Raw genomic sequence first — 50,291 nt, 5'->3', positions numbered from 1 at the left:
ACAGTGATATTTTGTGGTGTGATACTCAAGCCATAACCTTCATCGCCCAGGTTTGGAACCATTTTAAGGCTGATGCTACGGGCTGCTTTTTGCGCACTAACCTTAATGCCCAGTCCTAATAATTCGGCCGATAAATAACCTGCTTCATTTTTAAATGCGGCATCGGCAGTAATCCCGGTCTTGTCGTCAATTGTAAAAGCACCTGCTGTTTCCTGGTAATCAACCGGGGTTGGGAAAACCTTGGTTAATTTGGCCGAAGCAACATCCTGAATAATTTTATTTTGTTGATAAATTACCGCCGGGGTGTACAAACCAACATAGTTAGGTTTAAATGGCTTGCTGGTAAAACTACCAATTGGATAGCCTTTTTCTGGCTGTGTATCCCAAACCACGTAAAAACCTTCGGGTGAGTCCGAAAGGTTAATCACCGGCTCTTTACCTATAAAGTCTATACGGGTACTATCGCCTTCCTTAATGCCTGCAAAGCTACCGTTTGGGGTTATTGTAAACAGATCACCGTTTACGATCTCAATTTTAGCGTTATTACTTACCGTTTGCTCTGCAATACCACGGGCCGAGTTAAAATACAACTTCCAGCCGGTAGCCGGTAATGCAGCATGCCCATGGTTAGTTATCACTAAAGCATTTAATGATTGCGGCTTGCCCTGGTAATCATTTTGAACAGCCTGCCAGCTGATAGAAATATCATGAGCATTAAATGCTGGCGTATGGGGTTGCTGTGCCTGGACGACATTAAAAAAGACCAGGAAAGTGGCGATCAAAAAATAACGCATATTGATTTGCAATTAGTTATAAACTTGGACTAATTTAAAAAAATTTAAGATGTATATAACACTTTGTAAAATATTTTAAAAAGAATTCTGCAATGCAAATTATGCTTCTTCATACAATACATCCTTTAATATAAAATATAAGTAGAAGCAATGAAATAGTATCTTAGCGCATCAACAACCCCACTTCATGAATAAATATTTAGCCCTGTTAACACTTACTTGCGGTATTGCATTGCAATCTGTAGCACAAAATGGCCCGCCAGCTAATCCCGCTGGAAAAAACACCATGCCCATATCGAAAAGCCGCATCCTGGCTACTGATTCCTCAGTGGTTACCCATCACGAGGTAACCATTAAGGGTCAGAAAATTGCTTACACTGCCACTACCGGCACCATGCCTATCTGGGATGAAGAGGGCCGCCCGGCGGCAGGTGTATTTTATACTTTTTACGAACGCGATGGCATAGCCGACCGTTCTTCGCGCCCATTAGTGATCTCTTTTAATGGTGGCCCCGGTACACCATCTGTTTGGATGGAGCTGGGTTATACCGGCCCGCGCTTACTCAATGCCGATGATGAAGGCTATCCTATTCAGCCTTATGGCATCAGGGAAAACCCTAATTCGATATTAGATGTTGCCGATATTGTGTATGTAGACCCGGTTAATACAGGCTACTCGCGCCCGGTTAGCAAGGATATTGCAACCGCCCAATTTTTTGGCGTAAACCAGGATATCAAATACCTGGCCGAGTGGATCAATACCTTTGTAACCCGTAAAGACCGCTGGGCTTCGCCTAAATTTTTAATCGGCGAAAGCTATGGTACCACCCGCGTATCTGGTTTGGCCTTAGAATTACAGGATGCACAATGGATGTATTTAAACGGCGTGATACTGGTATCGCCAACCGATTTGGGCATTGAACGCAGCGGCCCGGTGCAATCGGCATTAAAATTACCTTATTTTACAGCCACGGCCTGGTTTCATGGTATGCTGCCTGCCGATCTGCAAAAGAAAGACCTGACTGATGTGTTGCCCGAGGTAGAAGATTTTACGATTAATGAACTGATTCCGGCCATGTCTCGCGGTGGTTTTATTGATGATGCCACCCGCAAAAAAATAGCGACTAAAATAGCCCGATACAGTGGGTTGAATGAAAAGGTAGTGAATGAAAGCAACCTCGATGTATCATACGAGCTGTTTTGGAAAGAACTGCTGCGCGACAAAGGATTTACAGTTGGGCGTTTAGACTCGCGCTATAAAGGCATTGACCGCCAGGCGGGCGGCACAAGCCCCGATTATAATGCTGAGCTAACCAGCTGGCTGCATGAGTTTACCCCTGCCATTAATATTTACCTGCGCGACGAGTTAAAGTATAAAACCGACTTAAAATATAACATGTTTGGTTCTGTTTGGCCATGGGACGATAAGAACAACCATACCGGCGAAAACCTGCGCCAAGCCATTGCAGAAAACCCATACCTGCACCTGCTAATCCAATCTGGCTATTATGATGGTGCCTGCGATTACTTTAACGCCAAATACAGCCTATGGCAGCTAGACCCAAGCGGCCGTTTAAAAGGCCGCCTTAAATGGGAAGGTTACAAAAGCGGGCACATGCTTTACCTGCGCAAAAACGACCTTGCTACCGCCACAGAAAACCTGCGTACCTTTATTAAAGAATCATTGCCTAAGCCGGGGCAAGCGGCTAAATATTAAATATAATGCTGCGTTAATGCAGCTTGGTTAAAACAAAAAAGGAGCGATAGTGCTCCTTTTTGTTTTAGTATCCCGAATTTGCCAGCTTCTTTTCTTCAAAAATGGGCAGTGTAAAGTAGAATACAGAACCGCCTTCGCAACCGCGCTCTGCCCTTACAAAACCTTCATGCTCCTGGATGATTTTTTTCACCACATAAAGACCCAGACCCTTGCTGTTTTTTTGGCGTACTGCTTTTTGATCGCAGCGGTAGTATTTCTGGAATAATTGCTGCTCCTGCCCATTAGGGATGCCTATTCCCTGGTCGTGTACCGATATTTCGATCTGGTTGTCAACAAACAAAGTTCTGATCCTGATATGCGAGCAAGCGGGTGAAAAATTAACGGCATTGGTAATGTAATTGATCAGCACCTGGATAATCTGGTACTTATCTGCCTTTACAAACACAGGTTCGGACGAATCCTTATAAAACCGGTAACTCGGGTGGATGGTTTTCATCTCCCCTATCACAACATCTATCAGTTCCTGAATATCAAACACAGTAAGGTTGAGTTGCTTCATCCGCTGATCGTCTTGCGGTGAGTTAAGGTACTCTTCCATAATCTGAGTCATACTATCTATGTGCAGATCAACGTTGTTGAGTACTTTTATAGGGTATTTGTTTAAAGTACCCGCAAACTGGTTAATCAGCATCTGTACATTCAGTTTAATAATGGTTAAGGGTGTGCGTAACTCATGGTTCACAATAGCGAGGCTCATGCTCTCTTCAATAACTTTTTGGGTCATGTCTTCAATAGAGCCAATCATTTGCTCGGCTTTGCCCCACCTGCGATAATATAGGATGCCTGTTATACGAATCCATTTTACTTTGCCCTTGGGCGTTGTTAATTTAACCTGTTTTTCAAAGTTAGCGCCATTTAGGCAAGCTTGTTGTACTTCAAAAATAATGCTTCGGCGTTGGGCAGGTGGCATTAATTTCAGGATAGCCCACAGTCCACTTTCTTTGGTACGCGAGAGTTCGAGCATTTTGCGCACCCGCGAGCAGAAAGTTAGCTTGTTTGCGCCGAGCATCAATTTCCAATACCCAACATAGGTACCCTCACCTGTGTATTCGGGTAAAATGCCAGACTTGTTGATCGTAGCCTGACCTTGTTTTTTGTTTGATAACCATTTTTCTTGCATAATCACAGCCCTCCAGTAAGTAGTTCGTTTTTAAATTGTGGTATTTTATACGTGTTTAGGTTAAGCAGGTAACTGCCCGCCGGGCCTTTATATATCACTAATAGTGTAATCTGCGTAATAATGATCGGGACGGTAATTGTGAGTAGTGATGGTAGAAACGTGCTCAGTATCCCGGTAAAAAGATCAGCCATTAAGAAACCGAGCGCCAGCTGGTTAACTTTTACGGGCATTAATATAATGATGCCTGCTGCGTATTTAACGGCCACTAATACTTGTAGCATAACGAAACCTGTTTCAGACAGATCTGGAACGTTTAGCAACAGATAATTAAAGCTTAAGCCTGCAGAAACAATAACGATAATGCTTATGAAAGCAAGTATTGAGAAACAGCTGATTTTTTTCATTTTCCGCTAGTTTGAATATTACATTACAATCTATGTTTTTAACTGATGTAAAGTTCATCCGGAAATGGTGTGATATCAATGTATCAATTAAGGTTTCCATCGTACAAATCATCTATTTGATGATTCGTATTACTTGAAATAAAAAAAGAGACACAAAGTATTGTGCCCCTAGCTAAATAAAATTGAAAAAGGAAGAAATGGACAATGATATAATGGCCAATAATTACTAATAACGGTCATTACGTTTAATACCCAGCTTTTTAAGTTTGGAGTGCAGGGTTGATGGCTTAAGGCCCAGTATTTCGGCGGCACCGTTTTCTCCATTTATTTTACCATTGCAACTTTTTAAAACATTAACAATATGGTCGCGGGCATTTTCATCTATTGTTTTAATTACAGCATCGTCCAGGGCGATGGTAGCATCATTGACCATCATTAAACTATTAAAACGCGGCAGCTGTACTTCTTTAATAATATTGCCATCAGTTAGCAGTATGCTGCGCTCTATCAAATGCTCCAGCTCCCTTACATTGCCCGGCCAGGTATATGCAAGTAACTGATTAAGGGCATCTGTTGACAGGCCGGTTATTCTTTTTGAAATCTTTAGAGCAAATTTATTTATAAAGTGCTGTACCAATAATGGGATATCCTCCTTTCGCTCACGCAATGGCGGTATAGAAACAGGAAATACACATAAACGGTAATACAGATCCAGCCTGAAACGACCTTCCTCTACCTCTTTTTCGAGGTTGCGGTTGGTGGCGGCAATAATGCGTACATTAATTTTAATTATACCCCTGCCGCCTATCCGTTCAATTTCCTGTTCTTGCAATACCCTAAGTAGTTTTACCTGGAGCTCTGCCGGCATTTCACCTATTTCGTCTAAAAATATGGTGCCCTGGTCTGCCATTTCAAACTTACCGATCCGCTTTTCTATTGCGCCGGTAAAGGCTCCTTTTTCAAAGCCAAACAACTCAGATTCTATTAAACTGGCAGGCAGTGCGGCACAATTAATAACAACTAAAGGTTTATGTTTTCGTAGCGATAACTGGTGGATGCTTTTGGCTATTTGCTCCTTACCGGTACCACTTTCACCCAAAATAAGCACAGATGTATCTAAGGGCGCTACGATAGAAACATGATCTAGTATGGTTAACATTTGGTGGCTTTTGGCAATAATGCCCGTAAAAGCAGCAGTTTTATTATTGCCGTTAACCTGTTCTGTTTCGTGCGGTTCTATTTTTCGCAATGAGGTATTCAATTGCTCCTCGGGTATAATAATGGCAATGGCGTTAGCTAACGACCGCTGTAACCGGCTAATGAGGTTTAAATGATCTGGAGAATAACAATTATCCTTACGACTGTAAAAAGAAAACGATACAATTAAACCACCCGAAACCAGCAATGGCAGGTTTAAAAACGATTGCTGCTTTAAATTATTTACAATGATCTTTTTTACAGGATAGTGGTTTAACATTGCTTTAAGTCCGGCTGCATTAAAAAATTCTATCTGTGTACTTGGCGGGCTTTTCTGTTGCAGTGCCTTAAGCTCATCACCGGTTAGGCCGGCCATATCTGCAAGGCTGGCTGTGCTTATTACCTGGTATTCATTAAACCCGGTTCTTAAAAACGAAATACCGTTATTAAACTGCTGCCCTGTATGATAGGATATAACCGTAAGGTAATCAAACGGGATATAGGGCTGAAGGTTTACGGCAATTTTAAGCAGTTTCTGCTCCCAGGTACCGGGTTCATTAACAATATTTTTAAAAACAGTCTCCAAAAGCTGCTCTTGCCGTAGTTTGGATTCGATGCTGTTTTGATGCCGGTAAAATGCAACATCCAGTGTGATCAGCAATTCTTTTTCCCTGAATGGCTTAAGCATAAAACCGTAGGGCTGCGTTTCTCTAGCCTTCTCTAAAATACTTTCCTGAAAATTGGCCGACAGGTATACAAATGCAATGTTTTTATCTGTCAGTTTCTTAGCCAGATCGATCCCATTTAACGGGCCTTTCAAAAAAATATCCAGCAGCACCAAATCAGGTAATTCTTCTTCAATAATCTCCAGCGCTTCTTTTACAGAATCTGCTATGCCGCAAACTTTATACCCTGCTCTCGTTAATATCAATTTAAGATCGTAGGCAATCAACGACTCATCTTCTACAATCAGTATTTTTTTTTCCATAAATATGGGAGCAGGTTAGCCATTTATGGTGGCATAATTAATTTTCAGATAACCGGTTATCAGGCTTGAAAATTACATAAATACTTACACAATAAAATGTACGCGTTATGGCTAATGATGTATAATTTATCTATTTCAATCCAGGCGAAATAGCAATCAATAAGTATCTTTAGTTATGCCGAGTTTTTTCATTTTAGAATGGAGTGTTGTAGGTGGTACACCTAATAACTCGGCCGCGCCACCGGCACCCTTTACTTTTCCACCACATTTGGTTAAAACAGCTCTAATATGGTCGCGCTCGCTGTCTTCTAACGATTTGGTTTTAAACTCCTGCATGGCAGGGTTAGCCATAGCCTTCCGGTTGCCATCTGGTAAAAATATTTCTCTAATGGTGTAGTCAGTCGCCATAATGGCGCTACGCTCCATCACGTGCTCCAATTCGCGCACGTTGCCGGGCCAGTTGTACAGCTTAAGCTTGTTTAACTCTTCAGGGGCAATACCGGTTATTTTTTTATCTAACTTTTGGGCTAGTTTATTAATAAAATGAGCAACCAAAACCGGGATATCTTCTGCACGATCACGCAATGCAGGCATCGATATTGGGAAAACATTTAAACGGTAATATAAATCGCTGCGAAACCTGCCTGCTTGTACCTCTTGCAGCAAGTCGCGGTTGGTGGCAGCTATAATGCGCACGTTAACTTTCACCACTGTTTTGCCGCCAATGCGCTCAATTTCTTTTTCCTGTAAGGCCCTTAATAATTTAACCTGCAGCTCGAGTGCCAGTTCGCCAATTTCATCTAAAAACAGTGTGCTGTTATTGGCCAGTTCAAATTTGCCTATGCGGCGTTCTGTGGCACCGGTAAAACTGCCTTTTTCGTGTCCAAACAGCTCGCTCTCAATAAGGGTTGCAGGCAAGGCGGCACAGTTTACCCTAATCATAAGCTTATCCTTACGCGGCGATGAATTATGCAACGCCTTTGCCACCAATTCTTTCCCGGTGCCGGTTTCGCCAAGTATCAAAACAGTAGTATCAGTATCGGCTACTCTTGATATAAGGTACGCAACATCTTTTAGCCCGCCATTATGGCCTACCATGTCGCCCTCGTTTAGTACTTTTTTTATTTGCTGCCGCAGATACGGGTTCCCTTCCTTAATTAGTTTGCTTTTCATAACAATGGTAATAAGGCATAGATGGTAGACGAAATTAAGCGTATCCGATGTATTTAAATGTACGACATTTCGTATTGATATTATAAATCAATGATATATCGTCATTTTAAACCTCTAAACACACAAATAAATAACTGAATATCAGATAATTAAACATAAGGCACGAATTTAGATTAAGATGGCATGCATACAACCAAATCTGAACAACATGAAACATCTTCAAAATTTTTCGGGCCCAACAGGCAAATGTTTAACCAGTGATAACACTTTCAGCCTGCATACACTACAATCAGTCCACAACAATAAGCAGGTTGATAGTTTAAATGGCCTTAATAACAGTTTTTCTATTGTTTGGGTAATTAAGGGTGCAGGTAACTATTTAAAACATACTCATAATTTTAATCTGGATAATAATTGCCTGCTGTTTGTAAAACCAGGGCAGTTTGATAACGTACAACTAGATAATGCCAGAGAGGGCTACATTTTTTCATTCTGTAAATCGTTTTTGGGAATAGAAGATCATGATTCTGAATCATTACTTCGCAGCCTTTCGCAAATGTTTACCAACCAGGCTATTTCACTAAATAATGAAGCGTTGGCCGAGATGCAGGACATTACCAGGCAAATTATAAAAGAGTATAACGACCTCAATTTATACCGCACCGAAATGCTAAGACGCTATTTCAAAATATTTCTCATTTATTTGAGCCGCCAATTTGCAGAGCCCCAGCCTGCTGCAAGGCAATCGCGCAATATTGATCTATTGCAAAACTTTATATCATTACTTGAGCAAAACTTTAGAAACCAAAAAATGGTAGCCGACTATGCCGACCGCCTGGCTGTGACCCCCAACTACCTTAATGAAGTGATTAAAAAAATTACTGGTTACCCGGCAGGGTATCACATCAGGCAGCGCGTGGCATTGGAAGCCAAGAGAAAAGCAGCTAGTTCTGATATAGGAATGAAAGAAGTTGCCTATGATCTGGGGTTTTTTGACCTGGCGCACTTTAGCAAATTTTTTAAGAATACCACAGGCACCAGTTTCTCTGATTTTAAGAAAAACAGGTTTATAATTCCATCAGCTACATTATTGGCCAGTTAGCTACCGTCGCTCTATATAATTATACGTTTAGCCGAAAATTTTGCCTGAGATGGATTTCGGAGACGAAACTTTACTGCTATATGCTGAACTATTAGTTATAAATAGCTTCTGTATTATTGCCTATAAGTACTTTTTCTATCTGGAAATTAATTGAGATCAGCACCCCATTTTCATTTCTCATTGTAAATTCGCCGCCAAGCTGTTTACTTAATGCTTTCATCATTTCCATACCCAATGAAGCCGATTTTCTGACGTCGAAATTATCGGGTAAACCAATACCATTATCAACAATACTCAGCTGTAATGACATTTCGCTCATTTGCCGAAGATTAATGTTTACAATGCCACCCTTTGCTTCGGGGAAAGCATATTTAATTGCATTGTTAATGGCCTCGTTCAATATCAACCCTGCGGGGATGGCCTGGGAAACATCCAGGCGTACAGGCTCTACCTGCAAATCAAACCTAATGTCGTTATCGCCGGTATTGTAACAGCTGCGCAGATAACTAACCAGATCTGCAATGTAAACCGCCATATTAATACTTGACACATTAGAAGTACTATATAATTTTTGATGGATCAAAGAGATGGCCTGTACCCTGTTCTGGCTTTCGCGTATGGCGGTAATGGCATCATTACTTTTTAAATAGGCCGATTGTGTATTGAGCAAACTCATTACAATTTGCAGGTTATTTTTTACCCGGTGGTGCACCTCTTTTAACAACCAGTCTTTATCATTAAGCAGCTTGTCCTTATCAATTAATAGCAATTGTAATGATTGATTTTGCTTATTAATTTCACTTTGTTTGGCCTGCAGTTTAAGGTTGCTGCGCTGTTTTTGGCGGTAACCATTATAAGCCAAACCAGCAATTATGAAAAGCATCCCTACCCCGCCAAAAGTAATATTACGCTGTAAATTAAGTTTCTGTAGTTCGGCCTGCTGGCTTTTGCCCTGGCTTTGCAGCAGTTTAATAGATTGTTCTTTTTGGGTGGTTTCGTATTTAATTTGCAGGTCTGCTACCTGTTTACTTTTGGTAACATTATACAGCGAATCGTTAATGTTTTTATGGGTCTCGAAATGATTAATGGCCTGCACAAAATTACCCGAAGCAGAATCTACCTGGAACTGCAGCCTGTGAATTTTACTTAAAGTAACCGGCCGTACAGCATCCCGGGGTAAAAGTAAGATCTTATTAAAGTAGTAGCCAGCTTTTGCATATTGCCTGGTAAGCACATAAAAGCCGCCCATGGTTTCATTATAATGCACAAAATCGAGCACCATTTGGGCATTGGTGGTATAAAATGCTTTGTTAAAATTAGTGAGCTTGTAGGTTTGCATCATGGCGAGATAATATTTTTCGGCCTTTGCATACTGTTTCATGGCGGTATAGCAATTGCCAAAAGCCTCATACAGGTCTACCTTTTGTGCCTCATTTATGGGTGGCACATCGCGCATGGTTTTATTTAAAAAAGCAATAGCCTCGGCGGCCTTATCCTCCTGTATCAGGTCGTAGATCAGCAAACTTAAATCGCCGTAGTAATCTTCATAATGTTTTCTGGCCTCTAGTATGGCCAGTGATTTAGTGATCCACGGAACACTTTGTTTATACATACTCAGGTCTGAGTATACAAGGGCCAGCTTGGCATAAAAGTAATCGGCCATGGCGGTATCCGCTGTTGCATCCATACTTTTTACGGCCTCCATGCGGTAATAAAGTTCTTTATGTAAATCGGCTTTGGCCCTGCTTATGGCACCAAGCCCATCATAGGTGTAATGGAGCTTCTTGTATCCGGCGGCTTTGTATCCGGCTAATACCTTTTGTAATTCTGTTTCAGCCGTATCTATTTTGTTATCGCTCAGGTGTACATCAGCGATATTTTTTAACGCGGTTATTTGCTGTATTTTATCATTAGCCTGGGCATATAGTTTGCCGGCTTTGGTGTAGCAACTTATTTTAAATGGAATATCCTTTTTATTATCCGCCGAAATAGCATCGCCCAGCCTGCTCCAGGTAGCTGCTTCCGCTTTTTTATCGCCTTTAGTCTGGTAATAATTAACTACCTCCACAAAACAGCGTTGAGCCTGCTGCAAATCGCCGGCTTTGATATAGTTGTTGCCTTTTAGCGCTAACAGCTCATTCTTAAATTTTACAGCGTTAAGCTTATTACTCAATTGTAAAGCCTGGTTAAACCAAATGAAAGCAGTATCAATATCAGTTTTAACAACGCCGGGTTTATGCAAATAAAGGCTTCCTGCCTGCACCATTAGTTTAATATGGTTAGTATCCGGCTTACCTTGTTCTATTTGCGTAAGCAATACTGCGGGTAATGTATTAGTAATGCCTTGAGCGGCTGCGCCAGCAACGGATATCAATAGTACAAAGTATATCAGCAGCGGCTTTATCATATGTACCCTAAAATTTTATTACCAATTTAATAAAAATACGTTGATTGAGAATAACAATGCAGGCTATAAATTTTATAATTAATTAAGATACAACAGCATATATCCTTTAACAATGTACAAGTTATGGCTTTTAGTTGCACTGATTATATATTTACATTTTTATCATTTTTTCAAAAAAAGGACTGCTATCAAGGCATTGTCAGCATATTATCAATTAATTGTGACAATTGTGATGTCTGGGTTTGCACAATGGTAAATTTGATGCAATTATTTTTATATCTTACTGATATACTGAATTCTACATTTTCTTCTTATAAAAAGGATTTTTAAAGCAAACCAAACTCAAGGACTCTGCGTTAAACCCACACAATTTTAACGATATAATTAACGTTTGAGTTGGACATTATCTACAGCATCTATGAATTATTTTCCTGACCCCAAACATCTGTTAGGATTGCTTCAAGAGTTATTGGAGCGGATCAAAAATTTGAGTTCGTATGCCTATAGCGAAAGCAATGCATTTGCCTTGAATGTGCTTAACAGACAGCGCCACGAATTAATAAAAGCACTAGACCTGTTAGGTTGGAGTAATGATGATGATATCGTGATTCAGCAATCGAGCACAGATAACGCCATATTACTTTGTTACCGGCAAAAGAAAACACATACCAACCGCTCTGTGGCAGACTTCTACAAACAAGGCATTAATGGATTGCAAAGAGAGGTTGAAACGTTTATTGAAGTTGTGAGCCGTTTTTTAAGAAAATAAAAAAGCGCTTAACCTTATTAAAATTTACTGAGGGCGCATTAAGAGGTATAAACCTGTTATAAAACTAGTTTATACCCACACGCCCTTTTACAGATTCAAATATCTTTTGCGAATCGCCCCCCCATTTTCGATGCTACTGACTGATCAGCCGGTTATAATCTTCAACCGTATCAATATCCACAGTACCTAAATCAAATGGAACTGTGGCCACATCATCGGGATAACCGGCAATCATTTTCTTCGCTCCCTCATGCCCTTTTAATAAAAGCAAACGGGTAAATAACAAACGATTGAATATTACAGGAACACCAATAGTATCTTTATAATTACAAGCCACAATTGGCTTTAACGTATCCTGCTGCTTTTGTAGTAAATTATTGATTAATGATAGACTTACAAACGGCTGATCGCAAAGCAGTATCAACACATTTTCAATCAATTCATTACGTTGAAGAGCTTCAACTCCCGCCCGTATTGAAGACGCCATACCTTCAGTCCAATTGGCGTTAACAATAACTTCAACTTTATATGGCTGAAGGGTAGGTTTTATTAGTTCGGCATTTGCGCCTAAAACTACCAGTACCGTTTCGCATGCAGAACTTAATGCGGTTTCAATAGCCCTTTGCAATAATGTTTTACCCTGAAATATTAGATTTTGTTTAGGTTCACCCAAACGGCAGGATTCGCCTGCGGCCAGTATAATTATTCCGGTCATTTATTTCGGATAGGTTTCAATTCGGTAGCATGGATGGGCACCGGTTTATATTTCAAAGAGTAACCCTTACGGGATGACAAAACGGCCTTAATCTCAGCCAAAATAGATAAGGCAATCTCTTCTGCCCCCTCCGACCCGATATCCAGGCCAATTGGCCCGTAGAGATTTTCCAGTTGTTCTGCTGTGATCTGCATACCCTGGTCCTCCAGCTCTGCCAGCATGCGCTCCAGTTTCTTTTTAGGCCCCAGGATGCCGGTATAGTTAGGTTGTAGGGGTAGCAACTCCTTTAGCAAAGCAATCTCGTAGTTATAATTATGCGTCATCATTACAACGGCAGTCCATTCGTTAATGTCTATCTGAGATAATACCTGCTCCGGTCTGGCTGTTATAACCCGCTTTGCTGACGGAAAACGTTCGGGAATTGCATAATTAGCCCGGCCATCAATCACGGTAATATCCCAACCCAATACAGCGGCCATTTGGCTAAGCGGTACCGCATCATTACCTGCGCCTATAATTACCAATGAGATAGCGGGCTTAATAAGCCCTATAAATGCCGTATAAGTAATCTCGTCTGTATACGTTTTGATGAGCGATTGCTGGCTTTCCAATACCTGAGTGGCATCATTAATTAATACAAGATTAAAAGCAGCATGCTCAACACCACGTACAATCGTCCCATCCTCCGTCATGCACAAGCATGTACCCGGTTGTACGGCTTTACGATTCTCTATAGAGAATAAGGTTATCAGCACACCATTTTGCCGCTTGCCCGTAATTGCTTTAAGTAAATTAACCGGGTTATCCTGCCGATGCTCATCTATAGGTTCTATCAGAATATGAATAATGCCATTGCAGCCCAGGCCTACACCCAGTTTAGCATCATCGTCATCGGTGGTATCATAAGTAACCAACATAGGTTCTTGCTGCAATATAACCAGGCGGGCTTTGCGCAAAGCATCTCCCTCCAAACAGCCGCCGCTTATGGCACCGGTAAGTTGCCCGTCCTCAGTAATGAGCATACGTGCACCGGCACGGCGGTATGCCGAACCTTCTACCAGTACAACGGTTGCCAATGCCGTTTTTTTACCCTGCTGGGTTGCGTGGTTATAAGCAGCTACAATGTCTGTTATCTCTTTCAATAGCTATATTAGTTTATCCGGGGTTATCGGTAATTCTCTAACCCTTTTACCGGTGGCATTATAAACCGCATTGGCTATTGCCGCTGCTACGCCTATTAATGAAATTTCGCCGATGCCTTTGGTTCCTACCGGGTTAATGATCGGGTCGGCTTTGTCAATAAAAATAGCTTCGATCTGTGGTATGTCGGCATTTACAGGTACGTGATAATCTGCAAAGTTACCATTCACATACCGGCCGAAACGGTCGTCAAAAATGGCTTCCTCTGTCATGGCCATACCTATACCGCCAACTGCCCCGCCAATCATTTGGCTGCTGGCTGTTTTATGGTTTACTATTTTACCGGCATCTACAACGGCAACAATCTTTTTAACTTTTACTACGCCTGTTAAAGGGTGTACATATACCTGCGCAAAGTGCGATGAGAAAGAATACATAGAGTATTTTTGCGCATTATCGTTGCTTTTTGACTCCTGCGTTAGCTCCAGCATGGGCAGACTATGCTGTTGTAAGATACCGGCGTAATCAATTTGCTCATTACTATCGGGCGCTTTTCCAGCCAGTGTATTCAATTTTTGTTTTAGCGCAATACAAGCATCATGCACCGCCGAACCAACCGACGAAACCGTTGCCGAACCACCCTGCGTAGGTGCCGGCGGGAAGGCAGAATTACCGAGTTCGAAGGTTATTTTATCGGCAGGTAAACCCAGCGTGTCGGCAGCAATTAATACCATTGCCGTAGCCGTACCGGGGCCAATATCGCTGGCTGCACTTTGGATATTTATATTACCATCGGGCGTTAACTTAATCTTTGCCACCGTGCGCGCCCGGTATGCACCAAATGCGCCGCAACCAATACCATAACCTACCAGCCACTCACCATCGCGGTTGGTGCCGGGGGTTGATGAGCGTTTATCCCAGCCAATACGCTCGGCACCTTGCCGGTAACATTCCTTAAGATATTTACTAGACCATGGCAGGTTACGTTCCAGGTCTGTATCGGCGTAATTTCTTAGCCGCAATTCAATCGGGTCCAGTTTCAGCATGTAGGATAATTCATCCAGGGCCGATTCTAGTGCGAATGAACCTGTAGCTTCACCAGGCCCGCGCATTGGGGCAGGTACGCCCACATTAAGCGGCACAACTTTGTATAGTGTGTTGGCATTCTGACTGTTATATAAAAACCGCGACACATTTACAGAATTCTCGGTAAACTCCTCATAAATGGCAGATTGCGAATGTGATTCATGCGTAATACCGATCAACTTACCATCCTGTGTTGCACCCAAACCTATTTTCTGGATAGTGTATGGGCGATAGCCTACCAGTGTAAACATCTGCTCGCGGGTAAGGGTTAGCTTAACCGGGCGCTTTACCATTTTGGCAGCTTGTACGGCTGCAACCTCATGCGGCCAGGTACGCAGTGACGAACCGAAGGCCCCGCCAACAAACCGCGAATTGATCTGTACGTTTTTTGGATCGAGGTTAAAAGCCGTTGCAATAGCCTTTTGTGAACCCACCACACCCTGCGATTTGGTATAGAGCGTAACCTTATCATCGCCATCCCAAAAAGCGGTGGTAACATGCAGTTCCATCGGGTTATGCATTTCTGATGGCTGGATATATTCCTGCTCCACAATTACCGGGGCAGTTTTATAAGCATTTACCTGGCCGCGAACGTAATCTTTATAATTACCATTCTGCGGAGTAACGCCTTTATCTAAATTTTTGTGAAAGTTGGTTTCAAACGGCTGTTTTTGGTAAGTGGCCTTAACCAAACTTGCCGCGTAAGTAGCACGCTCAAAAGTATCGGCCACTACCAACGCTATGGGCTGGCCATTAAAGTAAACGATGTTATCATTAAACAGCTTTAGCCCTTTGATAGGCTTAGCTACATCCGGCTGATAACCAGGAACTTTGATAGCATTAAAAGGCGTAATTACAGCCAATACACCCGGCGCATTTTGGGCAGCTTTAGTATCCACGGCGATTATAGTACCACTGGTAATGGTTGCAGGCACCAATACGGCATAAGTTAAGCCTGGCACCTTGTACTCGCCAGAGTACGTGGCACGCCCTGTAACTTTTAGTCTGCCGTCAACCCGGTTTAACGGATCGCCTATTGCGTCTTTCTTCATGACGATAATCTATTATTGGTCAATGTGTAGATGTCTGTTAATTATGATGCTAATCCCGAAGCCATTTTCAACGACTGGATAATTGCATTTGGTGCCAGCTTTAGTTTAAACTGGTTATATTCATAAGCTTTAGCACCCTGCATAGCAATTTGCGCCGCCTGTTTAAAGCTATCTTCGCTTACCGGTTTACCTTTCAAAAATGCTTCGGCGGTAGCTAGTCGCCACGGTTTGTGGGCAACTCCACCCATCGCCAGGCGCACATCTTTAATGGTATTGCCCTCAATATGTAAAGCCGCCGCAACCGATACCAATGCAAAGGCATAAGAAGTCCTGTCGCGAATCTTCAAATAGTATACATTTTTGGTAAATGGTGAAGCCGGGATATCGATACCTGTAATCAGCTCGTCTTTTTGCAGGGTATTATCCAGTTCGGGGTACTCGCCCGGTAAACGGTGAAAATCTGCGAACTTTATAGTTCTTAAACCTTTAGGGCCGGTGATATGCACCATGGCATCTAAAGCGGTGAGGGCTACATTCATATCGCTTGGGTTTACGGCAATGCATTTATCGCTTGCGCCAAAAATGGCATGCATACGGTTAATACCTGCTAATGCGCCGCAGCCGCTACCCGGCACACGTTTGTTGCAGGGCATGGTGGTATCAAAAAAGTAAGGGCAACGGGTACGCTGCATCATATTGCCGCCAACGGTAGCCATGTTTCTTAACTGGGGCGATGCACCTGCATTAATAGCCAGCGACAGTAAGGGGAAGCCTTCCTTAACCCATGCGCTTTCGGCCACCTCGGTATTGGTGGCTAATGCGCCTATGCGCAGGCCCAATTGTGTTTTCTGGATCTGCTTTAAAGGCAGGTGGTTAATATCAACCAATTTGTGCGGCACAACAATACCCATTTTCATGAGGTCAATTAAGTTAGTGCCTCCAGCCAGGAAGTGCGCTTCAGCATCTTTAGTTAATGCTTTAATGGCCGTACCCGTTTCGGCCGGGCGGGTGTATTGAAACTGGTTCATGATGGCTGTCCTCCGTTCTTAACTTCCTGTATGGCATTTACAATATTAGGGTAAGCGCCGCAACGGCAAATATTACCGCTCATAAACTCCCTGATCTCCAGTTCTGAATTGGCATGCCCCTCTTTGATCAATGCCACTGCCGACATGATTTGCCCCGAAGTGCAATACCCGCACTGAAAGCCATCGTGCTTAATAAATGCTTCCTGCATAGGGTGCAGATCTTCGCCATTGGCCAAGCCTTCTATCGTGGTTATCTTTTTACCATCATTGGTTACCGCCAGGCTTAAACACGAGTTTACCCGTACGCCATTAACATGCACCGTGCAAGCGCCGCATTGCCCACGGTCGCAGCCTTTTTTGGTGCCGGTTAAACCCAGTTCTTCGCGCAGCAGATCAAGCAGCGTTACGCGGGGTTCTACCAGTAAATTATGTTTAACGCCGTTAACATCAACGTGTAATGATATTTTTTCGAACACCCCGGCAACCCTTTCATCCCACTGGTTTTCTGCGGCTTTAACAACCGTACCCGGCGCTAAGGCAACAGCGGTTATCAGCGACGATTTTTTGATAAAATCGCGGCGCGTTCCATTTGAAATGCGCTCGCTTTCGGGCGGTGTGCATGGCTTTTTTCCGGACATGTTTTTCAATATTAGGTATGTAATAGCAATGAAAATGTTTTTGCCAACAGATATAATTGCCCTACTAAGATACCTCCCTTAAAGCATACTTGTTTGGTAATCAAAGGCATTATTTGTTATATAGCAGCATTCTAAATAAGGCACTTAAACTACAGGATATGCTTATTTTGGTCTGCATCTACAGTAATTGTATGGTGCAGGTCTTTTTAGCTGCCTCTTTTTGTGGCAACCATTTTAAGCTGTATCTTGGGGTTTTATCTGCAAATAACCAAACACACTACTATGGAACCAATGACCACACTTTCGGAGATCATCAATAAATTAAAAGCGGAAGGCTACACAGAAGATTTTAACCTAAGCGGCGGCGATTGCATTGCTTGTGCCGGCACCGAAGTAAAATTACACCCCGAACATTTTGTAGTAGACAGGCACTTCCGTTTCGAAGGCGAATCGAACCCGGATGACGAAGCGGTGGTTTACGCGATATCATCTATCGATGGCGCAACCAAAGGCACGCTGGTTAATGGCTATGGCATGTACAGCGACCAATTGAGCGACGATATGGTAAAGGCACTGAAAGACCGTAAAGATTTGTAACCATTAATACCCATTACTATGGCAGAATAGGCCTGTTGTCTCCGGCCACAGGCTTTTTTTTACCCTAATTTTTCTATTCCAGCCAAATCAATTATTTCCTCAAAGTCATCTTAATTAAATTGCATACAATTTAATTTTATACAACATATATTTGTACCCATAATCAGTTCAGCAATGGATCTTTTAAAGTTAGAAAACCAGGTTTGTTTCCCATTATATGCGCTATCGCGGATGATGACAGCCGTATACCAGCCGCTTCTGGATGAATTAAATTTAACTTACCCGCAGTACCTGGTAATGATGGTATTGTGGGAGCACCGGGAATTATCTGTAAAAGATATCGGTGCTAAGCTACTCCTCGATTCGGGCACGCTTACTCCACTGCTGAAAAGGATGCAGGAAAAACAATTGCTGAAACGCACCCGAAGTGCTGGAGACGAACGTGTGGTGCTGGTGACTTTAACCCAAACCGGCCTTGATTTAAAAACTAAAGCAGCACATATCCCAAATGCATTCCGCTGCCACATCCCCTTGGGCGACCATGAATTACTGGCCTTTAAGGATACCCTTACTAAACTGCTTACCAAAACAGAAACAACCATAAATAACAATTAATTAATAAATAAATATCATGTCAGTAAAAGCACTTTATACCGCAGCAGCAACCGCAACAGGCGGCAGAAACGGACACGTATCATCATCTGATAACGTTTTGAATTTAGAAGTTAGAATGCCGAAAGAACTAGGCGGCACCGGCGGTGCATACACCAACCCCGAGCAATTATTTGCCGCAGGTTATGCCGCTTGTTTTGATAGCGCATTAAACCTGGTGATTAAAAATGCCAAATTAAACATCACCGATACCGCAGTTAGAGCCCATGTAGGCATAGGCGCAAACGAAACCGGTGGTTTTGGCCTGGTAGTTACTTTAGAGGTAAACATCCCCGGCGTTGAAAAAGCCGATGCAGCCCTGTTAGTAGAAAAAGCACACCAGGTTTGCCCCTACTCTAACGCAACCCGTGGTAATGTAGAGGTTACTTTAACTACCACTACTGTACCTGCTACAGAATTTTAATAATATTTCGAGGTCTTAGGATCCTGAATTTGAAAGGCCTGTAGTTTTTAGACTGCAGGCCTTTTATGTGTTGAAATATTTAGGAAGCGAAAATTATCATTACGGAATAACTAAATATCGAAAATCAACATAGTCGTCAAAACTACTATAAGCATGATAATCGCGTTTACTTCTGACCATAACTTGAATATCACAGGCCTTCCCAATGTCGCTTACAGTGAAATTTATTACTTTTTTGTTTTCTAAACTCCAATTCTTTTTACCAATTCTTTCAATACTGTACTCAATATCTCCACCTAATGGATCTGATGAATAACCAATTATTTCTATTGAGTCACCAACCTTTATAATTTGATTTGTTATAATTTGCTGTGCATACACGGTATTTGAAGCACCATTTCCTAAACTGTCTTTAACAGCTTCAATGACTGGAAAAAAACCGTCAGGATTTTGTCTTTTACCTCGAAATTTCATGATTCTAATTCTTAATTCGCCAGATATACCCTTTATTAGATGCTTCTGATATTCAAACAATTCTCTTCTATGGGCATTAGGATCTCTAAACTTTTCAGCTTCTTCCAAAAATAATAGAGTTGATTTTTTTTCTTGAAAAACATTTACCAATCCATCATCCCAATGTTTATCAATAATATTTTTCAAATCGTAAAAATCAGAATAATAAAGCAGTCTTGTTTCAAGAGCTACACCCTTAAACCTGGCGATTTCAACATCCTTTCTCTTTTTCCAGTTTTCCACTCTATCCGGAGATATCTTTAGAAAATCCTCCCAGTTTGTACCATGCTTATTGAATAGTACAAGATTTAAAATGTCACGTACAGAATTTTCCAGAATTTTCAACTCTTCTTCAATGTCTGTTATCATATAATTATAAATATATCAAATACAACTCATCAAACAACTTGGCACACTCCCTATTTAATTAACAAGCGGTTAATTGCCTAATGCGCTAATGGCAACACTATCTTTCATGGTTGGTTTAATAATGGTATAATTCTTCAGCAGGTCATCATTAATAGCGGTGCCGTTACTGCACAGGTTACCTTTTTTATATACATCTGCCTTGGTAAATGCGCTGCTGTTTAATACTACATTGCCGGTAACAAACTCGCTTTTTTCTTCCTTTAGCTGGTTAATGGTTGTGCCCAGAAATTTGCCCCAGAGTTTGGTTAATTTCCTGACCGAATAATAGCCCGGATAAATATGCCCGGCAATTGATAAATAATTAACCTCAATTAAATTCTTAACCACCTTAATGTGTATCCCCAGCAAACTTTTCTCTTTAACCTGCCCCAATAACCTTTCCGGAATCTCAAGCCGATATGATTTCAGGGTAAAGTCGCCCTTCAGCATCAAGGTTAATTGGTAAAACGCCTCTCCTGTATCTGTTTTTGGCAGGATCACAATTTTCAAATCCTGCTCAGAACCCTGTTGCTGCATGGTGTATTGATAGTCGGCAAGGCTTTTTTCGGGGAAATATTTTTCAATCATCCCCGTTAACATCGCATAGCTAAAGGCTTGGTTAGGGTTAATCTTCGAGTCTTTATAAACCTCCATATTATCCTTATCCTTGTTTTCTTTAGTCTCTTTACGGCAACGCGATGCTATAATTTTCAGCTGTCCATCGGGTTGGGTCACGCGGTCGAAAAAGTACGCGCATATAGCATCAGAAAATTCTGTGCATTTATCATTGGTAAACACCAGTTCGCGGTAATAGCCATTCATTTTTATGGGCGATGCAAAAGCTTCGTTATTGTGCTGCGTAATGCTATCCAACAACTGCTTTAAGCTAAGCGGGCGTACCACAACCTCTTTCAGGTTTTCAACTAGGGGCTTTAGCTTAACCACAAGGCCGTTTGTACCGATGGCTGTGCCAATGCTAAACTTTTCTGTGCTGTAACCGATGCACGAAAATGTGAGGCTATCTGTACCCGCATATGATGCAGTTAAAACAATAATAAAATGCCCCTCACTATTGGTTATCGATCCAATACCTTTATTAAGCCATGCTATCGTTACACCATCAACAGGCATGGCGCCTTCGGCAGATAAAACAGTCCCGCTGATCCTATTCCTGTCCTGAGCCATCAACGGCCGAATTGATAAGAAAACAAGGGTAAAAATGATAATTAATAAAGTTGGATAGGTTTTAATGCGGGCCATTTACGATTATAATAATTTAATAACTGCAAAGCAATCATCTGTAGGATTTTAGGGTCGTTTTTAATATATTGTGTCCAACTAACATCACTAATTGACCACAATTAAACTATGCCCCAATTAACCCCTAAAATTTTATTGCTTGCCGCGCTAATGGCAGGCAACTACGGTGCTATGGCTCAAAAAACGGCCGACAAAGTAAAGTATAAAAAGCAGGCCATGGCCGATATACAGGCTAAATATGGCGATTACAAAAAAGTAGCCCTCCAGATCTGGGATTATGCCGAGGTTGGCTACAAAGAATACAAAAGCTCGGCCCTGCTGCAAAACACACTTAAAGAAAGCGGCTTTGAAGTGCAGGCTGGTGTGGCCGATATCCCAACGGCATTTGTGGCAACTTATGGCAGCGGCAAACCGGTAATCGGTATCCTGGCCGAATTTGATGCCCTGCCCGGTTTGGGGCAGGATTCTGTTCCGCAGAAAACAATGCTGAAAGGTAAAGACTCGGGCCATGGCTGCGGCCACCACCTGTTTGGCACGGCCTCGGTTGCTGCGGGTATCGAAATGAAAAAACTAATGGCAGAAAAACACCTTAAAGGCACCATTAAAGTATACGGCTGCCCGGCCGAAGAAGGCGGCGGCGGCAAGGTTTATATGGTACGCGCCGGTTTGTTTAATGATGTTGATGTGGTACTGCACTGGCACCCATCGTCAGAAAACAGTGTAGAGTATGCCACTACCATGGCGGTAACATCGGCCAAATTCAGGTTTTATGGCCTGGCAGCACATGCTGCGGCTGCGCCGGATAAAGGCCGCTCTGCTTTAGACGCTGTAGAATCAATGGATTATATGGTAAATATGATGCGTGAGCATATACCATCTGATGCCCGCATCCATTACATTATTACCGACGGCGGCAAGGCACCCAACGTGGTGCCCGATTATGCCGAATCGTTCTACATGATCCGCCATTATAACCGCGATGTAGATAAACAACTGTTTGACCGTGTGATCAACGCCGCCAAAGGCGCTGCCCTAGGTACAGGTACCCGCATGGAGTACGAACTGATTGACGGCGATTACGATATTCTCCCCAATAAAACCCTGGCCATAGCCATGCAAAAAGATTTGGATATGGTGGGTGGTGTAAGTTATACCCCTAAAGAGGTAGAATTTGCCAAAAAGATCCAAAGCTCGTTCAATTACAAGGTGCCTCCTGTAGAATCGGCCGCATTGGTTGAGGCTTTACCTGATAAACCGGGTTTCGGCCCTGCATCGTCTGACGTTGGCGACGTAAGCTGGACAGTGCCTACCATTGGCTTAGGCGCAGCTACCTGGGTACCCGGCACACCGCCGCACAGCTGGCAGGCAACATCGTGCGGCGGCACAGATATTGGCATTAAAGGTATGATGGTGGCTGCCAAAACCATTGCCCTTACCGGCATAGACCTCTTGACAGATAACGATTTAATTGTTAAAGCCAAAGCAGAATTTGAACAGGCTAAAGGCCCGGGTTTCCAATACAAAGCCATGATAGGAGACCGCAAACCTCCACTTGATTACAGGGACACTAAAAAATAAGAATTAAGCTCCCTGAGATTTTTAAAAAAAGACAAAACTTTTCGGACTAATAACCCGGAATAAAATTAACCGGCCTGATGTTATACATCAGGCTTTTTTTTTCCTGTAATCTAACCTGCTTTCACAAAACTATATTAATCTTTCTCCGAAAGTACTTTATCCAAATAGCGTTCTCTAAACGCCTTTCATCTTTGTGTCTTCTCAAAATCATTGCATTGTAAACTTGTTTCAATCAAATGTTTTAAACATTTGTTTTAATCAATTGATTAATAAATTTGACCCGTCAATTGACAAATTATTAATTCAACTCAGATTATTACAACATGGCTGAAACCGGATTCAAAAAATGGATTATCACCATTACAGTTATCACAGCATCATTGCTCGAGCTTATTGATACCACTATCGTAAATGTATCTATCCCTCAAATTCAAGGTAACCTCGGTGCCACCCTCACAGATGCCGCCTGGGTAGTTACAGGTTACAGTGTGGCAAACGTTATCATATTGCCTATGTCGGGCTGGCTGGGAAGCTTTTTTGGGCGTAAAAATTACTTCTTAACCTCCATCATAATTTTCACAATTGCCTCTTTCTTATGTGGTAATGCGCACAGCCTGTCAGAATTGGTTGGCTTCCGCATTTTGCAGGGCATGGCAGGCGGCGGGCTCATTTCTACAGCACAAGCCATTTTGTTAGATACCTGGCCGCGCGAACAAATTGGTACAGCCACTGCCCTCTTTGGCTTGGGTGCCATAGTTGGCCCTACCATAGGCCCAACCATCGGCGGTTACATTACCGATAACTTTTCATGGCCTTGGATATTTTATGTAAACCTGCCTATAGGCGCCTTAGCGGCAACGTTTACCTACATGTTTGTACAATCAACACCCAGCGATGGCCGTGGCAAACCTATCGACTGGTGGGGTATAGGCCTGCTTGCTGTAGCTATAGGCAGCCTGCAAACCATATTAGAAAAAGGCGAAGATGAAGATTGGTTTTCTACAGGTTATATTATTGTGCTTACGGTATTGGCAGTAGTAGGTACGCTCCTATTTATTTGGCGCGAATTAAGCACCGATTACCCGATTGTAAACTTCAAAATTATGCGCCACCGCAGTTTTTCGGCCGGGATGCTCACTTCTTTTGTATTGGGTTTAGGTTTATATGGGTCGCAGTTTGTTTTCCCTGTATTTGCACAAGGATTGCTAGGCTTTTCGGCACAGCAAACTGGGCTCATACTTTTACCAGGAGGTATATTTACCATTGTGATGATGCCATTTGTAGGTGTTATGCTTAACAAAGGGGTACCAGCACAATTTATGGCTACCGTGGGCATGCTCCTGTTCTTCGTTTTCTCGTGGTGGCTTAGCACTTCTACCCTGGCTACAGGCAACCACGATTTCTTTTGGCCGCTTCTTATTCGCGGCGTTGCCATGGCGCTTCTTTTTGTACCGTTAACCACCCTGGCTATTGGTGGCTTAGCGGGTGCAGAAATTGGCCAGGGAGCCGGCTTAAACAATATGATGCGGCAACTTGGCGGCTCGTTCGGCATTGCCGGTTTAACCACGTTAATCCATATCCGCCAGGCAGTACACCGTAACAATTTACTAACTCACATTAATCAGTACAACCCTGTTTTTATCGAGCGGATTAATGGCCTTATTCAAAACTTTATGGCCAAAGGCAAATCGGCATCAGACGCTACAAAAATGGCCTATAGTGCCATGGAAGGTATTGTAACCAAACAAAGCATGTTACTTACTTATGATGATGCTTATTGGATAGTGGGCATTGTGTTGCTGTGCTCTATCCCATTACTTTACCTGGCACCATTTAAAAAAGGGCAAAAAGCAGTTGCCGATACACACTAAAATCATTACATTATGTATATCCCCTACATTGCATAAATTTGGGCATAAATATTTTTAACAATGACTACAGCGGCAGAGATCAGCACAGAAGATAAAATTAAAGATGCAGCCAAAGCAGTGTTTACCCGGAAGGGCTTTGCAGCCACTACCGTGCGTGATATTGCTGCCGAAGCAGACATTAACCTATCGCTGGTAAATTATTATTTCCGCAGTAAAGAGAAGCTGTTCGATTTAATTATGACCGAAACCGTCCAACAGCTTTTTGACCAGATACAACCGGTTGTAAATAACCACGATACTACGCTGGGCGAAAAAATTGATCTTTTAGTTGGGCATTACATCGATATGATTTCGCAAAACCCCGATTTCCCGGTTTTTATGGTAAACGAGGTAATGTCGGCTTCGATGCAGTCGCCCATGGTGGCTAATATAAAAAACGCGCAAAGCTCTGTGTTTGCTAAACAAGTACATGCACTAAATGCAGCCGGGAAGTTTGATTTTGAACCCGTGCATGTAATGATGAACTTGATGGGGATGATCCTCTTTCCTTTTCTGGGCAAAAATGTGCTCGTTAAATCGGGTGTTATGGATACCGAAGAATTTGGCAGGGTTATGGCAGAACGCAGACGGCTGATACCCATATGGATGAAGCAAATATTAAATATCGAAACCGATTAAACATTACAATACCACGCAGATCAGCCTGGCATTAATTTTAACAGTAATTATTATAAAAAGTGATTAAATAATGTAATCAGATAACATTTTATTCAAAGCCGAAATCTTATCTTCGGTTTTTAACGTAAATACTCCGATCCTTATTTTAACGCAATGACCCCAAACCTGCAAAAAAAGAATAACATTAGTATCGAAGGCAATACTAATGCAGCTAAAACCATTGTATTTGCCAATGGCTTTGGTACCGACCAAACCTCATGGAACAATGTAAAACAAGCATTTAAAGATGATTATCGCCTGGTGCTTTTTGATAACGTTGGCGGCGGCAATGCCGACCTAAATGCCTACAGCCCCATTAAATACAATACATTAAATACCTATGCCGATGACCTGCTTGCCATAGCTGCAGATCTGGAATTGGAGGATGCCGTTGTTGTTGCACATTCGGTAAGTTCTATGATCACGCTGCTGGCTTCTGTTAAAGACCCGAAATATTTCTCGAAAGTAGTTTTCGTAGGTGCTTCGCCACGTTATTTAAACGATGAGCATGAGCAGTATACCGGCGGCTTTAATCAGCCTGCTTTAGATAGTATGTACGAGGCTATGACAACCAATTATTATGCCTGGGCAAGCGGTTTCTCATCTGTAGCGATGGACAACCCCGATAAACCCGAACTGGGCGCACACTTTGCAGGTACGCTTTCGGCTATCAGGCCCGATATTGCTTTGGCTGTAGCCAAGGTGATCTTTGAATCTGATATACGTAAGGAGATCACAAAATTTCAAAAAAATACCCTGCTGCTGCAAACGCAGCATGACATTGCCGTACCAAGCGAAGTAGCCGAATACCTGCATCACAATATTAATGGCAGCACCCTGCAATACCTGGATGCTAAGGGGCATTTCCCACACATAAGTGCACCCCAGGAAGTTATTAAGGCAGTTAAATCTTTTATTTAATATCCTTTGCAGCAAAATACCAATCCTATTAATTGGGCCAGGCAGGCATTGATTTTTATTGCCCGCATTGGCGTTGTTGAAACCTACCAGGAATGGTTTGGTGTAATGCAGCGCAGTATGGTATACTTGCAGCAATTATCCGGCGCAGACCATGTTGTACTGGTTAAAAACGAAGATGCACTTACCACAAGGGTTATCGGTACAAATACCACTAAAGATGATACAACCTACATTGACCCTGAGTTATTAAGCAACCTTACTAAAGATGGCGAACCACATTGCTTTGAAAACCCGGCAGAGAACCTCCCGGCCAAACTGCTGGATCTAGTAGGCCAGCCGCTTTGTTTAATGGCCTTGCCTGTTAAACAATTAGACATTAACGGGTACATACTGCTAACCTGGGAAAACAAATTTGATTTTAGCGACGACTTTAAAGAATTTGCTACAGCCTGTTTAAATAAGATCAACGAAACCATCCGCCTAACCCGTACGTATTATTCGCTCGAAGAGCTGAAAGTCCGCTTTAACGCCATATTACAAACAGTACCGCAAAGCATTGTTTTTATTGATGACAGCGGCAACAATAGCTGGATTAATGGCCAGGCCTCTAAACTATTTAACATTAATGGTGGCAACGTTGCACCCATACAATTATCGGCAGCTATGCAGCAGCTGCGTGCCAGAGCCAGCAATAAAGATGAGATTGCCCGGCGGGGGATGGAGATTTTTAAGGCTAAAGATAAAAGCGTTAGCGATTGGAAATGGCTATTTACCGAACCGGTTTTTTTTGTATTAAACGTTTACTGTACCCCCACCGTATCTGAATATGTGAGCGGCATGCTGTGGACCTTTGATGACGTAACCCAGCAATATCTATATGATGAACATCTGAAAGACCTCAACATACAGTTGGAAGAAAAAAGCCGCCTGGCAGAGGAACAAAACAGGGCCAAGTCGGAGTTTTTGGCCAATATGAGCCATGAGATCCGCACGCCGATGAATGGGGTAATGGGGATGACCAGCCTGCTGAGTAATACCCAACTTGATGAAGAACAGTTTGACTTTGTTGAATCGATCCGCATCAGTGCCGAAAGCCTGTTAGAGATCATTAACGAGATCCTTGATTTCTCGAAGATAGAATCGGGCAAGCTGGAGCTGGAAGAGCATCCTTTCTTCATCCACAAAATTATTGAAGAAACTTATGACCTGCTGGCTTTTAAGGCCCAGGAAAAAGATATTGACCTGCTATACCAGATTGACCCTGCCGTACCCTTAGAGGTGATTGGCGACATGACCCGCCTGCGGCAAATTGTGGTAAACCTGGTGGGTAATGCCATTAAGTTTACCAATACCGGCGAAATTTTAACCAGCATTAATCTTTCAGCCAAAAATGGCGGTAACTACGAGCTTGAGTTTGCTGTGAAAGACAGCGGAATTGGGATCCCGGCAGATAAGATGCACAAGCTGTTTAACTCCTTCTCGCAGGTAGATTCATCAACCACCCGCAAATATGGCGGTACCGGCCTCGGCCTGGCCATTAGCGCAAGGCTGATTGAGAAAATGCAAGGCCGTATTTGGGTAGAGAGTGAAGTTGGCGTAGGTACAACATTTAGATTCACGATAAAGCTTAATGCCAACGCACAAATTAAAGAGTACAAGGCTGTAAACCAGCTCAAAGACCTGATTGGCAAAACAGCCCTCATTATTGATGACAATAAAACCAACCTGCGCATACTAAAAGGCCATTGCGAACAATGGGGCATGCATGCCGATGTATTTGATAACCCGCTTGAGGGTATAAATGCCATGGCAAATTACCAGTACGATATTGTGGTTATTGATATGCTGATGCCGGAGATGGACGGTATTGAGGTGGCTAATCATATTATCCATAAATACGGTACAGCAACACCGCTGGTGCTATTCAGCTCAGCCATGCACTTCCCCGAAGAGCGTAAAGACGATCTGAAATTATTTGCCGCCGTACTGGATAAACCAATTAAGCAGCATTACTTTCATAAAATGCTGGTTGATAAATTATCGCAAGCACAAAAAACTAAAAAACCAGATCCTGTTACATCGGTAGTAACGCCTTCTGTTAACGAAAGTAACATCAGCGTACTGGTTGCCGAAGACAATATCATTAATCAAAAAATTGTAGCCAAAGCTTTAAAAAATATCGGCATCGTTTGCGATATGGTATCAAACGGATTGGAAGTATTATCATCCCTGCAACGCCAGCATTACGACATGGTAATGATGGACATACAAATGCCCGAAATGGATGGCCTGCAGGCTACCCGTAAAATTATTGAAGCGTACGGCGATAAAAGGCCCATTATTATAGCCATGACAGCAGGCGCATATGAAAAGGACCGGGAAAATTGCCTTGCCGCCGGCATGGACGATTATATTACCAAACCCTTTGACTTTGATAGCTTTTACTACAAGTTTAACTTGTGGAAAGGCAAGCTGAATAAATAAATATCAGAAAACATAAAATTGGCCGTTACAATTACCATAACCAGGTAATAAGCTGAAGATTATTCAGTAAGAAGATAATAAGCCCAAGGCAGCCATAATTTGGGCCCGGTTTGTAAAAAGCAAAAGCTATTGATAAGATCAGCGAATTTGCGATTTACTTATGCCGTTCTGCGATATGGCATCTGGCTAACAGTACCTTTCTTCTTGCCTGCTACCTTTTGCTCAACCTGCTCTTCAAGTTCCATTAGTTTTTCAAAAGATGCCATAATCTCCAGGTCTGCTTCTAAAGAAGCTTTCAACTCTTCTGCGTTGTTGTACGCATCGGTCATTAATAATGATTTCATAATTTATTGATAAGCGAGCAAACTATATTAATTATTGCTTAATGCGGTTTACGCTATGTTGTTAATTGGTTAATTGGTACTTATAAAAACGCTGTTATTTAACAGATTGTTTATGTATTTAATGATTTAGTAATTTTATAACAAGCGGTATTATTTGTTGCTTTTTCGCATACAATCAGCCTTATTTATTAGCAAAAGCAATCTTTTTTCAATCAACTAATCAGCAAATTATCTCTTCAGTAAACCATTATTCTCGCATCAACAAATCAAAAACCCTATCTTTGCAATGCAAAACGTTCTATCGCTGCTTTGCTTTCGGGCGGGCGGAGGAAAGTCCGGGCAACACAGAGCATCCTGCTTCCTAACGGGAAGGCACCGTACCAGCCGGTGACAGCAAGTGCCACAGAAAATATACCGCCCCAACTTGTTGGGGTAAGGGTGAAAACGTGAGGTAAGAGCTCACGGCATTACCGGGCGACCGGGATGGCGGTAAACCTCAGGAGTTGAAAAACCAAATAGGTCCTGAATTTAAAGCTGCTCGCTTTTATATGTTATTGAGTAACATGGTCAGGATGGGTAGGTTGTTAGAGCCTGGCAGCAATGTTCAGGAACAGATTAATGATAGAAAGTGCCCACCAGGGCAACACAGAACCCGGCTTACAGCTTTGCTGCTGGTTAATACCCTTTTCGATTTTTCGGAAAGGGTTATTTTTTTAAAACAAAAAGGCCGGTGTTTAATTTACTATACAATTAATATATTAGCACCTCAAATATTACCTGCATTTACACTACATAATGGCTAAAGTTTTAATAATAGATGACGAGCGCGCGATACGCAATACGCTCAGGGAGATTTTGGAATACGAAGACTACCAGGTAGAAGACATTGATAATGGTATTGACGGATTAGAACTGATTCGTAAAAACGATTTTGACCTGGTATTGTGTGATATTAAAATGAACCGCATGGACGGCATGGAGGTATTAACAGAAGGTTTATTAATTAAGCCCGACCTGCCTTTTATCATGATATCCGGCCACGGTACAGTTGAAACTGCCGTTGAAGCCAGCAAAAAAGGGGCCTTTGATTTTATATCGAAACCACCAGACTTAAACCGCCTGCTGATTACCGTACGCAACGCCCTGGATAGAGGAAGTTTGGTAACCGAAGCTAAGGTATTAAAACGCAAGGTTTCAAAGGTTCGCCCTATACTGGGTAACTCACAATCTATTGTTAAAATTAAAGAAACGATAGAGCGTGTTGCACCTACTGATGCCCGCGTATTAATTACCGGTGCCAACGGTAGTGGTAAAGAGCTGGTTGCACGCTGGCTGCACGAAAAATCTAACCGTGTTAATGCACCTTTAATTGAGGTTAACTGCGCGGCTATCCCGTCTGAATTAATTGAGAGTGAACTATTTGGCCACGAAAAAGGCTCGTTTACCTCGGCTGTAAAACAGCGGATCGGTAAATTTGAATCGGCCAATGGCGGTACTTTATTTTTGGATGAGATTGGCGACATGAGCCAGTCGGCCCAGGCCAAAGTATTGCGTGCCCTGCAAGAAAGTAAGATTACCCGTGTGGGTGGCGAAAAGGAAATTGAAGTTGATGTACGTGTAGTGGCGGCAACCAACAAAGATTTGCTGAAAGAAATTGAAGACGGTAACTTCCGGATGGATTTGTACCACCGCCTGAGTGTGATACTGATCCATGTACCACCGCTTACCGAGCGCCGCGACGATATACCATTGATTACACAGAACTTTTTAGAAGAGATTTGCACAGAATATGGCATGCCGGTTAAACGCTTCTCTGAGCCTGCGATGGAAGCCCTGAAGGCCCTGCCATGGAGTGGTAACATCCGCGAGCTGCGCAACATGGTTGAACGTTTAATTATACTGAGCGACAAGGTGATTACCGATGGTGATGTAAAGGCTTTTGCCAACCCATCTGCCCCGGCTACTATTACCGCCGCTACAGCTGTTGCCGAACCTAAAACAGATTTCGAACAGTTTAAAAACTTCCAGGAGTATAAAGATTTTGCCGAGCGCGAATACATTAAGTTTAAGCTCGAAAAAAACAACTGGAACGTATCTAAAACTGCAGACGATATAGATATACAGCGAAGCCACTTATACAGCAAGATTGAAAAATACGGATTAAAAAGGGGTGAATAACCCCTTTTTGTTTGCCCCCACAACATATCCGCCGTCGTGCCTAACTTGTTTCGGCATCCCACTTGCTAAATCTGTGAAAAGTATATCTTATACCCGTCCTGTGGGATGCCGAAACAAGTTCGGCATGACGGATTGTATATAGCTATACAGCGAAGCCACCTGTATAGCAAGATTGAAAAATACGGATTAAAAAGGGGTGAATAACCCCTTTTTGTTTGCCCCCTAATATATTTGCCGTCGTGCCGAACTTGTTTCGGCATCCCACTTGCTAAATCTGCTAAAAGTATATCTTATACCCGTCCTGTGGGATGCCGAAACAAGTTCGGCATGACAGATTGTATATAGATACACGGCGAAGCCACCTGTATAGCAAGATAGAAAAATACGGATAAAAAGGGGGTGAATAACCCCACTTTGTTTGTCCCCCCAACATATTCGCCGTCGTACCGAACTTGTTTCGACATCCTACAGACAGGCTGTGAAATGGTGTGTCGTATACTAAGCAGATGGGATGCCAAAACAAGTTCGGCATGACAGATTGTATATTGATACACAGCGAAGCCACCTGTATAGCAAGATTGAAAAATACGGATTAAAAAGGGGTGAATAACCCCTTTTGTTAGCCCCCTAATATATCTGCAGTCGTGCCGAACTTGTTTCGGCATCCCACTTGCTAAATCTGTGAAAAGTATATCTTATACCCGTCCTGGGGGATGCCGAAACAAGTTCGGCATGACGGATTGTATATAGATACACAGCGAAGCCACCTGTATAGCAAGATAGAAAAATACGGATTAAAAAGGGTTGGATAACCCCTCTTTGTTTGCCCCCCAACATATTCGCCGTCGTGCCGAACTTGTTTCGGCATCCCACAGCACAGGTAGCAGAATTAATAATTTAAACTTGATTTCTCTCCCCATTGTCATTCTGAATGTAATGAAGAATCTTCTGCATTAATAGAGCTGCCTTGCAGATCGAAGAAGATTCTTCATTACATTCAAAATGACACAAATTATTTTAACATAAGCTCCCACCCCGGTGCTTAGCGCATCGTAACGTAGCCTTACACCACCCTAAGGTTGTAAAATAAACACGATTTATTATTGTTTTTACTAAAAATATTAGCAATTTTGAATTGTGAATCAAAACTCCATCCATGCCAAAACCGAGGCCCGTGTACTATTTGTAGACATGGACAGTTTTTTTGCGCGTTGCGAACAACAAGTTAATTTTTGGCTGCGCGGTCGCCCTGTTGGCGTTTGTGTTTATACGGGTAAGTATGGCTGTGTAATATCGCTCTCTAAAGAAGCCAAGGCACTTGGCATTAAAGCCGGCACCCGTTTAAATGAGGTAATGGAGATCTGTCCGGATTTTATCCCTGTAGAAAGTAACCCCACCCGTTACCGCGAATTTCATGTGAAGATCATCTCTATTTTGCAGCAATACTGCCAGGATGTAGTACCCAAAAGCATCGACGAGGCAATTATTAACCTCACAGATTATAAACTGGTACACCCCGACCCCGAAGTACTTGCCCGAAAAATTAAGCAGGATATACTTGACAAGGTTGGTGACTTCCTGTCCTGCTCTATCGGCATTGCGCCTAATGCTTTTTTGGCCAAGCTTGGCTCTGTTATCGGCAAAAAAAACGAAGGTGCAAATGCCGGATTGCAATTAATAGACCAAAACAACATTGATGCTGTACTTGGCAGGCTTAAACTAGGTAATCTGCCTGGTATTGGCAAACAGATGTGTTACCGGCTGGAGCGTGCTGGCATTAATACGCCTTTAGAAATGCGCTATGCCGATCCGCATAAATTAAAAGCCATTTTTAAGAGCATTGAGGGCATTTACTGGCATTACCGGCTTAATTTTATTGAAACCAATATTGTAGCGCACGAATACAAGGGTATGCAAGCCATGCGCCAGGTATCTAAAGAAAAACGCGCAAGCGCCGAATATATGGAGCAATTGTTTTTAACTCTTTGTTGCACTTTAGAAAAACGCATGGTGCGCCATAAATTTTACTGCAAAGCGGTTGGTTTTAGTTGTCATTATACAGATGGTTCCCGTTGGGAAGATGGCTTTACCATATCTACCCCCATGCAAGATGCCATAACCCTTATGAATATGGTTAAGGTACGGATTGCCAAATTTGAGGAAACCACCAAATGCGCCCCCATCTTTAACAACCAGATCACCAGTCTGCGGCTTTCGGTAACCAACTTCGTAAACAATGGCAACATGCTGTACTCGCTATTTGAAGACATGGACAAAAAAGAAACCGCCCGCAAAACCATGCATGCCATTAAAGATCAGTTTGGCCACAACAAAATAATGCGTGCTGTTGAACTAACAGACAACAAGGTAATTAAAGACGTAATTGGCTTCGGCTCTGTAAAAGACCTCACAGACCTGGATTATGCGGCAATACCGAGATACGATTAAGAAGAGAAGCAAGAATCGAGAGACAAGAATCAAGACAGAAAATACTTGCGCTCGTTTGCAACGAGTGATTAACACGGTTGGGGATTTAAAAATCCCTAATTAAACAAATTATATTTTTCCAGTAATGAACTTATCAAACCTACCCAAAGGATTTCAGGAGAATGTTAAGCAAATGGAATATGCTCTTTTTGGAGACTTTTTCAGTGAAAGTGGTAAACTTTTTGCAGATGCCATAAGATACCAGCGCCTTAAAAATCAAATAAAAATCTATAATAAGTCGATAGCATACAGTGAAAAATTTGGGATAGATCCTAATAAAATAAATCTAAAACTGATCGCTCCTCTTCTTGAAAACATGTCGTTAGAAAGTAATGATACGGTACAAGATAGATGGGCTAGAATAATCTCCAACATCCGCTATAGTAATACGGATCAATCATTTGATTTAAGATGTATTGAAATGATGAAAAGCATAAGCGACAAGGAACTTTTACTTATTGATATTATTTATGAACAATATGTTGAGAGCGAAGCAAGGCATAAACATTTTCAGAAATATCCACTGGAATCAGCAGGTAAAGCCTCTTCTGATAAGCTTGTAGAATCTGATATCCCATTTACCAAAGAGCTATTTGGGTTTACATTACATCCTATGCCTTATAAACTTAACACTACTCATGAGATGGTAGAACTATATATGGAAAGACTCTTATCCTATCATATTTTCAGACCATCTCTTCCAACCTTGGCAAATAAAGACGAAGATACCTACAATGATTTAAGAAGATCAGATGGATTTGAGTTTACAAGCTTTGGATTATACTTTGTCGAATTATGTAAAATACCTAAAGCAAGCACATGATTTTCTTATTTGTAAATAGTACGAATCGGCCTGAGATTGCTTCGTACCTCAATAAAGTGTTTTTAACTATGCGTTGCTTATTATCAAACATACGCTTCTACCCCATCCCTCACCTGCCCCAGATACCCGGCTCCAAACAAATTCAGGTGCAGCAGTAAAGGATACAAATTCCACAGGGCTATTCGCTCCTGCCATCCTATATTCAAGGGGAAACTTTCGTGGTAGGCCGAGTAAAATGATTCTGAAAAACCACCGAATAAGGTAGTCATGGCAATATCAAACTCGCGGTTACCATAACTCACAGCAGGGTCAATAAGGTAAGGAGTTGCATCTGTACTGATGAGGTAATTACCGCCCCACAGATCGCCATGAATCAGAGATGATGGCTCTTCCTCAAATAAAACATTTAGCTTGTTATAAAGCGTTTCAAATTTGGCAACATCGGCATGGTTGAGCAGTTTCTTATCAACCCCAATTTTAACCATAGGTTGCAGGCGTTCTTCGATAAAAAAGCTGGTCCAGTTATGGTGCTTCCGGTTGCTTTGCGGCAATGAGCCCATGTAATTATCACTGTCTAAACCAAAATAACCTGTGCTGTTGCGGTGCATTTGGGCCAGCTGCCTGCCTAAAAGTTTAGATGCTGCTTCAGTAGGCTTCCGGGTTTCTATCCATTGTAAAATCAAAAAGCTATCATCATCCAGCTCGTCCTGCAAAATAACTTGGGGTACGGCAATGGTACAGGTTGCGGCAATAGCTTTAAGCCCATCACTTTCGCAGGCAAACATATTGGGGTATGTGTACCTGCTGTTAAGCTTTAGCATGTATTTGCCGGCATTACTATGTAGGCAATAAGCCTGGTTAATACTGCCGCCGCTTACGGGTTTGGTACTGTTTATCTGCACCTGCCGGTTTAGCAGCGCAGATAATTTACTTTGCAGAAAGTCCACCAAATCAGCTGATAGGGCCATATAGCTAAAGTAAGTGTTTTGTAGATATTCATAACAATTTTATCCCTCAAAAACCTTATTTTTGCGGTTCGAAATGCAGCACATACGTAACTTTTGCATCATTGCACACATCGACCACGGTAAGAGCACGCTCGCCGATAGGTTGCTTGAATATACCAACACCGTTACCAAACGCGAATCGCAGGCACAATTGCTTGACGATATGGACTTGGAACGCGAACGTGGTATTACCATTAAAAGCCACGCCATCCAAATGAATTATACATTGGATGGACAGGAATATATATTGAATTTGATCGACACGCCCGGCCACGTCGATTTCTCGTACGAGGTTTCGCGCTCTATTGCTGCCTGCGAAGGTGCATTGCTGATTGTTGATGCCTCGCAAGGTATACAGGCGCAAACGATATCAAACCTGTACCTGGCGCTGGAGAACGACCTGGAGATTATCCCGGTGTTAAACAAAATGGACCTTCCCGGCGCTATGCCAGAGGAAGTGAAAGACCAGATTGTTGACCTGATTGGTTGTAAACGCGAAGATATTTTGGCCGCATCGGGTAAAACCGGCTTAGGCGTATTGGATATATTAGCCGCTATTATTGAGCGTGTACCGGCCCCGGTTGGCGACCCCGATGCTCCGCTTCAGGCTTTGATCTTCGACTCGGTGTTTAACTCGTTCCGCGGTATTATAGCCTATTTTAAGGTGGTAAACGGAGAGATCAGGAAAAATACTAAGGTTAAGTTTATGGCCACCGGTAAAGAGTATTTGGCCGATGAAGTTGGTACGCTGAAACTGCACCCCACGCCTAAGGATGTGATTAAAACCGGCGACGTAGGTTACATCATTTCCGGTATTAAAGAAGCTAAAGAGGTTAAAGTTGGTGATACCATTACCCTAATTGAACGCCCGGCTGCACAAGGTATCCAGGGGTTTGAAGAGGTAAAACCAATGGTATTTGCCGGCATTTACCCGGTTGATACCGAGGATTACGAAGAACTGCGCGACTCAATGGGTAAGCTGCAGCTGAATGATGCTTCATTGGTTTTCGAACCCGAGTCATCTGCTGCTTTAGGCTTTGGTTTCCGTTGCGGTTTCTTAGGGATGCTGCACATGGAGATTATCCAGGAGCGTTTAGAGCGCGAGTTTGATATGACGGTAATTACCACCGTACCCAACGTATCTTACCTGGCTTATACCACCAAGGGCGAAGAGATGCTGGTGAATAACCCGTCTGACCTGCCAGACCCAAGCAAAATTGATTATGTGGAAGAGCCTTACATTAAGGCCAACATCATCACAAAATCAGAGTTTGTTGGGCCGATCATGTCCTTATGTATTCAGAAAAGAGGCTCAATTGTTAACCAGTCGTATTTAACGTCTGACAGGGTTGAGCTGGTTTTCGAACTACCGATGGGCGAAATTGTATTTGATTTTTACGACAGGCTAAAAACCATATCTAAAGGTTACGCCTCGTTTGATTATACCCAGATTGGTTACCGCCAGTCGGACTTAGTGCGTTTGGATATCCGCTTGAATGCCGAGCCTGTTGATGCCTTGTCGTCACTGATCCACCGTAGCAACTCTTACGATTTCGGTAAAAAGATCTGCGAAAAGCTGAAGGAGCTCATCCCTCGCCAGCAATTCGAAATTATTATCCAGGCTTCTATAGGTGCAAAAATTATTGCCCGCGAAACCGTGAAAGCTTTACGTAAAGATGTTACCGCTAAATGTTATGGTGGCGATATTTCCCGTAAGCGTAAACTGCTGGAGAAACAGAAAAAAGGTAAAAAACGCATGCGTCAGGTTGGTAACGTAGAAATACCACAATCAGCGTTTATGGCGGTATTGAAATTAGATTAAGTTAGATTTGAGATATGAGATTTGAGATATGAGAGAAAGCTCCCGTTTCAAATCTCATATCTAATTAAATATAATTAAAATAGGATTGATCGGGTGTGAGCCGAAAGACTTCTGTCTCAAATCTCATATCTCATATCTCACATCTCATCTTATGAATTTACTCGACGGAAAATACGTATCAGAAAAACTAAAGCTAGAAATAGCTGAAGAAGCAGCAAAAATATTAGCTAATACAGGCCGCAAACCACACCTGGTTGCGGTATTGGTTGGGCACGATGGCGGCAGCGAAACTTATGTGGCCAGCAAAATGAAAAACTGCGAAGCGGTAGGTTTTAAATCATCATTGGTACGCTACGAAAGTGATGTTACCGAAGAAGAATTATTAGCCAAAGTAGCAGAACTTAATGCTGATGCCGATATTGATGGCATTATTGTTCAACTACCGTTACCGAAACACATCGACCCGGAGAAAGTAACCGAGAAGATTAACCCGGCTAAGGATGTTGATGGTTTTCACCCTGTTAACCTAGGCCGCATGCAACGCAACCTGCCTTCGTTTATCCCTGCTACCCCTTACGGCATTACCTTAATGCTTAAAGAATATGGTATAGATACTGCAGGTAAACATTGCGTAGTTGTTGGCCGCAGTAATATTGTTGGTTCGCCAATGAGCATCCTGATGGCACGTAATACGCAACCAGGTAACTGCACCGTAACCATTTGCCACAGCCGCACGCCGGATATCAAGAAATTTACCCTGGATGCCGATATATTGATCGTAGCCATCGGTAAAAAGAATTTCATTACTGCAGATATGGTTAAAGATGGTGTTGTAGTGATTGACGTGGGCATGAACCGCGAAACATCAACCGTAACCAAATCGGGATACAAACTATACGGCGATGTTGATTTCGAAAACGTTGCCCCAAAATCATCATGGATTACCCCGGTACCGGGCGGTGTTGGTTTAATGACCATTATTGGATTACTAAAAAACACACTGGCATCGGCTAATAAAGAAGTATATTCTTAGTCGGGTTGTCGGCTATCAGCAACGCATAAAACAAAAAGGGGATCAGTAGTAAATTGATCCCCTTTTTGTTTTTCACTCCTCCTGTATTGCTGATTTTACTCTTGCTCATCTCCTCCCGTCATGCCGAACTTGTTTCGGCATCCCACTTGCTCAGCTATACGATTTTAATGTATCAGACCTGTCCTGTGATATCCTGAAACAAGTTCAGGATGACGTGCTGGTTGATTTTTACTCCTCCCTCCCGTCATGCTGAACTTGTTTCAGCATCCCACTTGCTTAGCTATACGATTTTAATGTATCAGACCTGTCCTGTGGGATCCTGAAACAAGTTCAGGATGACGTGCTGATTTACTTTTAACTCATCTCCTACAGTCAACAGACAAGCGCCAACTGAAAACCCTACCTCTCAATATGATACTCATGTGGAATCAGATAATTCTCATTCTCGTCCTGCCATACCATGGATGAGATCATCCATTTATTCTCGGTCTGGATACATTGTATGTAGCTAATGCCACGTGGTATCCGGCCCGATTCGTGGCCGGTGAAAGAGTATTCATATACACTTACCCGCTGGGCAATTTTACCAAACACCTCTGTTTTTGAAAATACCTCGCGCTGCATAAACTGCTCCATACTACCGTCTGCAACCTTAGTCTGTATGCCTTTGGCAAACTCTTCGGGCGTAAAAGTAAGCGGGCGGCCAAAAGTATTATTAATCAGTATTGCTTCTTCATGAAAAAGAGCCTCCAAAGCATTTAAATCGGGTTTATCTCCGGCTACAAAAGTAAGGGTCTGGTAAAAATCGGTTACTAAAAAATCGATATCGCTGGTACTCATATGTTATATTTAACTTTTTGTTAATTGATCCCAAAATGATGGAATGCCTACAAAAATGGCGTTGTCCCTAATCTCAACCGGGTAGGTTGCTACATAATCATTTTGCCCGGCGCTACCCCGGCCTGTCGCCAAATCATAACTATAACGGTGAAAGGGGCATATGAGTTTTTTATTTTCGCACCAGCCCTCGCTTAAGTCGGCCCCGGCGTGCGGGCATTTGGCAGCTAAGGCAAAAAATGTATCGTTATCATTAACCAAACACAGCCTTTTACCACCGGCCACAACTTTGCTTATCACAGCCCGGTTTTCACCAATGCTGCCTACCTTATACCACTTCATTAAAATCTTAAAAATCTATTTTCAGGTTCATTAACGATGGGTTTTTAATCACCTCATCCATATTGGTAACCAGGGTTACCGTTTTACGATCGGCAGATACAATGGCTTTGCTGTTATTTATCTTCTTAACAGGCTTGGCAAAATTAAGTATCAGTTTGTAGGGGGTTTCTATGAGCAAGGCTTTGGCCATTACAAAAGTAGCCTGTGTTTTCTTTAAAAAATTATTGAACTTGGTTTTATCAATAATGCGGTAAAACTTGTGGGGGGTTATCTCATAATCATAATAGTCTTGCCCTACTATCATCTGCGCAGCATCAAAGCCTTTAATATTTTTGTTACCTTTTGTTACCGAGCTTAGCTGGCTGGTATTGGCCACCCGGTTAATATGCTCAATATAATATTTAAGATCGGCAGCATCTTTTGCCTCGTGATTGATGCTTATTTTCATGAGGCTTTTACGCAGGTTCATCTTAATATCCAGGTTACTGCTTTTGGCTAGTTTAGTTTCTTCGGCGCTAAGCTTTTGCTGGGTGGTATCGGGTAAGGCATTATAAAAATTTAGGGAGGTATCTTTGGCCATAGCAAACTGCGGGGTTGCCGCAACCGAGTCTGACATGAGGTTCATTAACACGGCAACGGCATGGCTCATATCGAAATCGTAAACCACATTGCATGATCCGTCTGCCTTAAAGTTGTAGTGCTCTTCAATATCAACGCATGAACTGAGGGACGTTAATACACCAAAAAGTATAATTAAAACGTAAAGTTTTCTCATATGCTGAATTTCAAGTAATTATAGATAATAATATTAACATTTAAAAGCCTAAAATATTAAAGCATCAGTTTAGTTATTTTTATATTTGCAGATTGAAAATGACAGCACAGGTTCCGGAAGATGGCACGTTGCTCCCCCTGATGGAGGAGTTTTATACAATACAGGGCGAAGGATATAATACCGGCAAGGCCGCATACTTTATTCGCCTCGGCGGCTGCGATGTAGGCTGCCACTGGTGCGATGTTAAAGAGAGCTGGGATGCAAGCCTCCATCCGCTTACCACTGCCGACCAGATTGTTACTAACGCCCTTCAATTCCCCGCCAAAACCGTGGTAGTTACCGGTGGCGAACCGCTGATCTATAACCTCGATTATTTGACCGCGCAGATGAAGGCAAACGGTGTAACCACCTTTATTGAAACTTCGGGCGCTTACCCCCTTTCGGGTCATTGGGACTGGATCTGTTTATCACCCAAAAAGTTTAAGGCACCGCAGCCCGCTATTGCCAAAGAGGCGCATGAGCTAAAGGTGATCGTATTTAATAAATCTGATTTTGCCTGGGCCGAAGAATATGCCGAACTGGTATCGCCCGGCTGCAAACTATATTTACAACCCGAATGGTCTAAATCAAAAGAAGTTACCCCGCTTATTATTGATTATGTAATGGCCAACCCCAAATGGGAAATTTCCCTGCAAACGCATAAGTATCTAAATATCCCATAAAAACTGTAAATTAGGCTCAACCGATATATAAATCTGATGGTCCGGGTTCTATTTACAGTGCTATTTTTTATTGCGTTTCCGTGTACGTTGTTTGCCCAGCAAAGAACATATACCACGCAAAATACAACCGCCATAAAGTACTACGCTATAGCTGGTTCCAGCTATGATTACCGCAAAATTGATGATGCCATTGCCTCCCTGCTACAAGCCACAGAAGCAGACGACCATTTTATAGAAGCCCATATATTTTTAGCCGATATGTATGGCATTAAAAAGCAATACAAAGAAGCAACAGAACACTACCAGAAAGCAATTACGCTTAACCCCGAATTTAGCCAGGCGGTTTACATTAAAATAAGTGAAACAGAAATTAGCCTTGGCAGGTACAAAGATGCGCAAATGCACCTGCTCAAATATTTAAGCTACCCCTACATAACCGATAAAGACCGTTTTAAGGCTAAAAAATTAATGGGCGATTGCGATTTTGCACTGCTAGCCATGCAACACCCCGTACCGTTTACACCCGTAAATATGGGCCCAGAAATTAACACAACCGACGATGAGTACCTGCCCACTGCAACCGCAGACGAAAGCATGCTGATATTTACCCGAAAAATTAACAACAACGAAGATTTTTATAAAAGCGCCAGGCAAAACTGCAAGTGGCAAACGGCTACTTACCTCAGCAAAAATATTAATACACCCAATTATAACGAGGGTGCACAATCCCTCTCTCAGGATGGCAAATACCTGTTTTTTACAGGTTGCAACCGGCCCGACGGCTTAGGCAAATGTGATATATATGTGTCGCAAAAAAAGGGCAACGACTGGTCGACACCGTTTGATCTGAGCCGGCCGCTTAACACACAGGGATGGGAGTCGCAGCCATCCATCAGTGCTGATGGCCGAACGCTTTATTTTGTAAGCAACCGTAAGGGTGGCTATGGCGGGTATGATATATGGAAGTCAACGCTTAACGCAACAGGTTGGGGCGAACCCGAAAATTTGGGCCCAACCATCAACACCGCATTCGATGAGCAATCGCCATTTATACACCCGGATGATAGCACCCTTTATTTTTGCTCAAACGGCTGGCCGGGCATGGGTAATAAAGACCTTTACATTAGTCGCCTGGGCCAGGATGGTAAATGGCAAAAGCCACAAAACCTGGGCTACCCCATCAACTCTAGCGGCGACGAAAACGGGTTAACCATTTCTACCAATGGCAGCTACGCTTACTTTTCGTCCAATAATTTAAACGGTGTGGGTGGTTATGATATTTATATGTTTGAGTTGCCTGCTGCCTTAAAACCCAAGCTGGTTACTTATGTAAAAGGAAGGGTTACCGATGCCAAAACAAAGCAACCCATTGAGAGCATTGTAGAGATCATAGACCTGGAAAAGAACGACGTTGTTTATCACGATGTAAGTTCGGCCACTGATGGCGACTTTTTGGCCACGCTTACCAGCGGTAAAAATTACGGGTTAAATATATCGCGCGAAGGTTATTTATTTTATTCGGAAAACTTTTCGCTGGTTGGGCATGCCCCAACTCAACCGTTTATCGTTAATGTAGCGCTATCGCCAATAGAGATTGGCAAAAAGGTAATCTTAAACAATATCTTCTTCGACAGTAATAAATATGAACTCAAAACCGAGTCTAAGGCTGAACTTGGAAAAATCGCAGAATTTTTAACCGCTAATCCCACAGTTAAGATCGAGATCTCCGGCCATACCGATGATACCGGTAACGACCAGCTAAACCAAACCCTGTCGGAGAACCGGGCCAAATCTGTATACCAATACCTGGTAGCCAACGGCACAAACGCCGCCAAATTAGTGTTTAAAGGTTACGGCAAAACACAGCCGCTAGCGCCAAATACTAACGAAGAAAATAAGGCTAAGAACCGGCGTACTGAATTTAAGATCATCGCCAAATAAAAAGCATTAGAAATGGTTTGGTTTATTAAAATAGTTTACTTAATTCTATTTTGGTCAATTGATGTTTTACTGTACTTAAAGCTTGTTCGGAATAGAACAAATGTAGATGGCTATCTAAAAATAACTGCATCGGTATGGGCTGTATTGTTCTTTTTGTACATACCATTTCTTCATATTCCATATTTTCAAAATCCAACTGTCCATTTCAATCTATCTGCGGGAGTCATACAATTATTATTAGCTCATTATTTTTTTCGTTACAGTTCTAAAAGAGGCAATAAACGTCTACTTCAAGATGATACGAAAGCTACCTGGAATAGTATGATTATGATTGGCGAAAACATAACTTTCGTGGTTATTATGCTTGCGCATCTAATGTGGGCTCTCTGTGCACCGATTAAGTAAAAATTTTGACTAAGAAATCACATAGTGCTTTCAATAAAAAAGGCCCCGATAAATCGAAGCCTTTATATATTCTTTAAGAGAAATCTCTTAGTTACCCAGTTCGCTCATAAATTTAATACGCATCAGCTGTACTTCTTCCTGGGTGTAATCTTCGTTACCCAATTCAGCCATCGCGTGGTCTATTGAATCATCCTCGGCAGAGCGGAAGTAATCAAATACCTCATCCTGCCTGTCTTCATCTATCACCTCGTTAATGTAATAGTTAAGGTTAAGCTTAGTACCAGAGTTTACAATGGTTTCAATCTCGCGCAAAATATCCTCGTACGATAAGCCTTTAGAACTGGCAATATCTTCGAGATTAAGATGGCGGTCGATATTCTGAATAATATATACTTTAAGGGCCGATTTATTAGCAGCGCTCTTAATCACCAGGTCAATCGGGCGATCAATATCATTCTCTTCTACATACTTCTTGATCAGATCAATAAACGTAGCACCAAACTTGGCAGCCTTACCGGCACCCACACCCGAGATCTGTTTCAGCTCGTCCATAGTGATGGGGTAATGCGTACACATTTCCTCTAAAGATGGATCCTGGAAGATAACGAATGGAGGCAAACCTTTTTGTTTAGCCAGCTTTTTACGCTGATCTTTCAGCATTTGCAGCAACTGGGCATCCAGTGCACCACCACCACCTTTGCCGCCTTCTTCTGAGTCATCCTCGTCTGCATTTTCAATAGGGCGATTGAGAACGAAACGGATACTGTGCGGGTTATCAATAAAGTTTTGTCCTTTAGCAGTTAAATGCAAAAGGCCATATTGGTCAATATCTTTCGACAGGTAGTTATCCAACAATGCCTGGCGCAACAGCGATTTCCAAAGATTTTCGCCCTGTGCCTTGCCTGCGCCAAATTCCTCTATCAGGTGGTGTTCGTAGTGGTGTACCTGCGGGTTATCTTCGCCCAGCAAAACACCAATTACATGATGGTCGTCAAACTTTTCGCCCAATTGTTTAATGAGACTTAAAGCACGGTGCAAATGTTCTTCACCGTCAAAGTGCTCTTTGTTGGCGCTGCAGTTATCGCACATGCAGCTACAACCGGCCTCGTTAAAGTTTTCGCCAAAGTAATGCAGTATCTGCTTACGGCGGCAAACCGACGACTCGGCATAGTCAATCACTTCCTTCAAGATCTGTGTACCGATCTCGCGTTCAGCAACCGGCTTATCTTTCATAAACTTTTGCAGTTTATCAATATCTTTTTCAGAGTAAAATGCTACGCAAACACCTTCGCCACCGTCACGGCCGGCACGGCCGGTTTCCTGGTAATAGCCTTCCATGCTTTTAGGCACATCGTGGTGTATTACGTATCTAACATCAGGTTTGTCAATCCCCATCCCGAAGGCAATGGTAGCCACAATAACGTCAACATCCTCCATCAGGAATTTATCCTGCGTATCGGCACGTACTTTGGCATCAAGGCCGGCATGGTAAGGCAATGCCTTAACACCGTTAAGGCTTAACGCCTCGGCAACCTCTTCCACCTTTTTACGGCTCAGGCAGTAAATAATACCCGATTTACCGGTATGCTGCTTAACAAATTTTACGATCTCTTTAAGCACGTTGCGTTTTGCACGTACTTCGTAATACAGGTTGCCACGGTTAAATGATGATTTAAAAACCGTTGCATTATTCATCTGCAGGTTTTTCTGTATATCGTGCTGCACCTTGGGGGTGGCAGTGGCGGTTAAAGCGATAATCGGGATATTCTCGCCAATGTTGCTGATCACCTGCCTTATTTTGCGATACTCGGGTCTGAAATCGTGCCCCCATTCTGAGATACAGTGTGCCTCATCAACGGCCACGAATGACACCTGGTTTAAACGTAAAAAATCGACATTCTCCTGCTTGGTAAGTGATTCGGGCGCTACGTACAGTAATTTAGTTTTACCGCTCAGTACATCCTCCTTCACCCTCAGTATATCAGTTTTCGTTAAAGACGAATTTAAGAAATGGGCAATGCTGTCTGATCCGCCGAAAGCCCTTAGCTGATCTACCTGGTTTTTCATTAACGCAATAAGCGGGGAAATCACAATCGCTGTGCCATCGCTCATTAAGGCCGGTAACTGATAACACATTGATTTGCCCCCACCAGTAGGCATAATTACAAATGTGTCATTACCTGCCAAGATGTTAGTAATAATCGCTTCCTGCTCTCCTTTGAAGTTATCGAAGCCGAAAAAGTTCTGGAGATTGTCAAAAAGCGACTTTTTTGTCTCAATCATTTTGGTGTATTCTATGCATTCTATTTAAACGGACAAATTAGCAAATTTTTTCCATATAGCCTATTAAACGTGTATAATCACAATAAAATGATATTTTATTGAACAATTATCATACATTAGTTGTCGTAATGGCGGAATTAATAACTAACACTTAAGATACGTTAATAAATTAACTTTTATTTCATCTGTTAACAAATAATTTGCAATTAACATTAGTATTATATTTTTGCATAAGCTCTTATCAATCTATCTATGAATAAAAATTATTATGCCATCATCATGGCTGGTGGCATTGGAAGCCGCTTTTGGCCTATCAGCAGGACCTCCTATCCCAAGCAATTCATTGACATTTTAGGCACCGGAAAAACGCTGATCCAGAACACTTACAGCCGTTTCCTGAAAATTTGCCCGCCAGAAAATATATACATTGTTACCAACGAGAACTATGCCGACCTTGTAAAAGAGCAGCTACCTGGCATACAGAACCACCAGATATTAACCGAGCCTGTAATGCGCAACACTGCGCCTTGCGTGGCCTACGGTTCGTACAAAATTGAGAGCATGAACGAGGATGCCATTGTTGTGGTTGCCCCTTCAGATCACCTGATACTGGATGAGCAGGCTTTTGTAGACAGCATCAACAATTCGTTAAAAACCGCTGCCGAGCACGACTGCCTGATTACACTGGGTATTAAACCATCGCGCCCGGATACTGGCTACGGCTATATTCAGTACACCGACCAGCTTTTAAACAACGATTTCCATAAAGTAAAAACCTTTACCGAAAAACCGACCTTAGAGATTGCCAAAAGCTTTTTACAAAGCGGCGATTTCTTGTGGAATGCCGGTATCTTCGTTTGGTCGGCAAAATCAATTGTGAAGGCATTTGGCAAACACTTGCCAGATATGCACGATATTTTTGCAGATGCGCGCAGCGTTTACAACAGCGACAAAGAACGTTCGCACATCAATACGGCTTACCAGCAATGCATCAATATCTCTATTGATTACGGCATTATGGAGAAAGCAGAAAACGTTTACGTATTGCCATCAGAATTTGGCTGGAGCGATCTGGGTACCTGGACATCAGTTTACCAGCTGGCCGAAAAAGATTACGTAGGCAACGCGGTGATCCCTTCAGAAAAAGTGATCATGTACGATTCGTCAAACTGTATGGTTAATGTGCCCGAAGATAAATTGGTAGTGCTGCAAGGCCTGCACGATTTCATCGTGGTAGAAGCCAACAACACCCTGATGATCTGCCCCCGCGACCAGGAGCAATCTGTTAAACAGATAGTTGCCGATGTAAAGCAGAAGTTTGGAACTAAATATATTTAAGTTGCCGGTTGTCAGCAACACATTTAAAAAAAGGATTAGTTTTAAAAACTGATCCTTTTTTTTGATTCCTCCCGTCATGCTGAACTTGTTTCAGCACCCCATTTGCTAAGTCGGTAGCAGACCTGTCCTGTGGGATCCTGAAACAAGTTCAGGACGACATAGTTATCTTACTTTTGACTTTGAATCCTCCCGTCATGCTGAACTTGTTTCAGCACCCCACTTGCTAAGTCAGTAGCAGACCTGTCCTGTGGGATCCTGAAACAAGTTCAGGATGACATAGTTATCTTCCTTTTCACAGACAACTGACAGACAACCAACTACAATCCCCGCTGCCTTATTGCTTCGTAAACAATAACGGCGGTTGATACCGATACGTTAAGGGAAGCTATCTCGCCAAACATCGGGATCTTGGCCAAATGCTCAGCATGGCGAATCAGCTCATTACGGATACCCTCATCTTCCGAACCCATGATAATTACCGTTGGTGGTGTATAATCTACCTGGTAAATGGTATCGTTGGTTTTCTCGGTACAGCATACAACCTGTAGGCCAGATTCCTGCAAAAACTTAACAGTTTGCACTAAATTATCGTGGCGGCAAACCGGGATGGTAAACAGCGCCCCTGCCGAAGTCTTAATAGCATCTGGTGTAATTTGTGCCGAACCTTTTGAGGGAATCACAATGGCATCAACACCGGCACACTCTGCCGTACGGGCTATGGCGCCCATGTTGCGCACATCGGTAATACTATCCAGCACCAGTACCAAAGGCACTTTGCCGGCTTCGAAAACCTGCGGAATAATATCTTCTATTTTTTGATAAGTGATGGGCGAAATTACACCAATAACGCCCTGGTGATTTTTGGTGGTGATGCGGTCAAGTTTTTCTACCGGTACCTGTTGCGCGCTCAGGTTATACTCCTGCAACAGGCTTTTAAGTTCCATAACCAGGCCGCCGCTTAAACCACGTTGTATATACAAAGCTTCAATCTCTTTACCTGCTTTAATGGCTTCTATTACGGCACGGATACCGAACACCATCTGATTGCTTTCGCGCTTTGCTGAATTATTATTATTAAAGGACATTTACTGATGAATAAGTCAGCAAAAATAGAAATTTTAATCCACTAAGCTGATTTTATTGAGTACCAGCCCTTTCGGTCCCGTTTCAGTTATTAACACCCCGAAGATTTATCCACATAAGTGTAAAAATAGCAGCAGGCGCATAAATTTCTATTCTTAACAGGTTTACCAACATAAGGTGTTAGCAATCAAAATGATAAGCACCTGTTTTTGCCTAAACAAAGCCATGTGCTTTTTTAGCAAAATTTAAGTGTAGAGTTTTTACATTGTTAAGCCGGTTTTTTGTATATTTTTGTTCCCCCTCGAATTTCAACGCAATTTCGAGGATATACGAAGAGCTGGAAATGGAGAACGAAAACCAACAATATAACCGAACAAATTCTGACAGGCGCAACAAAGGATTTAGTGCGCCGCAATCAAACGGCCTTGTTGGCAAACTCCCTCCACAGGCACGCGATTTGGAAGAAGCCATATTGGGTGCGTTAATGCTCGAGAAAGACGCCTTATCATCTGTAATTGATGTGTTAAACCCCGAGATATTTTACGTGGAAGCCCACCAGAAAATATTTAAGGCGATACACACCCTGTTCGAAAAAACTTCTCCTGTAGATATCCTCACCGTTACCGCACAGTTAAGGCAGCAAGGCGAGCTGGAGATAATAGGCGGCGCTTATTATATTACCGAGCTAACCAACCGTGTAGCATCCGCTGCAAATATCGAGTTCCATGCCCGCATCATTATCCAGAAATTTATTCAGCGCGAACTGATCCGAATCTCTACTGAGGTAATTAGCGCGGCTTATGAAGATACTTCGGATGTACTGGATTTACTGGATAAGGCAGAAAAAAACCTGTTTGATATTGCCCAGAATAACCTCCGCCGCGATTCGCGCAAAATGGACGAGATCCTGCACGAATCATTAAAAGCATTAGAAGCATTAAAAGATAAAAAAGACGGCCTTACCGGTGTACCATCCGGCTTTACAGATCTGGACAGGATCACTTCCGGCTGGCAGAAATCAGACCTGGTGATTATCGCAGCTCGCCCGGCGATGGGTAAAACGGCATTCGTGCTTACCTGTGCCCGCAACGCATCGGTCGACTTTAGCAAACCGGTTGTGGTATTCTCGCTCGAGATGTCATCTGTTCAATTGGTTAATCGTTTAATTTCGGGTGAAACCCAAATCGAACAAGAGAAGATCCGTAAGGGTAACCTCGAAGAATGGGAATGGCAGCAAATCCACTCTAAAATTGGTAGACTGGAACAAGCCCCTTTAATTATTGACGATACTCCATCACTAAATATATTTGAGTTCCGGGCTAAATGCCGCCGTCTGAAATCGCAATACGATATTCAACTAATCATCATTGACTACCTGCAGCTGATGCACGGTAAATCTGACGGTAAAGGTGGTAACCGTGAGCAGGAAATTGGTAGTATTTCCCGTGCACTTAAAACCGTGGCAAAAGAATTGGAAGTACCTGTAATTGCCCTTTCGCAGTTAAGCCGTGCAGTAGAGAGCAGGCCGGGTGGTTCTAAACGGCCAATGCTATCAGATTTACGTGAGTCAGGTTCAATTGAGCAGGATGCGGATATGGTATTGTTCCTTTACCGCCCCGAGTACTACGGACTGGAATTTGATGAAGATAACAACCCTACCCAGGGCGTTGGTGAGGTAATTATAGCCAAGCACCGTAACGGTGAAACCGGCCGTGTGCGCTTGAAATTTGTAGGTAAGTATGTGAAGTTTACCGATTTGGATACCAACATCGATAGCTTCGGTGCCGCGCCAAATGCATTTACAGGTTTAACCCCATCGCCAGATTTCGAAAAACAGAACAACTTCATTATCCGCCCATCAAAAGCAAATGATATGGAAGATGATACGCCACCGTTCTAATTAGTTTTGATTGAGTGAATGGTGAATAAGTGAGTAGAGAGGGGCCCCGTCGTGCCGAACTTGTTTCGGCATCCCACAGGACAGGTCTTAAACATTTATTTAGCCTACTTAGCCACTCCGCCCGTCATGCCGAACTTGTTTCGGCATCCCACAGGAC

General features: G+C 42.6%; 40 protein-coding genes and 1 other RNA gene. 21 read left to right on the top strand and 20 right to left on the bottom strand.

Annotated elements, in window-relative coordinates; all coding sequences use genetic code 11:
• Nucleotides 1–794, bottom strand: a 794-nt coding sequence (locus RG47T_RS25665; protein WP_216351022.1) for a carbohydate-binding domain-containing protein, incomplete at its 3' end; no start/stop codon positions are given.
• Between the two features lie 187 nt (nt 795–981).
• Here RG47T_RS25665 and RG47T_RS07075 point away from each other — a divergent pair.
• Nucleotides 982–2,511: a S10 family peptidase gene (locus tag RG47T_RS07075; protein ID WP_074488772.1), complete on the top strand. Its 1,530-nt coding sequence runs from the start codon at nt 982–984 to the stop codon at nt 2,509–2,511.
• Nucleotides 2,512–2,575: 64 nt separating this feature from the next.
• Here RG47T_RS07075 and RG47T_RS07070 read toward each other — a convergent pair whose 3' ends face one another.
• The 4 genes from RG47T_RS07070 to RG47T_RS07055 all read right to left on the bottom strand — a co-directional run bounded on the left by RG47T_RS07070 (nt 2,576) and on the right by RG47T_RS07055 (nt 7,453).
• Nucleotides 2,576–3,691 (bottom strand): sensor histidine kinase, encoded by a 1,116-nt coding sequence (locus RG47T_RS07070; RefSeq protein WP_074488771.1) that lies wholly within the window; start codon nt 3,689–3,691, stop codon nt 2,576–2,578.
• 2 nt (nt 3,692–3,693) lie between these two features.
• Nucleotides 3,694–4,095 carry a hypothetical protein gene (locus RG47T_RS07065; RefSeq protein ID WP_074488770.1) on the bottom strand — a complete coding sequence of 134 codons (402 nt, stop codon included), beginning with the start codon at nt 4,093–4,095 and terminating at the stop codon, nt 3,694–3,696.
• 226 nt (nt 4,096–4,321) lie between these two features.
• Nucleotides 4,322–6,280, bottom strand: a complete 1,959-nt coding sequence (locus RG47T_RS07060) for a sigma 54-interacting transcriptional regulator (protein WP_074488769.1) — start codon at nt 6,278–6,280, stop codon at nt 4,322–4,324.
• Between the two features lie 156 nt (nt 6,281–6,436).
• Entirely contained in the window at nt 6,437–7,453 is a 1,017-nt protein-coding gene (locus tag RG47T_RS07055; RefSeq protein ID WP_074488768.1) for a sigma-54 interaction domain-containing protein, read from the bottom strand.
• A gap of 208 nt (nt 7,454–7,661) precedes the next feature.
• On the opposite strand from RG47T_RS07055, the gene RG47T_RS07050 reads away from it, so the two are divergent.
• Entirely contained in the window at nt 7,662–8,555 is an 894-nt protein-coding gene (locus RG47T_RS07050) for a helix-turn-helix transcriptional regulator (RefSeq protein WP_074488767.1), read from the top strand.
• A gap of 91 nt (nt 8,556–8,646) precedes the next feature.
• Here the strand turns inward: RG47T_RS07050 and RG47T_RS07045 are convergent, their stop codons facing one another.
• On the bottom strand, nt 8,647–10,962 hold the full coding sequence (locus tag RG47T_RS07045; protein ID WP_074488766.1) for a tetratricopeptide repeat-containing sensor histidine kinase: 2,316 nt from the start codon (nt 10,960–10,962) through the stop codon (nt 8,647–8,649).
• Between the two features lie 418 nt (nt 10,963–11,380).
• On the opposite strand from RG47T_RS07045, the gene RG47T_RS07040 reads away from it, so the two are divergent.
• Nucleotides 11,381–11,731 carry a hypothetical protein gene (locus tag RG47T_RS07040; protein WP_074488765.1) on the top strand — a complete coding sequence of 117 codons (351 nt, stop codon included), beginning with the start codon at nt 11,381–11,383 and terminating at the stop codon, nt 11,729–11,731.
• Nucleotides 11,732–11,864: 133 nt separating this feature from the next.
• Here the strand turns inward: RG47T_RS07040 and RG47T_RS07035 are convergent, their stop codons facing one another.
• From RG47T_RS07035 to RG47T_RS07015, 5 genes are read right to left on the bottom strand one after another with little or no spacing between them, the layout of a single operon-like run.
• Nucleotides 11,865–12,446, bottom strand: a complete 582-nt coding sequence (locus RG47T_RS07035) for a nucleotidyltransferase family protein (RefSeq protein ID WP_074488764.1) — start codon at nt 12,444–12,446, stop codon at nt 11,865–11,867.
• Nucleotides 12,443–13,588 carry an XdhC family protein gene (locus tag RG47T_RS07030; RefSeq protein ID WP_074488763.1) on the bottom strand — a complete coding sequence of 382 codons (1,146 nt, stop codon included), beginning with the start codon at nt 13,586–13,588 and terminating at the stop codon, nt 12,443–12,445. Before RG47T_RS07030 ends, RG47T_RS07035 begins: the two co-directional genes overlap by 4 nt.
• Before the next feature lie 3 nt (nt 13,589–13,591).
• A complete protein-coding gene (locus tag RG47T_RS07025; protein ID WP_074488762.1) occupies nt 13,592–15,724 on the bottom strand; it encodes a xanthine dehydrogenase family protein molybdopterin-binding subunit in 2,133 nt (710 codons plus the stop codon).
• Between the two features lie 41 nt (nt 15,725–15,765).
• Nucleotides 15,766–16,752: an FAD binding domain-containing protein gene (locus RG47T_RS07020; RefSeq protein WP_074488761.1), complete on the bottom strand. Its 987-nt coding sequence runs from the start codon at nt 16,750–16,752 to the stop codon at nt 15,766–15,768.
• A complete protein-coding gene (locus tag RG47T_RS07015) occupies nt 16,749–17,390 on the bottom strand; it encodes a (2Fe-2S)-binding protein (protein WP_074488760.1) in 642 nt (213 codons plus the stop codon). Before RG47T_RS07015 ends, RG47T_RS07020 begins: the two co-directional genes overlap by 4 nt.
• A gap of 282 nt (nt 17,391–17,672) precedes the next feature.
• On the opposite strand from RG47T_RS07015, the gene RG47T_RS07010 reads away from it, so the two are divergent.
• From RG47T_RS07010 to RG47T_RS07000, 3 genes are all read left to right on the top strand, one after another.
• Entirely contained in the window at nt 17,673–17,987 is a 315-nt protein-coding gene (locus tag RG47T_RS07010) for a phosphoribosylpyrophosphate synthetase (RefSeq protein ID WP_074488759.1), read from the top strand.
• 174 nt (nt 17,988–18,161) lie between these two features.
• Nucleotides 18,162–18,602, top strand: coding sequence for a MarR family winged helix-turn-helix transcriptional regulator (locus tag RG47T_RS07005; protein WP_074488758.1), 441 nt, complete (start codon nt 18,162–18,164; stop codon nt 18,600–18,602).
• 16 nt (nt 18,603–18,618) lie between these two features.
• Nucleotides 18,619–19,062 carry an organic hydroperoxide resistance protein gene (locus tag RG47T_RS07000; RefSeq protein ID WP_074488757.1) on the top strand — a complete coding sequence of 148 codons (444 nt, stop codon included), beginning with the start codon at nt 18,619–18,621 and terminating at the stop codon, nt 19,060–19,062.
• A gap of 99 nt (nt 19,063–19,161) precedes the next feature.
• Here the strand turns inward: RG47T_RS07000 and RG47T_RS06995 are convergent, their stop codons facing one another.
• Together RG47T_RS06995 and RG47T_RS06990 are read right to left on the bottom strand one after the other, a co-directional pair.
• On the bottom strand, nt 19,162–19,944 hold the full coding sequence (locus RG47T_RS06995) for a hypothetical protein (RefSeq protein WP_074488756.1): 783 nt from the start codon (nt 19,942–19,944) through the stop codon (nt 19,162–19,164).
• 69 nt (nt 19,945–20,013) lie between these two features.
• The gene (locus RG47T_RS06990) at nt 20,014–21,243 is read right to left on the bottom strand and encodes a carboxypeptidase-like regulatory domain-containing protein (RefSeq protein ID WP_074488755.1); all 1,230 of its coding nucleotides are present in this window, start codon (nt 21,241–21,243) and stop codon (nt 20,014–20,016) included.
• A gap of 108 nt (nt 21,244–21,351) precedes the next feature.
• Here RG47T_RS06990 and RG47T_RS06985 point away from each other — a divergent pair, with 108 nt between their 5' ends.
• The 5 genes from RG47T_RS06985 (at nt 21,352) to RG47T_RS06965 (ending at nt 28,814) form a co-directional block, all read left to right on the top strand.
• On the top strand, nt 21,352–22,821 hold the full coding sequence (locus RG47T_RS06985) for an amidohydrolase (RefSeq protein ID WP_083627321.1): 1,470 nt from the start codon (nt 21,352–21,354) through the stop codon (nt 22,819–22,821).
• A gap of 323 nt (nt 22,822–23,144) precedes the next feature.
• Entirely contained in the window at nt 23,145–24,692 is a 1,548-nt protein-coding gene (locus RG47T_RS06980; protein ID WP_074488754.1) for a DHA2 family efflux MFS transporter permease subunit, read from the top strand.
• A 60-nt stretch (nt 24,693–24,752) separates the two neighbouring features.
• Nucleotides 24,753–25,370, top strand: a complete 618-nt coding sequence (locus tag RG47T_RS06975; RefSeq protein ID WP_074488753.1) for a TetR/AcrR family transcriptional regulator — start codon at nt 24,753–24,755, stop codon at nt 25,368–25,370.
• A 153-nt stretch (nt 25,371–25,523) separates the two neighbouring features.
• Nucleotides 25,524–26,330: an alpha/beta fold hydrolase gene (locus RG47T_RS06970; protein WP_074488752.1), complete on the top strand. Its 807-nt coding sequence runs from the start codon at nt 25,524–25,526 to the stop codon at nt 26,328–26,330.
• A 6-nt stretch (nt 26,331–26,336) separates the two neighbouring features.
• On the top strand, nt 26,337–28,814 hold the full coding sequence (locus tag RG47T_RS06965; RefSeq protein WP_074488751.1) for a response regulator: 2,478 nt from the start codon (nt 26,337–26,339) through the stop codon (nt 28,812–28,814).
• A gap of 158 nt (nt 28,815–28,972) precedes the next feature.
• Here RG47T_RS06965 and RG47T_RS25660 read toward each other — a convergent pair whose 3' ends face one another.
• Nucleotides 28,973–29,158, bottom strand: coding sequence for a hypothetical protein (locus RG47T_RS25660; protein WP_091690762.1), 186 nt, complete (start codon nt 29,156–29,158; stop codon nt 28,973–28,975).
• 283 nt (nt 29,159–29,441) lie between these two features.
• Between RG47T_RS25660 and rnpB the strand changes: the two genes are divergently transcribed.
• The 4 genes from rnpB to RG47T_RS06945 all read left to right on the top strand — a co-directional run bounded on the left by rnpB (nt 29,442) and on the right by RG47T_RS06945 (nt 34,646).
• Nucleotides 29,442–29,834, top strand: an RNA gene (gene rnpB / locus RG47T_RS06960) — RNase P RNA component class A.
• A 119-nt stretch (nt 29,835–29,953) separates the two neighbouring features.
• Nucleotides 29,954–31,336, top strand: a complete 1,383-nt coding sequence (locus RG47T_RS06955; protein WP_074488750.1) for a sigma-54-dependent transcriptional regulator — start codon at nt 29,954–29,956, stop codon at nt 31,334–31,336.
• Between the two features lie 1,137 nt (nt 31,337–32,473).
• On the top strand, nt 32,474–33,784 hold the full coding sequence (locus RG47T_RS06950; RefSeq protein ID WP_074488749.1) for a DNA polymerase Y family protein: 1,311 nt from the start codon (nt 32,474–32,476) through the stop codon (nt 33,782–33,784).
• A 124-nt stretch (nt 33,785–33,908) separates the two neighbouring features.
• On the top strand, nt 33,909–34,646 hold the full coding sequence (locus RG47T_RS06945; protein WP_074488748.1) for an Abi-alpha family protein: 738 nt from the start codon (nt 33,909–33,911) through the stop codon (nt 34,644–34,646).
• Nucleotides 34,647–34,729: 83 nt separating this feature from the next.
• Here the strand turns inward: RG47T_RS06945 and RG47T_RS06940 are convergent, their stop codons facing one another.
• Nucleotides 34,730–35,614 carry a fructosamine kinase family protein gene (locus RG47T_RS06940; protein WP_083627320.1) on the bottom strand — a complete coding sequence of 295 codons (885 nt, stop codon included), beginning with the start codon at nt 35,612–35,614 and terminating at the stop codon, nt 34,730–34,732.
• A 73-nt stretch (nt 35,615–35,687) separates the two neighbouring features.
• Between RG47T_RS06940 and lepA the strand changes: the two genes are divergently transcribed.
• Nucleotides 35,688–37,475, top strand: coding sequence for a translation elongation factor 4 (gene lepA, locus RG47T_RS06935; protein ID WP_074488747.1), 1,788 nt, complete (start codon nt 35,688–35,690; stop codon nt 37,473–37,475).
• Nucleotides 37,476–37,626: 151 nt separating this feature from the next.
• Nucleotides 37,627–38,508 (top strand): bifunctional 5,10-methylenetetrahydrofolate dehydrogenase/5,10-methenyltetrahydrofolate cyclohydrolase, encoded by an 882-nt coding sequence (locus RG47T_RS06930; protein ID WP_074488746.1) that lies wholly within the window; start codon nt 37,627–37,629, stop codon nt 38,506–38,508.
• A gap of 399 nt (nt 38,509–38,907) precedes the next feature.
• On the opposite strand, the gene RG47T_RS06925 is transcribed toward RG47T_RS06930, so the two are convergent.
• The 3 genes from RG47T_RS06925 to RG47T_RS06915 are packed head-to-tail and all read right to left on the bottom strand — an operon-like array spanning nt 38,908 to nt 40,462.
• A complete protein-coding gene (locus RG47T_RS06925) occupies nt 38,908–39,348 on the bottom strand; it encodes a hypothetical protein (RefSeq protein WP_074488745.1) in 441 nt (146 codons plus the stop codon).
• Between the two features lie 9 nt (nt 39,349–39,357).
• Entirely contained in the window at nt 39,358–39,687 is a 330-nt protein-coding gene (locus tag RG47T_RS06920) for a Rieske (2Fe-2S) protein (RefSeq protein WP_074488744.1), read from the bottom strand.
• A 7-nt stretch (nt 39,688–39,694) separates the two neighbouring features.
• A complete protein-coding gene (locus tag RG47T_RS06915) occupies nt 39,695–40,462 on the bottom strand; it encodes a hypothetical protein (protein WP_074488743.1) in 768 nt (255 codons plus the stop codon).
• 98 nt (nt 40,463–40,560) lie between these two features.
• On the opposite strand from RG47T_RS06915, the gene RG47T_RS06910 reads away from it, so the two are divergent.
• Entirely contained in the window at nt 40,561–41,184 is a 624-nt protein-coding gene (locus RG47T_RS06910; RefSeq protein WP_074488742.1) for a 7-carboxy-7-deazaguanine synthase QueE, read from the top strand.
• Nucleotides 41,185–41,220: 36 nt separating this feature from the next.
• Nucleotides 41,221–43,125 carry an OmpA family protein gene (locus RG47T_RS06905; protein ID WP_074488741.1) on the top strand — a complete coding sequence of 635 codons (1,905 nt, stop codon included), beginning with the start codon at nt 41,221–41,223 and terminating at the stop codon, nt 43,123–43,125.
• Nucleotides 43,126–43,617: 492 nt separating this feature from the next.
• Here RG47T_RS06905 and recQ read toward each other — a convergent pair whose 3' ends face one another.
• Nucleotides 43,618–45,810, bottom strand: a complete 2,193-nt coding sequence (recQ, locus tag RG47T_RS06895; RefSeq protein ID WP_074493206.1) for a DNA helicase RecQ — start codon at nt 45,808–45,810, stop codon at nt 43,618–43,620.
• Between the two features lie 255 nt (nt 45,811–46,065).
• Here recQ and RG47T_RS06890 point away from each other — a divergent pair, with 255 nt between their 5' ends.
• Nucleotides 46,066–47,151 (top strand): mannose-1-phosphate guanylyltransferase, encoded by a 1,086-nt coding sequence (locus RG47T_RS06890; protein WP_074488739.1) that lies wholly within the window; start codon nt 46,066–46,068, stop codon nt 47,149–47,151.
• Between the two features lie 317 nt (nt 47,152–47,468).
• Here RG47T_RS06890 and rlmB read toward each other — a convergent pair whose 3' ends face one another.
• Nucleotides 47,469–48,236, bottom strand: a complete 768-nt coding sequence (rlmB, locus tag RG47T_RS06885; RefSeq protein WP_074488738.1) for a 23S rRNA (guanosine(2251)-2'-O)-methyltransferase RlmB — start codon at nt 48,234–48,236, stop codon at nt 47,469–47,471.
• Nucleotides 48,237–48,577: 341 nt separating this feature from the next.
• On the opposite strand from rlmB, the gene dnaB reads away from it, so the two are divergent.
• Nucleotides 48,578–50,134 (top strand): replicative DNA helicase, encoded by a 1,557-nt coding sequence (gene dnaB / locus RG47T_RS06880; RefSeq protein WP_074488737.1) that lies wholly within the window; start codon nt 48,578–48,580, stop codon nt 50,132–50,134.
• Nucleotides 50,135–50,291 lie beyond the last annotated feature (157 nt).

This window comes from Mucilaginibacter polytrichastri (assembly GCF_001911425.1).
In the GTDB taxonomy this organism is placed as follows: domain Bacteria; phylum Bacteroidota; class Bacteroidia; order Sphingobacteriales; family Sphingobacteriaceae; genus Mucilaginibacter; species Mucilaginibacter polytrichastri.
Note: the sequence above shows the minus strand (reverse complement) of the source record. Positions and strands in the feature narration are given on the sequence as shown.

Excerpts from the sequence above, each read along its gene's own strand:
- RG47T_RS07070 (WP_074488771.1), bottom strand. The coding sequence starts at position 3,691 with ATGCAAGAAAAATGGTTATCAAACAAAAAACAAGGTCAGGCTACGATC.
- RG47T_RS06955 (WP_074488750.1), top strand. The coding sequence starts at position 29,954 with ATGGCTAAAGTTTTAATAATAGATGACGAGCGCGCGATACGCAATACG.
- RG47T_RS07005 (WP_074488758.1), top strand. The coding sequence starts at position 18,162 with ATGGATCTTTTAAAGTTAGAAAACCAGGTTTGTTTCCCATTATATGCG.
- RG47T_RS06970 (WP_074488752.1), top strand. The coding sequence starts at position 25,524 with ATGACCCCAAACCTGCAAAAAAAGAATAACATTAGTATCGAAGGCAAT.
- RG47T_RS07050 (WP_074488767.1), top strand. The coding sequence starts at position 7,662 with ATGAAACATCTTCAAAATTTTTCGGGCCCAACAGGCAAATGTTTAACC.
- dnaB (WP_074488737.1), top strand. The coding sequence starts at position 48,578 with ATGGAGAACGAAAACCAACAATATAACCGAACAAATTCTGACAGGCGC.
- RG47T_RS06905 (WP_074488741.1), top strand. The coding sequence starts at position 41,221 with ATGGTCCGGGTTCTATTTACAGTGCTATTTTTTATTGCGTTTCCGTGT.
- RG47T_RS06995 (WP_074488756.1), bottom strand. The coding sequence starts at position 19,944 with ATGATAACAGACATTGAAGAAGAGTTGAAAATTCTGGAAAATTCTGTA.
- RG47T_RS25660 (WP_091690762.1), bottom strand. The coding sequence starts at position 29,158 with ATGAAATCATTATTAATGACCGATGCGTACAACAACGCAGAAGAGTTG.
- RG47T_RS07020 (WP_074488761.1), bottom strand. The coding sequence starts at position 16,752 with ATGAACCAGTTTCAATACACCCGCCCGGCCGAAACGGGTACGGCCATT.
- RG47T_RS07035 (WP_074488764.1), bottom strand. The coding sequence starts at position 12,446 with ATGACCGGAATAATTATACTGGCCGCAGGCGAATCCTGCCGTTTGGGT.
- RG47T_RS06985 (WP_083627321.1), top strand. The coding sequence starts at position 21,352 with ATGCCCCAATTAACCCCTAAAATTTTATTGCTTGCCGCGCTAATGGCA.
- RG47T_RS07000 (WP_074488757.1), top strand. The coding sequence starts at position 18,619 with ATGTCAGTAAAAGCACTTTATACCGCAGCAGCAACCGCAACAGGCGGC.
- RG47T_RS06945 (WP_074488748.1), top strand. The coding sequence starts at position 33,909 with ATGAACTTATCAAACCTACCCAAAGGATTTCAGGAGAATGTTAAGCAA.
- RG47T_RS06920 (WP_074488744.1), bottom strand. The coding sequence starts at position 39,687 with ATGAAGTGGTATAAGGTAGGCAGCATTGGTGAAAACCGGGCTGTGATA.
- RG47T_RS07065 (WP_074488770.1), bottom strand. The coding sequence starts at position 4,095 with ATGAAAAAAATCAGCTGTTTCTCAATACTTGCTTTCATAAGCATTATC.
- rlmB (WP_074488738.1), bottom strand. The coding sequence starts at position 48,236 with ATGTCCTTTAATAATAATAATTCAGCAAAGCGCGAAAGCAATCAGATG.
- RG47T_RS07025 (WP_074488762.1), bottom strand. The coding sequence starts at position 15,724 with ATGAAGAAAGACGCAATAGGCGATCCGTTAAACCGGGTTGACGGCAGA.
- RG47T_RS07055 (WP_074488768.1), bottom strand. The coding sequence starts at position 7,453 with ATGAAAAGCAAACTAATTAAGGAAGGGAACCCGTATCTGCGGCAGCAA.
- RG47T_RS06990 (WP_074488755.1), bottom strand. The coding sequence starts at position 21,243 with ATGGCCCGCATTAAAACCTATCCAACTTTATTAATTATCATTTTTACC.
- RG47T_RS06975 (WP_074488753.1), top strand. The coding sequence starts at position 24,753 with ATGACTACAGCGGCAGAGATCAGCACAGAAGATAAAATTAAAGATGCA.
- RG47T_RS06890 (WP_074488739.1), top strand. The coding sequence starts at position 46,066 with ATGAATAAAAATTATTATGCCATCATCATGGCTGGTGGCATTGGAAGC.
- RG47T_RS06910 (WP_074488742.1), top strand. The coding sequence starts at position 40,561 with ATGACAGCACAGGTTCCGGAAGATGGCACGTTGCTCCCCCTGATGGAG.
- RG47T_RS06980 (WP_074488754.1), top strand. The coding sequence starts at position 23,145 with ATGGCTGAAACCGGATTCAAAAAATGGATTATCACCATTACAGTTATC.
- RG47T_RS07010 (WP_074488759.1), top strand. The coding sequence starts at position 17,673 with ATGGAACCAATGACCACACTTTCGGAGATCATCAATAAATTAAAAGCG.
- RG47T_RS06915 (WP_074488743.1), bottom strand. The coding sequence starts at position 40,462 with ATGAGAAAACTTTACGTTTTAATTATACTTTTTGGTGTATTAACGTCC.
- RG47T_RS06930 (WP_074488746.1), top strand. The coding sequence starts at position 37,627 with ATGAATTTACTCGACGGAAAATACGTATCAGAAAAACTAAAGCTAGAA.
- RG47T_RS07015 (WP_074488760.1), bottom strand. The coding sequence starts at position 17,390 with ATGTCCGGAAAAAAGCCATGCACACCGCCCGAAAGCGAGCGCATTTCA.
- RG47T_RS07045 (WP_074488766.1), bottom strand. The coding sequence starts at position 10,962 with ATGATAAAGCCGCTGCTGATATACTTTGTACTATTGATATCCGTTGCT.
- RG47T_RS06925 (WP_074488745.1), bottom strand. The coding sequence starts at position 39,348 with ATGAGTACCAGCGATATCGATTTTTTAGTAACCGATTTTTACCAGACC.
- RG47T_RS07060 (WP_074488769.1), bottom strand. The coding sequence starts at position 6,280 with ATGGAAAAAAAAATACTGATTGTAGAAGATGAGTCGTTGATTGCCTAC.
- lepA (WP_074488747.1), top strand. The coding sequence starts at position 35,688 with ATGCAGCACATACGTAACTTTTGCATCATTGCACACATCGACCACGGT.
- RG47T_RS07040 (WP_074488765.1), top strand. The coding sequence starts at position 11,381 with ATGAATTATTTTCCTGACCCCAAACATCTGTTAGGATTGCTTCAAGAG.
- RG47T_RS06940 (WP_083627320.1), bottom strand. The coding sequence starts at position 35,614 with ATGGCCCTATCAGCTGATTTGGTGGACTTTCTGCAAAGTAAATTATCT.
- RG47T_RS07075 (WP_074488772.1), top strand. The coding sequence starts at position 982 with ATGAATAAATATTTAGCCCTGTTAACACTTACTTGCGGTATTGCATTG.